The organism is Shewanella sp. HN-41 (genome assembly GCF_000217915.1).
Classification (GTDB): domain Bacteria; phylum Pseudomonadota; class Gammaproteobacteria; order Enterobacterales; family Shewanellaceae; genus Shewanella.
Window position 1 is genome coordinate 1 of record NZ_AFOZ01000014.1, and the last position, 57671, is coordinate 57671.

Below are 57671 nucleotides of genomic sequence, written 5' to 3' on the forward strand. Positions count from 1 at the left end.
AAAAGCGAGGGAATAATCCCGTTGAGTTCGTTTGGTTGTTGATTTCATTACACTCTCCAAATAAAGATTGAAAAGTGTCAACGCTATTTAGGACGGGTCAAAGGCATTAAAAAAGGCTTTCTATCTGGATAGAAAGCCTTTTTTACTCATACGTTAACCATCAAAGATAGCGCTAGGGTGTTTTTACAATATTGGCTACTTGTACCATGGCATCCCGAGCGGAGCGGCTCACTCCCGAGAGTTGGAAGAAACCATGGATCACCCCAAGATAACGGCGGCAGTGGGCATTTACGCCGGCATCTAACAGATTGCGAAACAGCTGCTCACCTTCATCGACGAGCGGATCAAATTCCGCCGTAATGATATGGGTTTCGGGCAAGCCCGCTAGATCATCGCTACGCAGTGGACTGGCTTCGACATCGGTTCTGGGGTGCCAATCGAGGTACATATCGAACCCTGTGAGCAAAGTATCGCGGGTGATTATGAATTTTTCGCCATTGTCGCTATAGCTCTGGCTCTTGGCGGTCGCATCCAGCATTGGATAGATAAGCACTTGTTTTTGCGGCAACCATTGTCCCTTTGCTTTTAAACGCAGGCAAGTGACTAGGGCTAAATGTCCCCCCGCACTGTCACCCATCAGGGTGATATTGGCGTTATTGCCACCCCATAGGTGGCAATGTTGATGCACTACATTGGCGGCATGGAAGGCGTCATCATGGGCGGCAGGGTACACATGTTCTGGTGCGAGGCGATAGTGAGCAGCAATCACTAATGCGCCCGCATCATTGGCGAGTTTACGCAGTTGTTGATTGTGGGTCTCAACCCCCACTGACAAAACAGCCGCCATGGTAGTAAATCACCACGGGTAAATCCTTTGCCGCCGAGGGTTTGAAGAGGGTCAATTCTACGCCATCGATTGAAACCGGTTGAACTTCAAACACCTCTTCAATCTCACCAGCTAATATTGTGCTATTGATATATCCTTGGCGCCGTTCTTCTATGGTCTGTTCCCGCACCGATGGGCACCCTGCAGCGATAAACTCGCTGACCAACTGTTTGATACCGTCTTCTAAATAGAGTTGGGCCATTTTTCCCCCTAGGATCAATTAGTACAGCCAAACTAGGCTATATAGCGTAGTAGCCGGAGTGTAGCTAGCATAGGATAAAATGGATAGCGCCTCGGTTAGAAAATGTTTATTGGGTACCATAATGCCATCGGAGCCGTCTGTTAGACGGCTTGGGACTCAGTGAATGGCAGTGCCAAGTGGGTCCTATCAATGCGTGTAGTCGCAATGAATACGGTTGCAATAAATATTTGCTGATTGAGCTAAATCGCTAAAGGTAACAAAATACTCGATTAGAACGATGGCTAGCGGCGTCGTGACCCTCTTCCCTAAGGTAGGATTTTTCGTGGCAAAAGTTCCTAAAACATTACAGCAACGCATGGGCATTGTGGCCCTCACTTGGCCGATTTTTGTCGAAACTTTGCTGCAATCCTTACTTGGGATCAGCGATATTTTTATGCTCAGCCATTATTCCGATAATGCGGTTGCGGCGGTGGGGCTCACCACTCAACTGATGTTCTTTATGATGGTGATGTCCATGATGGTGAGTACGGGTGCCAGCATTTTGATCAGCCAGAACAATGGTGCCGGCAAAGTACAACAGGCAACCGATGTTGGGGTGGCGAGTGTCGTCCTGAGTCTGGCCCTTGCCCTGCTAATGGGTCTATCGATGTTTTTTGGCGCTAGGGGCATTATCCATTTATTTGCCCTCGAGCCCCATGTGGCGGGCTTTGCCTACGATTATTTAGTCATTTGTGGCAGCTTGAGCATAGGTTTAGTGATGAACATTGCCTTTGCCGCCATTTTGCGTAGCTATGGTTTTACCCGCTCGGCCATGTTAGTCACCTCTAGCACTGGCTTGCTGAATGTTATTGGTAACTATATCGCCCTGTTTTCTCCCTTTGGCATACCCGTTTATGGGGTAACAGGCGTGGCGATTTCCACTGTGACCAGCCAAATTATCGGTGCCTTGATTATGCTGGTGGTGATCCGCAGTAAAAAGATCCCACTGCCGATGCTGCGACTTAAGCTATTACCCCACAGTACCTATTGGAGCGTGATGCGTATTGGCCTGCTCAATGCTGGCGAAATGCTGTCCTACAATATGGCGCAGATGACCATCATCTATTTTATTAGCCAGATGGGTACCCTATCGCTCACGGCCTACACCTATGGGTTGAACATCAGTCGTTTTATCTATTGTTTTGCGGTGGCACTCGGGCAGGCGACACAAATTCAGACCGGATACTATGTTGGCAAACAATGGTTTGAGGAAATCACCACTCGAGTGCAGCGTTACTGCCTAGTGGGCTTTGTCGCCTCACTCGTCATCGTATTAGTCTTCTATTGGCAGCGATTCACTATCGTCGGTTGGCTGAGTGAAAATGAGGATGTCATCCAGCTAACGGCATTATTGCTGGCGGGTTCTATCGCCCTCGAAACGGGGCGGGTGTTTAATCTGGTGATTATCTCGGCCTTAAAAGGTGCGGGTGATGTGGCATTCCCCGTGCGGGTTGGTCTCTTCAGCATGTGGGGCATAGGGGTCTTATTTGCTTGGTTATTTGGCCTGCACTTAGGCTACGGGGTGCTCGCCGCTTGGCTTGCGGTCGCCGCCGATGAGTGGATTCGGGGTCTGATCATGGTGCACCGCTGGCGATCACTCCGCTGGCAACGCTTTACCCGAATTCCACCCGCGGCGGAAGTGCAGTGATAAGTGTGAAGCGCAAGCGCAGCCACTATCTAGTTAGTCGCTGCGTTTTTTGCTTGAGAAGTTTAGGCTTGCTGCTGCAACAGGGTACGGCACAGCTTAATAAAGTCCGATGAGGTGACGATACCAAGCACTTTTTTATCGGCATCGACGACGGGCAAACAACCGAGTTTGTTTTCAATAAAATATTCCACCACGGCAGTCAAAGGCTCATCGGCGGTTAAGTGTTGAAACTCTTTGTCCATTACCGTGGCAATGGGGGTGTAGCGTTCCTTGCGGTCGAGCGCCCCTTGGCCGTATTTGTTCAGCATAGACAAGACGCTGGCGATCATTTTTTTATGGGTGAGTACGCCAACCAGAGTGCCATCAATTTCGGATATCACAGGTAAGTGGCGCACGCCGCGGGTTTGCATAAGATGATGGGCATCTTTCAAGCTGGCACCATCGCTAATGCAAATTACGCTCGGGCTCATAATATCGCTGACTTTCATCATATAAATTCCTTTCTTGCATCGCTCATTTGCTGGCTAGATTGCCGTAATATGGGCAGAACTATTTGACTCACCCTTCACCTTTTCGATGGTAGCAGTTTCCGCTTCCACTGTGCCAGCTCTGGATAAATAAAGTACGATGTCCAGTATAAGTTTTTGAATTAAAAGAAATCATAAAAGGCTGACAAAGATGTCACAAATGTGTAACAGTGATGTCTCACAATCTGGGTCTCATTAGACCTCATACCAGTGAAGCGAAATCTAACAAGGGAATAATAATAATGAATCGTACCGTGACTCGTCGTGATTTTTTGGCTATGTCGGCCAAAGGTGTTGGTGTTGCAGTGATCTCCTACGGCCTAATGGGCTGTAGTGACAGTGATGATGATAAATCTGTACCAGCGCAGTTTTTACATGGGGTGGCCAGTGGCGATCCTGCCCCCGATGCGGTGATCCTCTGGACTCGTGTTACGCCTGAATCCGAGGGTGATGTGAAAGTGAGTTGGCAAGTGGCAACGGATGCGGTCTTTGCCCAATTAGTGACCACTGGGGAGATGGTCACTAACGCGAACCGTGATTATACGGTCAAGATTGATGCCCGAGGTTTACGCGCGGGGCAAAACTACTTCTACCGCTTTATGACGGGCGGTAAAACCTCCGAAGTGGGTAAAACCCGCACGCTACCTGAGGGGGATGTGAGTTCTGTGAAGTTGGCCGTGATGTCCTGTGCTAATTTCCCTGCCGGTTATTTTAACGTCTACGAGTTAGCGGCGGCGCAGGATGACTTAGATGCTGTGGTGCATCTTGGGGATTATATCTATGAATATGCCCGCGGCGGTTATGCCAGTGAACACGCCGCAGAGCTTGGCCGTGAAGTCTTACCCGCCAATGAGTTACTGACTTTGAGTGACTACCGCACCCGTTATGGCCAGTACCATGGTGATGCGAGTCTGCAAAAGTTACACGCCAAAGTGCCCTTTATTACCGTATGGGATGACCACGAAGTGGCCAACGATACCTGGCACGATGGCGCCGAGAACCATAATGAAGGTGAAGGGGATTTCACCGTCCGTAAAGAAGCGGCACTGCAGGCATACTTCGAGTGGCTACCTATTCGCCCATGGCGCGAAGGTAACCATGAAGAGATTTACCGCAGCTTCAGTTACGGTAATCTGGTTGACTTGCATATGCTCGATACCCGCGTATTGGCCCGTGATAAACAGCTCGATTATGCCGATTATATGGATGCCACCACAGGGGCATTCGATGGCGAGCGTTTCCTTGCCGATGTGACTTCGACCTCGCGTACCTTGCTTGGTTTGACTCAGCTATTATGGCTGCAGGGCACTCTGTTACAGGCAACGGGTAAATGGCAGGTTTTAGGGCAACAGATCTTAATGGGTAAGATGTCCTTGCCAGCGGCGATTGCGACCCAGCAACTGAGCATTCCTCAATTTGCCATGTTAGGGGCATTAGCTAAGTTAGCCGCGCGTGCGGCGGCGGGAGATCCCACTCTTACCGCCCAAGAGCTGCAATATCTGCAAGCCAATCAAGCCCTGTTAACGCCCGAGGTCATTGCCCTACTGCAATTACCTTCAATTCCATACAATTTAGATGCTTGGGATGGTTACGCCTATGAGCGTGAGGTGATTTTAGGCACGGCCAAATCGAAAAATCACAATCTAGTGGTGATCGCTGGCGATACCCATAATGCCTGGGCAAATGAACTCAATGATGTCAATGGTGACACTGTCGGGGTTGAGTTTGCGACCAGTTCAGTCTCTTCTCCTGGGCTCGAATATTACTTAAACCTGCCGGCGGAGCAAATTCCAGCGACAGAAGCGGCGATTGTGGAGTTAGTCGCCGATCTTAAGTATGCCAACCTTAAGGATCGCGGTTTTATGACGCTCACTTTCACCACGGAGGAGGTGCGCAGCGATTGGCATTATGTGGACACCATTTTGTCTAAGGATTTCCAAGCCGTCACCGCCCGTAGTTATAGCGCCAAGACCAAAGCTGGCGAGCATAAAATTACTGCTATCGTCTAGTCCATACTTTGCATTGCTCCTTCTTGGCCACCTTAGGGTGGCCTTTTTTGTTCATTTTGTCCTTAAAATGCAAAATAATCGGCTGCTACCCCGCAAGTTGTTACTATTACTGCAGCACTGTGGTTTTTTTTGGTATAAAATTCGCTCCCAAAATTCGGCGGTTGCCTACACTTGCTAGGACTCTTGTGAAGAGAATGCTGTTCTCGTGTTTTGGACGCCGAACAGATCTACTAGGTAAAAGCATTCGCTTTAGTCACCTAAAAATAATTATCACGATGGGGACGGTGTCATGTCAGAAAAGTATTTTGTTACCGCACAGCAACTGCTGGAAGATTCATTTCTATTAGCTTCGCAAGTGTACGAGAGTGGTTTTCGTCCACAGTTTATCGTCGGAATTTGGCGTGGCGGCGCTCCAATCGGGATCGCAGTTCAAGAATTTTTCGATTTTAAACAAGTCGAAACCGACCATATTTCTGTGCGCACTTCTTCCTACTACGGTATCGGCACCGACAAACAAAACAAAGAAATCAAAGTGCATGGTTTGCACTACATTGTTGAAAATGCCAATGCCAGCGATGCGCTGCTGATTGTGGATGATGTGTTTGATTCTGGTCGTAGTATCCACGCATTAAAGGAAAAATTAAGCCAACTGATGCGCTTAAATATGCCACAGGATATTCGTATCGCTTGCCCTTACTACAAGCCTAAAAATACCGCAGTGCCTTTAAAGCCAGATTACTATATCCATGCCTCTGAAGACTGGTTAGTGTTCCCACACGAAGTGACGGGCTTAACCCCTGAAGAAATTGCCGAAGGTAAGGGCGATTTAAAAAATATTCAGCATCTTTTTAAGTAAAAATAAATGACTTAAAAAAGCGTTAACGGTATTCCGCTAACGCTTTTTTGCTTTTATGGCCTATAGATCCATGCAGTTTGCATAGTAAGTGACCGTCGCTGGCCAGTCGGAGAACACCCCAATCACACCCACATCCTTAGCTAACACATCGAGCAATTCATAGGTATCGCCTTCGTTATCTATGGCATCTGTGATGCTTTGATAGTACCAACCGCCGCCATTTTTCAATAATCCCGAACGCTCCAGCGACCAAGTGATGATTTTTAGCCCCGCAGCTTTGGCTGCCTTAGCATATTCCGAAGGGATAATTTTCTTATCCGCATCTAAGGTGACTAATACCCAGAGTGGCGGCGCAATAATTTCCACGCCTTGGGCCTTTAAATCCGCCATTGATGGCGACCAAGTGGCCGAGTTTTGTGGATCAAAACCGCTGTTATAATCGTATCTATCATCGAGATATACCGCCTGTTTAGCAAATTCAGGCGCGTTGGCCACCCAGTATTTGATGTCCTCTAGGATAAATGACTGGGGGAATACTTGCGAAGCATCGACGCCCGCCGCGGTATATTCATCCAACATTTTTTGGGCGTAATCCTGCTGCGTAAAGCCATCGAAGGGCATAGACACGCTTGCGGCCTTTAGTTCTGGTGTCATCTTCACGCCAGCTTTTTTAAACATTTCAATGCTTTCGGCATGGGTCATCAAGGTTCCGTTACCCGCATAGAGGTCGGTGCGCCACCTAGGCGTCGCATTCATAAATTCCTCAACGGTTGTCGCCTTAGGATTTTCTCCCTCCATCTTGCCCCTCAAGGTTTTAAATTCGGCCAAGGTGATATCGCTAGTGCAGCAGGTCGCCGAAGCATTGACGCCATTGGCCGGATCGGCAGGAGTGAAGGGGGCCGAGCATTTATTGGCCAGTTCTGGTACGGCTAAAATGTTGGTCGTGCTGGCAAGATCGCACTGGGAGTGGCGGCAAACTAAGGCTTTATCGGCGGTAAAGGTCACATCGCACTCGAGTATACCCGCGCCCGAGTCAATGGCCGCCTGGTAAGATTCCTTCGTATGCTCAGGAAATTGCATTGGTGCGCCACGGTGGCCGATAGCAAACTCGCTGCGGTAAAAATGGTCGCTGCTGCATTGTTCCAAGCGGGTTTTAAGTGTGCTGTCTTGCATTTGGCGCACGAGAAATAGAGGTCTCTCACCGACTTGTGCAGGAACGGGTATGGCTGCGGGTGGGGTTGCTTCTGTGTTGTTATCGTCACTATTACAACCGGCTAATAAAGCGCTCAAAGCGATTAACAGGCCGAGTGGGTACGACGAAGTAGGGCGTAGTCTCATCAGATTTACCTTTAAGTAATGGTATAACTTACTAATATTCATCAAAAACTCTAAAGTGTTAATGTGACTGAATGAGCCTATTTTTATGACATAAACAAGAATATATACCGTCAACGAGACGATTATTTTTGACATTAGCTATCGCGCCATATTGAGATAAACTGACATAGGTGGCGAAGTGTTTGGCGGATGTGATAAAGCGGCTTTAGGCCACGGTAAATGGCGCTGGAGGATCTACTCCCCTAAGCGAGCATGAATATTTTCACTCGAACGATCTTTCTTCGCCGAAATCAAGTAAACTGCGCTCCTTTTGTTTTATGATGAGCGTTTGGTTCGCTTGATAAGACAAACGTGACAAGCATCATTTAGGAAATAGAGCAGAATGAGCAAGGGCAAAAAATACGATTTTCGCGTGGCACAGGGCGACAACGGTTGGAAAACTGAAATAACCCGTCGCATGACTTCAACTAAAACGGTTGTGTCTAAAAGTCATGATGGCTTTGCAACCGAAGCCGAGGCGCAAGCTTGGGGTCAGGCCGAGTTACAAGTGTTTTTAGGTACATTAGCCGAGCGCAATAAGCGTCGCTCAGAAAAACAGGCTAAGGCAAAATTGGCGGCTGCATTAGCGGCTGAAGCGGCAACCGATGCCGATGATTTTGATGACGAAGACGATTTCGACGAAGAATAGTCGTGAGCTGTTACTGTTTATCAAACAAAAAACCTCCATTGGAGGTTTTTTGTTTTCAGTCTTCAAACGGAATATCTACTCGAGTAATTCCATTAGGCTTTTAGCTTAAAGCTGCCCTGCATAATTGCCCAATGGCCAGGGAAACTGCAGAAAAATTGATAAGCTTCCGTCGCGCTCATGCCCGCAGTGCTAAAAGTCACTGAGGTCGATTCGCCACCACCCACTAAAGCAGTGTGAGCGATAACGCGACTGTCATCGGCTTTTACATAGGCTGCATCGGCACCCGCACTCATACCATCGGTGGCAACGGCAGACATATCAGCGGCTTTAGTTAGTACCCAGTTGTGGCCCATGGCCGCTTTTGGCAGGGTACCGGCGTGCGTTAGCGTGAGTGTCACTTCTTTACACGTTGCAGGAACAGACAGCTCTTTAGTGTCAAATTGCATCGCGTCTGTTGCAGCAATCTTGAGTTCACATTCGTTAGCACTCGCCTGGCTGGCGACGAATAATCCTAGGCCGAGTAGGCTAGCGCTAGTCATATTACGGAAAGTGGTGCTTTTCGCTTTCATCTGATACTTCCTTATTTTGAACAAGGGTAGCCGAGCCATTTTGGCTCGACCGTGCGCCTGCCAGCATAGAGAATCTTTATTAAATGGGAATGAATTCGGTATGTAAATTATGTATATGCAACTTTAGGTTGAAAGCTGCATCGTTATTGATTGCTACATCGTTAGCGGCGAAATCTTGCTAGGTGCTAGAGTTGACAGTTCCTGCCTATAGGGAATGGCGCGCTGGGCGCCTTCGCGGGTGACGGTAATCGCTGAGGCGGTATTGGCAAAACCCACCGCGGCGGCAATCGACATGCCTTCACTTAAGCCAACAACCAGTGCACCATTGAAGGTGTCGCCCGCGGCGACTGTGTCTATGGCTCGCACTGCAAGGGCTGGGATTAATCCGGTAAAGCCCGCACTGCTGATAAATGCACCTTTGCTGCCTAAGGTAATCACCACAGTCGTCACGCCCTGTTGATGTAGCAGCTGGGCGGCGAGTTTGGCATCTTCTTCGTTATTGACCTCAATGCCCGTCAGCGCTTCGGCCTCGGTTTCATTCGGGGTAATAATGTCCACCCATTTGAGGTAATCCAGTTCCGAACTGACGACGGGCGCGGGATTGAGCACTGTCGTTATGCCAAGACGTTTGGCGGTTTGCAACGCGTGGCTCACCGTCTCCATCGGCGTTTCGAGTTGGATCAGCATGAATTGGGCATTGGCAAACAGCGCGTAATGTTTGTCTAGCTCAATGGGCGTGAGGTTTGCATTGGCGCCAGCGGCGATCCCGATGGAGTTTTCCCCATTATCGGCGACAAAAATCATCGCCGTGCCCGTGTTCATATTGGCGATTTGGGAGATCCCATCGATTCTAATCCCATCCTTGAGCCAGCTTGCGCACATTTCATTACCGACACTGTCTTGGCCTAAGTGGCAGATAAAATCGATTTGTGAATGGGGATGGCTTAAACGTGCACAGGCCACGGCTTGATTGGCACCTTTGCCGCCGTGTTCTAGTCGATACTCGCGGCTCATCAGGGTTTGTCCCGGCGCAGGAAGGTATTCAAATTTCATCACATGGTCGGCATTAGCACTGCCGATAACGAGTATCTGACTCATAGAGGACTCACTGTCGTTTTCATCTGCGATTGAGATAAGTTGCATCATAGACATTTAAGCTGTCCACCAGTAAATCGACAAAGCCTTGCCTGTTGAGTCCAAACAGGACGGTCGCATTGGCGGGCTTGTCCGTGAGTTGATAGCGATCGACCACAGTCATCCCAAGCGTTAACTCGCTTTGGGTCTCGATCCCAACCCAGCAGTCTTGGGCGTCAAATAATTCGGGTTTAAGCAGCCAGGCGATAGTGCAGGGGTCGTGCAATGGCGCGCCAACAAAGCCCCATTTAGGATCCCTGTGGTAAATCATAAAGAAATCCAGCAACTCGGCGACACACTTAGCGATAGGGTTAGAAATGGCGCGAATACGTTCGATATCTTCATCCATAATTTGTGCCTGATGGGTGACATCGAGGCCGCACATGGTAATGGGGATCCCAGATTTAAAGACAATATCGGCGGCTTCGGGGTCGACAAAAATATTAAACTCGGCGGCAGGCGTCCAATTGCCGACACCTGCGGCGCCACCCATCAGGACGATACGTTCGATTTTGACATGTAATTCAGGGTGGCTTGCCAGCAGCAGCGCAATATTGGTCAGTGGCCCCGTTGGTACAAGCGTCACTGGCTTATCACTTTGGCGAATTTTCTCGGCCATCAGCTCGACGGCATTGAGTGTTTGTGGCGCAAAACTGGGTTGTGGCAGCGCAGGACCATCGAGCCCCGTTTCACCGTGAACGTTATCGGCAATCATCAGCTCCCGCGCGAGTGGTTTAACCGCGCCGCCTGCGACAGGAATATCACCGCGATTTAACAGGGTTAAGATCCGCAGGGCATTATTGAGGGTTTTATCCGGCGTTTGGTTACCGGCGCTGGTGGTCACGGCAAGCGGGTTCAGCTCTGGATGGGCGAGGGCTAAGATGAGTGCAATGGCATCGTCATGGCCGGGATCGCAATCTAAAATAATCGGGCGACTCATACTGTTACTCCTGTAAACAGCTGAAATGGAGGCTTAGAATAGCACGCTGGCTATCGGCTGCTAGCCTACACTTGGTTCTGGGGGGCAAAGTGTGAGCTTTTTCCGATTTTTATCAATAGGCTGTTACAATAGTCACGCTTAAGTGGTTACTAAGATAGACATCTAATACTTTAAAATCATGGAATGATAAGGAAGTTCTGGCGTGTTGATTCATCGCAGTAAGTTAGACCCTAGCACGCCAGCGCGTGTCTTAGGGAGGCTCGAAGTACTGTGTTCCCCGTTTACATACCCAAGCTACCTTAAGATATGGTTTTCAGCACAAACTTAAGCCGATCCTCGAGTCCTTATCAGGCAAAGTGGCGCAACATATTCAGCAACGACAGGGAAATAAGTTATGCAGTCTTATTCTATACCTCGACCTTTGGCATTAGTGGCGGCCTTGTTCGCCCTGCAATTAACGGCTTGTAGTCAGCCTAAACCCTTAACCGTATTCGAAAATGATAAGGAATCCTTATTGCAGTTTGATAATGGCAAACTGATCCAATTTAAGGAAAAACCGAGTCCGCAATATCGGCATATTCCCTGTGATTTACCCGCCGTCAAGACTGTGGTTACCAACAGTTCGGCCTTCGCGGCGTTAACACAATCCGCTGAGGTGATCACCTGGGGCGACAGTTATGCTGGCGGTGATAGCCGTGAAGTGACAGAACAACTTAAGCAAGTGAAGCAAATCGTCCCGGTTAAGGACGGTTTTGTCGCGCTGCGCCAAGATGGCACTGTAGTGTACTGGGGTAATGCTGGGAAATTCAGCTTAGATAAAGCCCTACAAAACCGGATGACCAATATTACCAAGTTATTTGCCAACCAAGAGGCCATTGCCGCCCTAGATGCCAAGGGTAAAGTGTACACTTGGGGTTATGGCCCCTACGGCGGCAATAGCTTACATGTGCAGGATCAATTGGTGGATGTGGTCGATATCTTTGCTAGAGGTCGCAGTTTTGTCGCCCTTAAAAAAGAGGGCAGCGCTGTGGTTTGGGGGCAGATTGAAAGTTCGACCAATATGAAAAAGTTGCTCCCACAACTGACGGATGTTGTGAAGATCGAATATTTTCAAAACACCTATGCCGCCTTGAAAAAGGACGGCACTGTAGTGAGTTGGGGTTGGCGCAGTGACGCCTATCCTATCCGCAGTGCTCTTAAGGATGTGGCGAGTATCACTGCAAACAATTGCGCCTTCGCGATTCTAAGCCCAATGGGGGACGCGCATTTCTGGGGGGATGGCATTAACTGTGGCGTCGATTGGATTAAAAAAACCGATATCACAGGAGTAAAGGAGATTATCAGCGTTGGCCCTGGTTTCTTGTTACTACGCGACAAGGCCGTGCCGCAAATTGTGGCCGATGATACTGATTACGCTTATATGTTTGGGTTCCATGATGCCCAAGCCATTCTTGATAAATATTGGCAGGAAGGCAGCAAAATTACCTTAGGTCCAGCCTCCTTCGTGTTCACGCGTCCCGATGGCAAAGTCGTGCCCGTCGGTTACCGGGCAAACCTGAAAAATGTCGAGCAGTTGATTGAACGTATCCCGCGCCTCACTTGGTTAGCGCAGGCAAATGATGGTTTTGTGGGGATCGGTGAAAAGGGAGAATGGGTCTCTTGGTCGATGAATCAGGCGATGTTCGACGAGTCGCTAGTACAACCTGCCGATTCCTTGGTGATTAAGCCGCTGGATTTTACGCCTGTTGCCCAATGTGAAACCCCGGAGCAACGTCAGGCCATTTTAAGCAAGGAAAGGCCGCAGCGTAAAATCAATTGGTCATTTGATTAAGTAGTATTTTAGTTTGATGGATTTACCGTCACCGCGCGGGTAAGTGGCATATTCCCCTGTTATTGGGGGTGCTGCGGAGCTTATTGCTGCTAAAGTTGTATTTGGCGTGTGTTTTTAACTATTTTCCTTCTAGATTCTTCGCTAGAATACAGGATGTTTTCTATTCAATTTCATAATTCGCTTAGATTTAGCGATACAAGGATGATAAATATGAAATTAGCATTGGGTGCTCGGGTGGGTGTGCTTCAAGGCATAAGTGTATTGCTGCTCTGTAGTTTAATGGGGTCTGAGTCGGTACAAGCGACCTCAGATATGCCTCGAGGTGAGGGTTATGCCCCCCATAACCATGTATTGCCTGTCTTTGGTCAGCAGCTAGGATTTAATCTCCCAAGTGGTTGGAAACAAGCCCATTACGAAGAGCGTGCCGGTGTATTTATGGCGGAGTTTGTGCCGGAGCTGGAAGCGCTAAATCAGTGGAGTACACTGTTTTGTGTGCAGGGCTTTCGGGATATGGCCCAGAGTGTTAATCCTGAACAGTTTTTAGATGCGATGGCCGCCACCTATCAATCCTCCTGTGAGGGGGAAGTCGTGTACCAAAAGTTAGGTAATACCGAAGTGGACGGACACGAGGGATTCCATGCCATCTTAGGTTGTACGGCCATGGTCAATGTCCACGGTGCGACTCAGTTTAATCCTGAGGCCTACACTTCGAACCCCCAGGGAGAGATTGGCTACTATACCGTTGTTAATGGTGAGAAAGACCTGTACTTACTGCATAAGTCGATGCGTGGCGACGTTTTTTCTGCGGATAAACCACCACTGCAGGCGGCCAATAGTGCAGACTTTATCTCCGCCCTAGGGCCCTTTTCATTGAAGTAGCTGACGTCCTTAGTGTGAGAGTCATGGACTTTCATCCGTATAGACGTCTATAATGCGCCCGCTCAGTGCCTAATGGTGCTGAACAACACCGCTCTCAAACTATGCTGATCTAGCTTGATTGGAGAGCGGAAGCAGATTTTTAGTCAACCTTCTGAGGTGCTTGCGTGCTTAAGGCCGCGAGATAATCGGGAAGCCAGTGAAATTCTGGCACTGCCCCCGCAACGGTAAATGGTGAGAAACGGCCGCATTGGATACCTGTGTTCAAGATGAACCCTATCGGCTCAATGTGTAAAGGTCAGTTTCGTGTTAGTCCTTATATTGATTGGATTAATATAGCCTAAGTCCGGAGACCGGCCCTAAAGGTGTTTTTGAGATTTCGGTGGGCAGATCTCAAAATGCGATAGTACTGTCCGTATTTATACTGGAGCAACGGTATCGTGGCGCCAATGCCCCGTTTTCCTTCTGGAGTTAAAGGTAAAATGGGAACACATCCAACCAAAATCGCGCTGCTGATTGGCAGCCTTTGCAGTTTTTCTGTTATCGCGCCCGCCGTTGCTGCCGATGAAACCAGCACAGCCAAAGTCGACGAACACCTGGTCGTGATCGGCCGCTCAGATAAAACCCCGTTAAATATTGCCGCCAATGTGAATGTGATTGACGCTACGGCCATTGAGATGAGTGGCGCCACCAGTGTGACCGAGGTTTTACGCGGTCAAAGCGGGATCCAAATTTCCGATAATAATATCGGTACTAGTTTTGCGATGCGTGGCTTTAGCGCTAGCACTGCCGTTAATAACACGCTGATTTTACTCGATGGCCGCCGTTTAAATAATATCGATATCGCCGCCCCTAGCCTGAATGCGATTCCCTTAAATCTTGTTGAACGTATTGAGATTTTATCCGGCAGTGCGGGCGTGCTCTACGGCGATCAAGCCGTGGGTGGGGTGATTAACATTGTCACTAAGTCCCCTGAAAATACCGGCGGCAGCGTGCAATTATCCGGCGGTAGTTTTAATACCTACGAAGGTCGTGGTGATGTGTCTGGTGCGATCAACAAGGATTGGCGCTATTTCCTGACGGGGAGTTACAACCAAGGTGACAACTATCGCCAGCATAATGCCAATGAAACCGGCTCTATTCTTGGCCGCATTCAATATAAAACCGCCACCGACTCCTTCTTCGTTGAAACCAGCTACTACGATGATGACCGTGAAAACCCTGGGGCGTTGACCAAAGATCTGTTCAACAAAGACCCACGCCAGTCTTTCAATATCAATCAATATGTCCATGAGATGACGACTGCGGCGCGCAGCGGTTATCAGCATCAGCTTAACCAAAACTGGGCCTTGGCGGCGGATTTAGATTACAGCGATACCTTAGTCTCATCATTGAACTGGGGACAGAGCCATAACACTCGCTCACTGTTAATGTTTAGCCCTAAAGCGTTAGCGAATTACAGCACCCGTCAAGGTGAGTTAAACCTAGTCACAGGTTTAGATCTCAGCCGCGGTAAGGCCGAATTTGACTCTATGGCGCGCAGCAACGTGCAGGAAACACAAAGTGCTTACCTGCAAGCCACAGTGCCATTAAGCCACACCTTAAGTTATGTGGTGGGAGGGCGTTATGCGCGGGTGACCGACGAGTTAGTCGATGGCAATGTTTATCCTAACGGTATCGATTTAGATGAAGACGCGACCGCATTCGAGTTAGGCCTGAACTACCGCCCTAGCGCCGAGCAAAGATTCTATCTGCGTGGCGATGAAAACTTCCGTTTCGCTAAGGTCGATGAACAAGCCTACACCCCGAAAGATGTGTATGGCCTAAAGCCACAGACGGGCCGCTCCTATGAGGCGGGTTGGGACTGGACTGTTGCCAGCCAAAGCCTGCGCGTCAGCTTATACCGCCTCGATTTAGAAGATGAAATCGTCTTCGATCCTAGCGCCGAAATGCCTGATGGTGGAAATTTCCAAGGCGCTAACGTTAATGCCGATGCTTCACGCCGTTATGGTGCGAGTGCCGATTGGGATTGGCAGGTGACTCAAGCACTGCAGTTAGGGCTGGAATATAACTATATCGATGCCGAATTTACCGACGGTATCAATGATGGCAAAGCGCTGTCTTGGGTGGCAAAACACACGGGGCGCGGTTATGCCAGTATGGATTTTGCCGAGCATTTCCAAGTGTTTGCCGAGGCGATTTACACGGGTGAGCGTTTTATCGAAGGCGATAACGGCAATGAAGGCGATAAACTTGCCAGTTATGTGCTCGGCAATTTAGCCCTTAACTATAACCGTGACGCTTGGCTTGCCAGCCTACGTATCGATAACCTATTTGATAAGGATTATGTCAGTGCCGGCTATTATGCTGGTGGAACATATGATGGCTATTACTCTGGCCGAGGCCGTGATATTCGCTTTACTGTGGGCTATCGTTTCTAAGTCCCATGTCTCATTTTTTAGACTAAAATTTCTCCTTAAAAGCCAGACTTGTTCTGGCTTTGTTATTTATGGCGCCTGCCACAGAGAAAAATCAATATTCAGGGTGTATTCTTTGTCACTTAACCCTATATTTATGAGGGGAAAGCCACAGCTTGTGCTGTGAATTCCCCGCTCTAAAGGATTGTCACAATTATTCTGTGACTTAGGGCTGAAATTCTTTGTAGTTTGGGTATGATGTGAGCGGTATTCGAATCATCTTATAGCTAATTAACAGGTGTAAAGTGTCTTATGACAGATCTTGAGCAACAGGTTTTTACTCAAGTGAGAGCCATCATAGCGAATGAAGAGCAAGTGATTGGTCGCCGAGGAATTCTTATTCCGCTGAAAAAGGCAATCCTTGCCGAAGGGGATATTCGTAATGTGATCGATATTATTTCGAGCGATCCCGCATTGTCGGCGCATATGTTAATGCGTAGTAATTCGGCGCAGGCCTCTGGTGTAGTGAATCCTAAATCACGTTCCTTAAAAGATGCCTTGATCCGTTTAGGCCAAGTCAATATCTATCGCTATGCCTTTACTTTCTATCTGAAAGAACGCCTCGATGAATTACCCCAACCCTATAAGAAGCTAGTGCAAGGTTATTGGAAATTAACCGAAAGTATCGCTGCCGATGCGGTTGACAGTCTAGTCGAAATGAAAGGTATGGATGTCGATCCCGATGAAGTGCAAACTCTGGCGTTGTTTAGCGTGTTTGGCCAGATTATTGCGCTAACGGCCTTTGCCTATCTGAATGCCAGTTCGGAGGAGTCTTTTCCGCTAAGCGTGATTAAGTCTTTGATTGATAACCAGCAGCAAACCTTAACCATCGAAGCCTTTGAGGCCTTAGATCTCGATCAGGATCTACGCCAAGAGTTTATGATCGCCCATAATTTACGCCAGACCCGTAATCCGAATTCTCCTGGGTTAATTCTGCGCCGTGTATTGTCAATGCGCGGCTTATTGCTTAATCCACTCTAAGATCTGCTAATAAAAACAAAGCCTGCGTTTGCAGGCTTTGTTATTTCAGTTTCAAAATTTTAGTTAGATTTCTGCTGGCGAGCTAAGCCTTCGCTTGCCACCAATTGCAGCCAGTTTTGCACTAATGCCGAGTTCGCGCTGTGGCGACGATAGGCACCAAATAAGGGACGCTTTAACCCCTCTTGGCCAAGTTTGACAGAAGCTAGACTCAAACCATGCCCCTCATTGATTGACCAATTGGGCAGGGCGGCGATACCGTCCTTACAGGCGATACGTTGCAATAGCATCATGGTCAAATCACAGGTCTTTTGCTCGCCCGCTTCCACGCCAGCGGGCTCTAAGAAGTGGCGGTAAATATCTAAACGCGCCAGTGGCACGGGGTAGCTGATGATCGGTAAGCGTGCCAATTGCTTTGGCGTGACATAGGCTTCTGTGGCTAAGGGATGATCCTTGGCAACCACTAACTTCACTTCAAAATCAAATAAATGCTGATAGGCGAGCGAGTGCCCCGGCACGGGATCTGAAGTCAGCACTATATCGAGTTCACCCATTTCTAAGGCATTGAGCGAATCGAATAGATGTCGACTCGACAGATCTAATTCAGCCTGCGGATGATCGTGCCTAAATTGCTCCATCACCGGCATTAACCAGCGAAAACAGCTGTGGCATTCAATCCCCACCCTGAGTTGATTGATTTCGGTCTCCAGCCCGTTTTTCAGATCTGTCTCCGTCTCTAACACCTTAGGCAAAATCTCTTCGGCGAGGTGCAACAGGCGTGCGCCTTCCTGGGTAAAGGAGAGGGGTTTGCTTTTACGCACAAAAATGGGCGAGTTAATTCGTTGCTCTAACTCCTTAATTTGATGGGAGAGAGCCGATTGAGTGACAAAACGTTTTTTGGCTGCGCCCGCTAGGCTGCCACTTTCCTTCAGTGCCATTAAGGTTCGCAGATGTCTTAGTTCGATCATGATCACTCCAAGTGAATTTCGCTCATGTTGTGCTTGAAATCAATTCGGTTGCTGGCATAGAGACTATCACAATAAACTTCTAGACGTCCAGACGCCCATTGTGATTTATCTAGGCTTAAATGCGAAAAGTTGCCAAGAAAACACCATCAGCTGGGTGCAAGTGCCGAATATGGCTTATCTCAAATAAAGGAAGATATGGTATGCAATTAAACAGTCTTGGTTTTCCCCGTATCGGGCGTCGTCGTGAACTGAAGTTTGCCCTCGAAAAATACTGGCGTGGTGAGAGCACTCAAGCTGAGTTGCATGAGGTGGCTAAGGAGTTACGCCGCACCCATTGGCAATGGCAAGTGGCCGCGGGGATTGAGCAAGTGCCAGTGGGTGATTTTGCCTTTTACGATCAAGTATTAACCCTGAGTGCGACCCTAAATGCCATTCCAGATCGCCACCGTGGCGAGGGCGCTATCGATCTCGATACCTTATTCCGCGTTGCCCGTGGCCGTGCGCCAACGGGCACCGATGCGCCAGCCTCGGAAATGACTAAATATTTCAACACTAACTACCATTACTTAGTGCCAGAGCTTAAGCAAGACCAAGTGTTTTCTATCGCCTATGAGCAGTTTTTTGATGAAGTGACCGAGGCGCAGGCGCTGGGTTATCAGGCCAAGCCCGTGTTATTAGGCCCTGTGAGTTACTTGTATCTGGCAAAAACCGTTGGCCAGGATTTCGATAAACTCAGTTTATTGCCAAATCTGTTAAAGGCCTATGCCGACATTCTTGCGCGTTTTGCCGCGCAGGGTGTGACTTGGGTGCAGCTTGAGGAGCCGATTCTGGCGCTCGAATTAACCGCCGAGTGGCAAGCGGCGATTAGCGAAGCTTATCAAGCGCTTAAAACGGCTCAAGTGAAGATTTTACTCACTAGCTACTATGGTAGCATCAGTCATCATCAGGTGCTGGTTTCTGCGCTGCCGGTGGCGGGGCTGCATTTAGATTTAGTGACTGCACCCGAGCAATTGGCTTTGTTTGCCAATGCCTTAAGGCCAGAGCAAATTCTGTCAGCAGGCGTAGTTAATGGCCGCAACGTGTGGGCGGCAGAGGTAGATCAGATTGTCGAGCGTATCGGCAGTGTTGCTAGAGACTTATACTCACAAGACGGCTCGCGCCTATGGATAGGCACCTCATGTTCATTGCTTCACAGCCCGGTGGATTTAGAGGTCGAGACAACGCTCGCGCCGGCGCTACGTCAGCAGCTCGCGTTTGCTAAGCAAAAGCTGTTGGAACTGGCCAATGTGCGCCAACTATTGCAGGCACCTGAGTCTGAGGCGGCAAAAGAGATAGTGCAAACCTGTTTGGCACGCCGTGAAGCCAAGGCACTGGCGGCGGATAACAATGTGATCGCCCGTGTGGCTGCGCTCACCCAAGCCGATTATGAACGTGTGAGCGAGTTTACTGAGCGCCAAGCGGTGCAGCAGCGTAAGTATCGTTTGCCATTGCTGCCAACGACCACTATTGGTTCGTTCCCGCAAACCCCCGCCATCCGAGGCCTACGTAGCCGCTGGCGCAAAGGTGAGTTAAGCGATGCCCAATATACCGAGCAGTTGCAGCAAGTGACCCGCGATACCATCGACCGTCAGCTCAAGCTCGGTATCGATGTACTGGTTCACGGTGAGGCCGAGCGTAATGACATGGTCGAATATTTCGGCGAGCAGCTCGAAGGCGTGGGCTTTACCAAAAATGGTTGGGTGCAGAGTTATGGTTCTCGCTGCGTTAAGCCGCCATTGATTTATGGTGATGTGAGCCGCCCTAAGGCTATGACGGTAGATTGGGCCGAATTCGCCCAAAGCCTGACGGACAAACCCGTCAAGGGCATGTTAACGGGTCCGGTGACGATTCTACATTGGTCGTTTGCCCGTGAAGATATTAGCCGCGATACCATTGCCACCCAATTGGCGCTGGCTATTCGTGATGAAGTGGTGGATTTACAAAATGCGGGCATTGGCATTATTCAAATTGATGAGCCAGCCTTCCGCGAAGGTCTGCCATTAAAACAAAGCGAGTGGCAAGCTTACTTAGATTGGGCGGTCAATGCCTTTAAACTGAGTGCGGCGGGTGTTGTGGATGAAACCCAAATCCACACCCATATGTGCTACAGCGAGTTTAACGATACTATTGCCGCCATTGCTGCCATGGATGCGGACGTTATCACCATCGAGACTTCGCGTTCACGGATGGAGCTGCTCAATGCCTTTGAAGATTTTGAATATCCCAATGAAATTGGTCCAGGCGTTTACGATATCCACTCGCCTAATACCCCAAGTGTTGAGGCCATGGTGTACCTAATCGAAAAAGCGGCGCAAAAAGTGCCAGTGCGTCAACTGTGGGTTAACCCCGACTGCGGCCTTAAGACCCGTACCTGGGATGAGGTGGAACCTGCGCTGAAGAACATGGTCGATGCGACCCGTGAACTGCGTCGCCGCCTTGGTTAAGAGGTTGTGATACCCACGCAATGAACGTGTTAGGGCATTGCGTAAAAACAGGGATACCTAGGTATCCCTGTTTTGTTATTGGCTATTTGAAAAGGCATGTGTTGAACGTGCACTTGAACCTACGGATAAATGGTGCTTATTCGTTAAACATCATCTCGGGGACATGCTCAGGCACTACAAGTTCGCCTGCGGTGAGCTTAATGATCTCCTCCACACTCACGCCGGGCGCACGTTCGAGTAGATGAAATTTGCCTTCTTTGATTTCGATAAAGGCCAAGTCTGTCAGCACTTTTTTGATGCAGCCCTTACCCGTTAGCGGCAGGGTACACTCGGTTAATAGTTTAGATTCACCGTGCTTGGATGCATGGGTCATGGTCACGATAATATTATCGGCGCCGGCGACAAGATCCATGGCGCCGCCCATGCCCTTAATCAGTTTGCCCGGGATCATATAGGAGGCGATATTGCCCTGAGTGTCGACCTCAAAGGCACCTAATACGGTGAGATCCACATGACCGCCGCGGATCATCGCAAAGGATTCGGCCGAGTCGAAGATGGCGGCGCCCCTTGCCATAGTCACAGTCTGCTTGCCGGCATTGATCAAGTCGGCATCGACCTCTTCCAAGGTGGGGAAAGGGCCCATCCCTAGGAGGCCGTTTTCGGATTGCAGCATCACTTCAATGCCTTCGGGAATATAGTTGGCCACCAGTGTGGGGATACCAATGCCGAGATTCACGTAATAGCCATCTTTGAGTTCTTGGGCGACGCGCTGGGCGAGTTGTTCTCTTGAAAGTGCCATAACCAAATCCTATTTGCTGGAGGGGCGGGTAGTCAGTTGCTCGATACGCTTCTCGAAGCAGCCTTGGATAAGCCTGTCGACATAGATGCCGGGCGTATGGATTTCATCGGGATCTAATTGACCCGGCTCGACAATTTCCTCCACCTCCACCACGGTTATCTTGCCCGCGGTGGCGGCAAGCGGATTGAAGTTACGGGCGGTTCTGCGAAAGACTAAATTGCCGAAGGTGTCGGCCTTCCAGGCTTTGACTAGGGCAAAGTCGCCTGTGATGGATTCTTCGAGAATATAATGGCGACCATTGAATTCTTTGACTTCTTTACCCATTGCCACGTCCGTGCCATAGCCGGTCGCGGTATAAAAAGCCGGAATGCCGGCGCCCGCCGCGCGCATCTTCTCGGCCAGCGTGCCCTGTGGCGTGAGTTCGACTTCTAGCTCGCCAGACATCATCTGCGCCTCGAAGTTGGCATTCTCGCCAACATAGGAGGCGATCATTTTTTTGATCTGTTTATCGAGCAGTAAGATCCCCAGCCCGTATTCCGTTGTGCCGCAGTTATTGGAGACGACGGTCAGATTTTTGGTGCCCTTGTGTTTGATTTCTTTGATTAGATTTTCAGGAATACCGCAAAGGCCAAAGCCGCCCGCAATAATGGTCATCCCATCTTCGAGTCCCGCTAACGCATCGGCGTAGCTGGTAACCACCTTATTCAATCCAGACATGGAGTGCTCTCTTACGCTTGCTGAAAGTGTGGTGCTTACTATTACCCAATTTTTCGGGCGCTCCTATGGTACTAAGGTGCCAAATAAAACTGCGGCCAATTGCCATATTCTAGTGGCATTGAGTCTGGGGCATTGGGGATGTGCCCCGCCTTGCCTGTGTTCAGGCATGGGTAAAGGACTGTGACTGGATTTTGAAGCATCGGGAGATAAGCAATATGGCGGTTGAACACTCAAGCTTAAAGGGCAAGGTAGGGCTGATCACCGGCTCCACCAGTGGTATTGGTTTAGCGACGGCCCATGTGCTGGCGGAGCAAGGTTGTCATCTGATCCTGCACGGGTTAATGCCAGAGGCAGAAGGGCAGCGCCTCGCGGCGGAGTTTGCCGAACAATATCACATTCATACCTTCTTCAGTAACGCCGATCTACGGGATCCCGAAAGCATCCATGCCTTTATGGACGCGGGTGTTAAGGCATTGGGTAGCATTGATATTTTGGTGAATAACGCCGGCATTCAACACACCGAAAATGTCGCTCATTTCCCGATTGATAAATGGAACGACATTATTGCCATTAATCTGTCCTCGGCCTTCCATACCATTCAAAAGGTAGTGCCTGCGATGGCCGAAAAGCGTTGGGGCCGAATTATCAATATCGCCTCGGTACATGGCTTAGTGGCCTCGGTCAACAAGGCGGCCTACTGCGCAGCCAAACACGGGATTGTCGGCTTAACCAAGGTGGCGGCTATCGAGTGCGCCGAGCAGGGCATTACCGTCAATGCTATTTGCCCTGGTTGGGTCGATACACCGCTGATCAATAAGCAGATTGAAGCGATTGCCAGCAATAAGGGCTTAAGTTATGACGAGGCCAAGTATCAGCTCGTTACGGCAAAACAACCGCTGCCAGAGATGCTCGACCCGCGTCAGATTGGGGAGTTTGTGCTGTTTTTATGTGGAAGCGCCGCAAGGGGGATTACGGGCGCCTCGCTGGCCATGGACGGTGCCTGGACGGCGCAATAATATTGTTACTCAGAGAATTAGTTTTATATTAGCGTCTACTGCTAAAGACCCATATCCGTTTTAAGGTGATTCACCTAGGTTTAGTTTGATGTCTATTTTCAAACAAAAATAACCTTAAAGGTGATAACAATGAAATGGAATAAATCGTGTCTCGTCGCCCAATTTCTACTCCTTGTAATTGGGCTTTTTTCATCTCTGACGTACGCAGGAAGTTGGCAACAGAATGTGGCCATTGGTGGTTTTAACAAAGTACATATCTATACTCCAGATTCTGACGCTAAGGTGGGTGACGGTAAGGCATTGATGTTAGTGCTGCATGGCTGCGTGCAACCCATCAACAACTATCTCACGGCCAATCTTGAGCAGGCCGCCGAAGCCCACGGTATGGTGATTGCCGTACCCGATGCGATGAATAAGGCGGGCTACAGCTGTTGGTCCTATTGGCAGGGCAGCATTAATCGAACATCGGGGGATTATAAAAATCTGATTAATTTGGCGAGTGCCCTGTCGGGTGATGCAAACCGTCATATCGACCCGACTCAGGTGTATATTGCTGGGCTCTCCTCGGGGGCGGCGATGGCAATGCAAACCGCCTGCGTGGCACCCGATGTATTTGCAGGGGTAGCATCGAGCGCTGGGCCAAGCATAGGCACGAGCTCGAATGGGGCGATCTCGACCTGTGAAACCGTATCGACATCTACCTTTAAATCACGCTGCGAATCCTACGCGGGTAGCTACAAGAGTTATTTGGGGACTCAGTTAGCCGTAATTGGCCATGGCAAGGCCGACACTACGGTCAACACTTGCTATAACCAGCAGAATGCCGATGGTTTTGCAACGGTTTACGGTGTGACTAAGTTAAGCGGAACCAATGCCTTATCCGAAGGGGCAGGGCATACTGCATCGGAAACCCTGTGGAGCAACAAGCGGGTGGCTATGCTGTGGTTTGACGGCCTAGATCACTCATGGTCCGGTGGGGCGGGCGCGTCGGGGGATTATGTGGCCGATGACAGCATTAACTTTGCCAGTTATTTGGGGAAATTCTTCGCCGACAATAACCAGAGGGTAAACCGTAATGCCTTGCCCACACTAGCGAATGTGACCGCGGTGGATAATGCTGGCGTGCTTGATATAAGCGGTATTGCCAGTGATAGCGATGGTAGCGTGGCGCAGGTGGGATTAAGTATTTATCTGCTCGATGGTGCGAGCCAAACCTTAATTGGTAGTGTGAGCACCACAAGCATAAACACCGACGGTAGTTTTCAACTCTCTAGCCAAAGCTTAAGTGATGGTCTGTACAAGCTGGTGGTGCAGGCGAGTGATAATCTGGCGGCGCTCAGTGCACCGGTGGAGTTAACCGTACGTGTTGGGCCTGAGCCTGCGAATGCCGCGCCGCAGCTGAGCAATATCCAAGTGAGTGTTTCTGGGCAATGCGCGTCGGTGACGGGCTCGGTTGTCGATGTGAACCAAGATTTAGCCTCGGTAACCGTTGGATTTAGCTCTGGTCAGCAAGTCAGCGCGAGCATTAATGGCACTCAATATAGTGCTCAGGGTTGCAGCTTACCTGGCGGTGCTAACCTTGCGACCGTGATTGCGGTGGATAGCACGCAACTCTCCAGCCAAGACAGTATTAACTTCACTATCGATGCGGGCGTGACTGGGGATTACAACACCCATATTAATCTGGGTCATATCACTTGGGGCGTAGGCTATTCCGCCTGTTATCTCGCCTTCGGCACTGGGCAATTTACCATGCGCGAATATGCGGTGGGCACATCCCAATGCCAATGGGTTGCCGATGGCAATACTAGTTGCGCCGGGCCTCAGCAGGCATGTACTGGCAGCACGGGCGGCACCACAGAGCCAACAGATAGCGACAATGATGGTATTAGCGACAGTGTCGATAACTGCCCCAATGTGGCCAATGCGGATCAGGCCGATAACGATGGTGATGGTATCGGCAATGCCTGCGATACGACGCCCAATGGCGATACTTACCAATGTACCCAAGTCACGGCGACAAACTATGCCCATGTGGTGGCGGGCCGCGCGACAACCAGTGGTGGTTATGCCTATGCTCTGGGTTCGGGTCAGTTGATGGGGCTTTATAATACTTTCTATAGCAGCACTTTGGCCAATACAGCCGCCAATTACTATGTCGTTGGCAGTTGTCCTAATTAGGTTATCACTGAGTGAGAGAAATGAGTTTAGTCATACAGTTAGAAGGCGTTTTACCAAGCTGAATTACAAGACACCCCCGATAGTGGTAAGCCCTAGAACTGTATAATCAAAAAAATAAAGCACCTACGAGGACGTATTTTGCCGTAGGTGCTTTAAAAGCAAGTGTTTTAGCGAGTGAACTATTTAGCTGTAATGGGGGTGGACTCTGCTAAAAACATAGCAATCATCCGATAGGTTGTCAGACATTCTTCAGTCACTAAATCTTGAAGTAGCATATAGGCGTGGATCATATCCTCAAATTGATGGTGCTGAACCTGCACGCCTGCGGCGTTTAAGGCATTAGCATAGGCAATACCTTCATCACGCAGTGGATCGCAGCCCGCGGTAAATATCAAGGTGCTAGGCAGCTTGGCGTTGATCTCGCCATGCAAGGGGGAGGCTCGTTTGACTAACTCTGCATCCTTGGCAGCGGCTTGAAAATACTGCTCGAAGTACCACTGTACCCTCGGGGTCTCGAGTAAAAAGCCTGTGCCATTGCTCTGGTAGGAAGGGCTCGCCATAGTGTAATCCACACTGGGATACACCAAGATTTGCTTGGCGATGTTAAGCGTGCTGTCGGTTAGACTGCGCTGGCTGAGACTGGTGCACAGCGCACCGCCGGCACTGTCGCCCATAATGCTTACGCCTTCCTGATACAGCACTTCATCGAGCACGCTTTGATAGTGGCGCAGGGCATAGTCACAGTCCTCAAGCCCCGCGGGATATGGGTATTCGGGCGCGAGGCGATATTCCACGCTAATCACTACACACTGGCCGATGCTGGCAAGGTGGCGACAGATAGGATCATAGAGTTCTACGCTGCCGCACATATGGCCACCGCCGTGGAAATGTAATAGCACGGGCAGAGCTTGTGTCGGCACAGGGCTATAAACGCGGCAGCAGATTTCCCGCTCCCCAAGTTGCCAGGCCTTATCGGCGATATAACTCACCTCGGGTTTGGCACTCATCAGTGCCGTGAGTTTATTCAAGTTTTCCCGCAGCAACTGCGGGTTGTATTGAATATTTTGCTGTTTCGCGAGGGCGATATTCTGGTTAGCTAACGCAAGAAAATCCGTCAGCTTAACTGAGGCGGTACCACGGGGGGAGACTTGCATGCTTACTCCTTAGCTTGTCCGGTTTCTGGGAGGAAATAACTGCCGATAAAAACGGTGGTGCTTAACAGGGTGATCAGCACAAAGGAGGCGAAGTAACTGCCGTTATTGATATCCACTAGCTTGCCAAACAGCCACAACACTAAGGTGGAAATCAAATAGCTGATTGACCAAAACAGGCTGAAAATCACGGTGATTTTTTGACTCGTCATCTTTGGCAATTCATGGGGAATGGAGACTAGGGCGGTCACGGGCAAAAAGATAAAAAAGCCTAGTACTATGGCACATAGGCTCTGTAGCCAAGACACCGAGCCGAAGGACAACCCTAATACTGTGATAAAAATCAGTACACCGCTAAGGCGAATAATGGGCAGTCTTAATGGCTGTTTACGGCTGTAGAGAATACCAGCTATGGTGCCAATAATCCCAAAGCCAATCACCCACTTACTTTGGCTGATACCCGCTTGGGGATAAAAAGTAAACAGGCAAATATAGAAAGACAGTAAGCCTGAATAGGTAAGGGCATAGGCCCAGTTAAAGGGATCTTTTAGGCCATCGAGATAAGTGTAAATGGTTTGGTTATCTGTCTTTATCCCATTGCTGCTTTGTACATGGTCAAACTGTACCAGTAACCACAGTAAGGCCAACACTAGACTGATCAATGAGAAGAGCAACAGGCTTTGTTGCCAGCCACCGCTAATGGCATTGATGCTTGGCATGCCCCACAGCACAATTGCCGTGCCCATATTAAAGGCCACTGCGTTTAACCCATTGATCACTGGACGCTCTTCTGGGGCGAACCAATGCATCACTATGGGATTGAAATACACAATCATAAAGGCGCCACCTAGGCCCATTAAAAAGCGGCTGAGAAGGAGCAGTTCGTAGTTAGGGGCGTAGGGTGTCATTATGCCGGTCACAATCAACAGCGCTGCGACTAAAAAAGCATACTTAACGCCAAATTTTAAGGTGAGATAGGCCGCGCCAAAGGTGCCGACAATTTTGGCTAAGGTGACTGCGCCGCTCAGTAAACTGGCGGAGGCATAGCTCTCAATATGCATTGAAGCCATGATGTTATTCATACTCGCGGTGCCGCCAACCCATGCCATAGCAAATAATACATAACTGGTAAAAACCAGGCCTTCTACTAGATATTTATGGGTTATTTTCATAGGCGTACTTGTTTAAAACCTCCAGTCAACATTGGGGCTAGGTTAGCCGATGGGGGTTGATAAATAAGTACTACCTTAGTGCACCGCACTGTTATCAACTCTTTAACAATTTGTTTGTCTGGTGTAGTTTGGCAGGGTGTTTAAGCATCTTAATTGGGGAATATCTTGCTGGCTTGGCTGTCTGTTGATACATGGTGGATCAGTGTTATATCGATTGCTTACTTGGCAGTGCTGTTTATCGTTGCCCAATGGGGGCAAAATCAGGCGATAGATCAATGGCGTAAGAGGCCGTGGGTGTATAGCTTGTCCTTGGGCGTTTGTTGTACCTCATGGGCCTTTTACGGCACGGTAGGACAAGCGGCGACCACTGGGGCTTGGTTAGCGCCCATCTATATAGGTTCGATTATTTGTTTAGTGTTGGCCTGGCCCATGCTGATGCGAACCTTGCAGATCATCAAAAGCCAAAACTTGACTTCCATTGCCGACTTTATTGCCTGCCGCTTCGACCGCTCACCCAAAATCGCCGCCAGCGTCGCCATGGTCTCTTTATTCGGCACTATTCCCTATATCGCTTTGCAGTTAAGGGCCATCAGTACCAGTTTCGATCTATTAACAGGGACGTTCCAATCTGGGATAAGTACCGCCTTTATTGTTACTATCGTATTGATTATTTTTAGTATTTTATTTGGTACTCGCCAGCTTTCGGCGAGTAAACATAACCAAGGGTTAGTACTGGCGATTGCCTTTAGCTCTGTGGTTAAGCTGTTTGCGCTCACGACAGTAGGAATATTTGCGACTTTCTATGTGTTTGATGGCTTTAGTGATTTACTCACCCAGAGTCAGCATTTGCCGCCAAGCACTGGGGGAAATTCGGCCTATTTTGTGCTGTCGCAAATTCTCCTTGGGGCCATTACCATCTATGCCCTACCGCAGGAATTCCACATGATGATGATTGAAAATCACCATGCCAAGGAGTTAAAAGCCGCCCGTTGGATGGTGCCCCTCTATTTGCTGCTGATTAATGCCTTTGTGTTGCCGATTGCCCTCGCGGGGCAGTTGAGTTTTCCCGGTGGCAGTGTCGATGCCGATACTTATGTGCTGACCTTACCACTGTTTTATCAACAAGCTTGGTTGGGGATTCTGGTTTACATCGGTGGGTTGGCTGCGGCAACAGCCATGGTGATTGTGGCCGCGATTGTACTCAGTACCATGATTTCGACAGAGATTTTGACCCCGCTACTGCTCAGATTACCGAAATTTAGCTCACAGCAGACGCCGCAGCTTTCAGGGATATTGCTCAATTTACGGCGGATATCGATAGCGGCGATTCTGTTGTCGGCCTTTGCATTTGAACGTTATATCGATCAGCAGAATCATTTGGCCAGTATTGGGCTCTTGTCTTTCGTGCTGTTGTCACAATTTTTCCCCGCCGCAGTTGGTGCACTTTACTGGCGCCGAGCAACGACCCAAGGCGCATTTTGGGGCATGTTGATGGGCAGTATCGTCTGGCTGTATACCTTGCTGCTGCCCGCAACCTTCCCCGATGCAGTTTGGGTAACTCAGGGGCTATGGCATCTCCCATGGTTAACGCCGACGGCACTCTTTGGTCTGGGTGGGCTAGATAATATCAGCCATGGCCTGTTTTATAGCCTGCTGGTGAATATGGGTTGCTTTGTACTGATTTCCCTAATGAAAGATCAGAGTGTGGGGGAAGTCCTACAGGCCGATGTGTTTGTTAACCGCAAACAGGTGGCATTGGAAAGGCATTTATCGGTTGAGGATCTGGCCAGCCTGCTGCATCGTTTTATCAATAAGGAAGAAGCCGATGTCTTGCTCGTGCGCGCTAAAGCCTTAGGCTCAGAATTACAACTACAAGCTCGCCGCGAGGAACTGGTGGATTACACCCGTCTTAAGCTGTCGGGAGTATTAGGTTCAGCCTCGACTCGAATGGTGATGAATGCCGCGTCACGCTCGCAGCAAGTGCCGTTAGAAGATGTGGTCAGCATTGTCGACGAGGCAAACCAGATCTTTGAGTTTAACCGTGAGTTATTGCAATCGGGGGTGGAAAACATCGAGCAGGGTATTAGTGTGGTCGATGCCGATATGCGTCTAGTGGCATGGAACAAGCGATATATAGAATTACTTGATTATCCTAAGAATTATGTCAAAGCGGGCATACCGATAGAAAAGCTGCTTAGATTTAATATCGAGCGCGGCATTATTGTGGGGGATGAGGCCCATGAGTTGGTGGAGAAGCGCCTCACCCATATGCGTAGCGGCAGCCCGCATCATTTTCTGCGCACTATGCTCGATGGTAAAGTGCTGGAGATCCGCGGTCAGGCCATGCCGGGGGGCGGTTTTGTCAGTACCTTTACCGACATCACCGCCCATATTCAGGCCGAAAAAGCCTTGCAACTGGCCAATGAAACCCTCGAAAAGCGCGTCGAAAGCCGCACCCGTGAACTCGCAAAAGCCAAGGCAGAGGCGGAGGCCGCTAACAGCAGCAAGACACGCTTTTTAGCGGCGGCGAGCCACGATTTAATGCAGCCCTTTAATGCCTTAACCCTGTTCACTGAAATGCTAAAACAGCGGGTCACTTCCACCGAGCTTAAGGACTTGGCCACCCATATCGAAGCCTCCTTAAATGTGGTTGAGAGCCTACTGTCCGATTTAGTGGAAATTTCTCGCCTCGATAGTAGTCATCTTAAAACCGAATTGAGCCATTTTGCGATCGATGATCTGCTCTCGACCTTAGTCAATGAATTTAAAGTATTATCAACCGAGCAAGAGATAGATTTTTCCTATCAGTTCACCTCCTGTTTTGTGCAGAGCGATCAACGTTTGCTGCGGCGCATTATTCAAAACTTTCTCTCTAATGCTTTCCATTATTCCCCTGCGGGGATGGTTAATCGACGGGGTCATGCTCTGCAGAACTCTCGCTTGGATAGTACTGTGACAAAATTAAATGAATCAGTATTTGTACCTAAGGTGCTATTGGGTGTCAGAAGGCTTAAGCAGAGCCTGCTTATCCAAGTGTGGGACAATGGTCCTGGGATCCCGAAGGATAAGCAGCAGGCGATTTTTGCGGAGTTTGAACGCCTAGAGCTGACACGGGAAATCCCGGGTTTAGGTCTTGGGCTCGCCATTTGCGATCGAATCGCTAAGTTGCTTGGCATAAACATATATCTGCATTCCGAGGTGGGTAGAGGTACCTGCTTTAGCGTCGAAGTGCCGCGGGTTTGGGAGCAGAAAAAGCCGACAAATGTTGTGAAGCTTCATAGCGAAGAAGAACTGACTAGCGGCAGCTTTAATATCTGCATACTGGTAATCGATAACGATGAGTTGATGCTCAAGGCTATTTCATCCTTGCTCCTCGGTTGGGGTTGCCATGTGCTCACCGCAAGGGACAAAGTCAGTGCCGAGCAGCAATTGGCGCAGCAGGTGCAACCGAAACTGATTATTGCCGATTATCATTTGGATAATGAGCAAAATGGTGTGGATCTGGTGCAAACATTGCTCGACAGCCCTAAGTTTAGCCTACAGCGTCCGACCTGCATTATCTGCTCGGCGGATCCATCTGAGTCCGTACGCCAGCATACCAGCAGCGCACAGTTTAGTTTTGTACGTAAACCGGTGAAAGCCATTGCCTTAAAGCGGATAATTAAACAGTTATCATAAAATGGATTGCTAACAGTGGTTAGACGGTGACGGGTTGATTTTCGTTTGTCGTGAGCATCAATTGCTGGAATACCAATCCCGCCTGAGTACGGTTGTACACCTCGAGTTTAACGAGTATGGCCGACACATGCTTTTTGACCGTGGTTTCTTTGATATCGAGATCATAGGCGATTTGTTTGTTTAAGCGACCATTGGCAATGCTGGCGAGCACGGTATATTGCTGGGGGGTTAACTGAGCGAGCTGTTTTGCTAAGCGTTGGTACTCGGCGGCGGTTTGCTGATCGGCATTGATATCTGTATGTTCGGGTAGCCAGACTTCCCCTTCTAACACTGTGGCAATGGCGGTCGATATCTGAGTTAAGTTGGCGGATTTAGGAATAAAGGCACTGGCCCCCAAGTTAATGGCCTTACGAATGATCTCTAGCTGATCGTCAGAAGAGACCATAATTACCACTATATCGGGAAAATGATTTTGTAGCAGGGTTAAGCCAGTAAAACCATCGTTCCCTGGCATATGTAAGTCGAGAAAAATAATCTCAATGTCAGGATTATTCTCAACAACTGAAATTAAATCTTGAAAGTTTTCGGCTTCTAATACCTCAACACTATTAACATTTTTGAGAACAGCCTGAGTTAATGCTGCACGAAATAATGGATGATCATCTGCAATCGCTACTTTTATCTGAGACATAACCTGTTCCCTTAAAGTTTTAAACTCAGTTTAATCCTATAAAAAATTAATGCTAGACAATCTTTTTTGATATTTAAACTAATAACCGACTCATGGGAGTCGGTTATTATTGGTTTAATGTGAAATATTATTCTAGAAATTATAGCCAATCGTGAGGGAGATTGTCTCAGGATCACCATAATAGCCAATTAATGTATTGTCACCGCCTAATCCTGGAATATAGCCACCGTTACCATCGGGTGTCACGAAGGCATAGTTACCGACCAGATATTCTTCGTCGGTGACGTTTTTCCAATGTAAGCCAGCGTACCAGTGGCCGTCGTTGCTGTACCAGTTTAAGCCGAGATTCAGCAGGCCATAACCGTCTTGACTCAACAGGTTATCTACTACGGCTAAGTCATAATCGCTGCGATAGTAGTAGTTACCGTTGGCCACAAAGCTGCCGATATCCGTGTCGATATTGTAGCTAAATCCAACGTTTGCCGTGGTATCAGGGGTGTTGGTGATAGTGTAGGTATCACTAATGTCGATGCGATTACCCTCGGCATCATAGGAGATCACTTCCTCGAAGCTGGCGTCGATTAAACCCAGAGTCGCAAACAGATTCAATGATTTAGTCGCAGCGTATTCCACTTCGAGTTCGAGACCCGTCGCGGTTGATTTACCAATATTGCCTAAACGTTGGTTAAGATCGGCTGCATCTTCGCCGGGTAATACGGTTACAAATTGCCTGTCCTTATGGTTCAAGTAGAAAGCGGTGGCGTTGATACGCAGATTGTCATTCCACTCACTTTTTACACCCAGTTCATAGGAATCAACCGTTTCTGGATCAACAGCGGGTTCAGGCCCCGTCGCCCTTGGGTTAAAGGTACCTGACTTAAAGCCCTGTGAGTAACTGGTAAAGAGCATCATATCATCGGTGAGTTGATACTCTAAGCCGACTCTAGGGGTGAAACGCGACCAGGTTTCTTCATCGTCGAGTACTTTAGGTATGCTGGTGGCAATTTGGTCTTCATCACGAACATAGCCTGGATACCAGCCAGTTTCTGGATAAATACTGTCGAAAATCACACCGTTATAGACTGTAGCCTCCTTGGTCTCGCGGGTAAAACGCGCACCTAAGGTTAGGGATAGTTGTTCGGTGATATCGTAGGAACCTTGTGCATAGGCCGCATAACTTTCGCTGTTGTTACAACCGCTGACTTCACGGGTCAGACCGCCATAGGCTTTAAAGGCTTCTTCAAGAATGGCATCGAACACGCCGCAGGAATCACCGGTAAAATAATATAAACCGGAGACGAGTTTGAGGTTTTCACCATCGTAGTTGGCTTGGAATTCTTGGCTGAACTGTTCATCATCATAAATAGCGGGCACGTCAAAAATGCGCAGGCTGGTATTGTCAAAATCGATGTTGGTGGACGAATCGCTTTCTCGGGATGAAGTGACGGATTTTAGCGTCCAGTCATCGTTCAAGCCGTATTCGATCGTCAGTCCCCAACCTTCGGTTTCAACCTTGTTCCAGGTCGGCATACTGGTGTAGGAATCATATTTGCTGTCTGGCACGGGGGCATCTGTCAGCAAACTCGGCAGTAAACGATAGCCACCCTTGGCATTAGAGTCGTCTTGGGTTTTATCATAGGATAACCGCATAAACAGATTGTCTGTTGGTGTGTATTCCAGACTCGCTCGACCCGCCATAACATCTTTATTATAGTTTTCAGTGTCTTGGTCTGGTAGCGCCGACACGACGAAATCACCATAACCATCGCGGTTTAGGCTGGCTAAGGCAAAGCCAAAGTAGAGTTTATTATCGACCAAGGGATATTGACCGGCGATCTTAAAGTCTTTTTGGTTATAGCTGCCGACGGTGGCATTTAAGCTCAGCTCGGCATCGCCGCTCATTTTCTTAGTGACATATTTCACTGCGCCGCCGATGGTATTTTTACCATAAAGCGTCCCCTGTGGGCCGCGCAGTACTTCGATGCGTTGTACATCGAGGATATCGAGTACCGCGCCCTGTGGACGGGCGATATACACATCGTCGATATAGATGCCGACGCCGGGTTCATAGCCCCAGAGTGGATCTTCTTGGCCGACACCGCGGATAAAAGCCGTGAGGGTTGAACTGGTACCACGGCTGGCTTGCAGCGTGGTATTGGGCGAAAATTGCTGGATTTCAGTCATCACACTGATACCGTTTTCGGCCAAGTCCGTTGCGCTGACCGAGGTCACTGCAACAGGCACGTTTTGAAGGCTCTCAACCGTTTTACGGGCTGTCACTTCAATGTGTTCTAAGGTGGCTTGCTTCTCCCCAGTGCTATTTTCATCCTCAGCAACAGCATATTGTGCTGCCAATGCAGATGAGATAGCTAAAGCAATGCAACTCATTTTGATAGTATTCTGTTTCATACAGATTTCCCGTTGTAGTATTTATTTTTAAAGGTTGGTACTTACTACTATTTTTTTTGATTCACATTGACTCTATAGTAATTATTTAAAATTTAAATCGGTACTATAGTAGTATGTGTTTTTAACTTATTATTTTTATACCGATATTTTGAATATCGATACGCGGGGTTTATTTATTATATAAACCCTATATTCCCCAAAGATTGATTATTTCTGACATGCTGCTAATGGGGGCTTTTAGTAAAAAATCTCCAACCATTCCACCATTTTTAATATCCGGATTGACAGCAATTCCATGGCCCATATTATTTATTTCGATTAATGAAATAAGGCTATTGCCACTCGTATCAGACCAAGTGTTAACACTATAGTCGGCATAGTGTTCGACTCTTGGTGTTTTATTCGCTTGGGTCAGTACGACCCACTGCGCCGAGAGTTGTTTGGCGTTTTCAGGGTTCACCACCACATCGTTTTGTCCTGTCCATACGGTTAACGCGGGCCAGTGTTGCTGGTTGGGATGGACTTGCTTGGCAAAACTCACCAGCTCTTCAACCGATTCGGCGGGGCCCTTTTTCATGCAGGAAATGGCTTTGGTCAGGTTATCGGCGCAGGGGTAAGGCAGACCTGCAATCACCGCGCCTGCGGTGAATAAATCGGGATAATTGACTAGGGCGGCGCTGGCCATCGCACCGCCAGCAGATAGGCCAATAACATAGACGCGTTTGGCGCCAGATTGGGATTGCGCTTGGGCTATCATGTTTTTCAGCGATAGCATTTCACCGCTGTCTACTTGAGTATCTTGCGCTGAAAACCAGTTATAACAACGCTTTACATTGTTCTCGAAACTCTGTTGTGGCACTAATAAGCTAAATTTCTTCTCTCTGGCGAGGTCGGTTAAGCCGCTATTGTTGGCCAGTTCAACCCCGTCTTGTACACAGCCGTGAAGTAGTACGATAAGCGTGTTCAGCTCAGGGGCGGTGGCGTTGTGGTTGGGGATTAGATAGGAAGCGCTCAGATTCCCTGGGTTATCACCAAATTCTGTAAGGGCTTGATATGAAGTTGTCTCAGCTTGGGTCTGAAGCGAAAATATTGATGCCATGCACATTGAGAGGGCGAGTGCTTTGATGGCTAAGGGTTTATATCTGAGCATAGGGGGCATTCCAAGTTCGTCATAGTGAGAACTTGCGTAATTCCTACTTGGTTTGCAATGGCACTTTAGATCCACCCTAAGGTAAGTATTTGTTATACAGCGTCTAAATGGGAAAATATCTAGGTCAAGATTGGATTCTATTCAAATGAATGGGGGATTCAGGCATCCCGCGGTAAGCCTTTCTCAATAATACGCACTATGCGATCGGTTTTACGGCGGGCTTTTTGTTGTGCTGTTGCCTCGCTATCCGTCAGGCGCAATTGCTGGGCCTTGAGTGCCCATTGGATATGCTCACGTACTATGTCATCAATATCTTCGCTGTCATTGCGTGCCTTTAGCGCGGCAATGATGGCGGGATTTGCCGGGGCATTACCCAGTGCAACGGCGATATTTCTCAACCAGCGCTTATGGCCAATCCGGCGAATGGCGCTGCCCTCAGTGTGTTTGAGAAACTCGGCCTCACTCCACGCAAATAGGCCTAGAAGGTCGGGCTGTTTTAGTTGTGGGCGAATGTGAAAGTCAGTTTCGACTGTGAGTGGCGCTTGACGATTGATGGGGCACACGAGTTGGCAATCATCACAACCGTAGATACGATTGCCCATCAGTGGCCGCAACTCCTCTGGGATCGCTCCCTGCAGTTCTATTGTCAGATAGGAAATACAACGTCGACCGTCAACCACATAGGGCTCGACAATCGCTCCCGTCGGGCAGGAGGTCATACAGGCGACACAAGTATTGCAGCCTTCCGCAATGGGAATATCCACTGGAAGGGGAAGATTGATCAGTAGTTCCCCCAAAAAGAACCAACTGCCCGCGTCATGGTTGAGTATGAGTGAGTGCTTACCCGTCCAGCCAATCCCGGCTTTTTCGGCTAAAGGTCGTTCGAGTATGGGGGCAGAATCGACAAAGGGACGAAAATCGGCAGCATCGAAACCGAGGTTAATTAATTCTGCGCTGATCTGGTCCCCAAGCTTTTTAAGTCGAGCACGGATTAACTTATGATAGTCGCGCCCTCCCGCATAACGGGAGATATAACCGAGATTGGGGTCGGTGAGGTGAGTCGCAAAGCCCGCTTCTGGGGGTAAATAGTCCATGCGTACCGTTATCACCCTTACTGTACCTGGGTGCAATTCTTGGGGACGCGCGCGCATCAATCCGTGGTTTGCCATATAGGCCATTTCGCCGTGATAACCTTTATCTAACCAAGCTTGGAGTTGGCTTTCTTGTGCTGTAAGGTCAGTGTCACAAATGCCTACCTGTGCAAATCCGAGTGCTTTACCCCATGCCTTTATCTGCAGAGCGAGCCTAGCGAGTTCGCGGACATTGGGTTGATTGGATCTGTTATTGGTAACAAGGGACATGAATGAATTGGAAAAATGCGCTAGATTTGATAATTCTATGATAACACTTTTCCTCCGTTGAGCACGATTTTCATCTGTAACGGTGAAGTAAGCGTTCCCTTTCAGTATGCATTGGTATTGAATCTATGATTAGAGTCATTTTTGCCATTTTGGTAACCCTATGTTGAGAGCGTTATCCTTAAGTTACAGCTTGATGATGAGCCTGCTGCTCTTGTTTCTCAGCGGTGAATGTGTGGCCGGGGAAAAATTGAAATTGGTCACCGAGGCTTGGCCCCCTGTGAGCTATGAGCAAAATGGCATTCCCCAAGGTTTTGGGGTGGAGTTGGTTAACCTGATACAGACTAGGTTAGGGCAGCAAGAGAAAATTGAAGTACTTCCTTGGGCTCGGGCTTATTCGATTGCTAGTACCTCGCCCAATGTGTTGCTGTTTGCGGCATCTATAGGGGATGAGCGTGAGAGACTATTTGATTTTATTGGACCAATAGCAACCAGTAAGATTGCTTTATATGCCAGAGCTGACGATCCGATAACGATTAATCATTTAGCCGAGGTCGAGACTGCCGGGCTTGTGGGGGTGTACCGTGAGTCCGCTGGTGCCCAGTTGTTAGCACTATCTGGGGTTAATAACCTGCTCATCGCCAGTTTTCCCCAGCAGTCTGCCAAGCAGTTATTGTTTTCCCGTGTGCGTTTTTGGTGTCAGGCCGATCTCGCCGTTAAACATCTATTAGAGGAAATAGGTGCGAAGGAAGCGGATGTACAGCAAGTGTATGTGGTTTCCGAAATCAAGCTGTATCTCGCCTTTTCTAAAGGTACTGCGGCAGATCTCGTTTTAAGCTGGCAGGCAGAGCTTGAAAAAATGAAGGATTCTGGGGAGTTCAGCCGTTTATATCAAAATTGGTTTGGGGCTTTACCACCCCCTTTAGAACACCAAATTTTTTGGCATAAAAATACCTAGTTTAAGTCTCTGAGGGCGCTGATTTTACGCAGTTTCTCCCCGCATTTTTAGCGGCATACAGGGCCTTGTCTGCCCGCTTCAGCAAACTTGCAAAATCTCTATCATGCGATTTTTCCTCTAGGGTGGCGACCCCGGCGCTCACCGTTAATGCGAGTTCATTGGGTAATTCTTGATGGCTGAGTTCGGTGATTTTGCTTTGCAGTTGATGGGCAAGTTCCCAGGCTCGTTTAGCATCGGTATTGGGTAGTAGGATCAAAAACTCTTCACCACCGATACGACCTAGATGGTCTTTATTTCCCGTTAGTGCTTGACCCGCATTGGCGATAGTGATCAGTGCACGATCGCCAATTTCATGGCCAAAGTTATCGTTGATTTTCTTGAAATGATCCGCATCGAAAATAATCACCGAGAATGGGTGCTGCTGTCTTAATGCTCGTTGGAAATACTTGGCTGCTTGAGCATAAATATGCCGCCGATTAGGCAATTGGGTCAGATAATCGGTTAGGGCAACCACTTGCAGCTGGCGATTTCGATTTACCTGTTTATAGGCAAAGATAGAGACTATGACGAGTATGCAGGCTGTTAGCAGTAACACTATGTATTGCAATGACCTATTCTGTTCGAGTAAGGCAAGTTCTTGCTCCTTAAGTGTTTGGTTTTCAATTAGCCTTTCGTTTTCTAATTTTATGCGGCTGGTATCGAATTTAACTTTTAATTCAGTAGTTTGTAGGTCGAGTGAATTACCATCCACTTTTTTTGTTAGGGCCATCAATTCCTGTAATGCACGGTACGCCGCGGGTAAATTATCCATGGCGGCATATATTTCACTCTTTAATTGCAAGAGTTGAACCAGTCCTCGGTCATTCTGAAGAGAACGAAAGGCAGTTTCTCCTTTGGCGAGATCGATGAGGGCATCGTCATAGTGACCCCGCTGAAATTTGATTTCCCCCATAAACAGTTTCATAAAACTGTAATCAATGGGTTCTTTTTCGGTGATTACCGCCCCTGCTTCGGTCAAATAACGCTCGGCCTCATCGAGGCGATTGAGCTTAATTAAGCTATACGCAATATTTGTTGCGACAATAGCGGCTGCAATCGTCTGTTGATGTTCCTTATAATAGCGGTAGCTTATCAGAAATTGTGCTATCGCTTGCTGGTGCTCACCGAGTTCATCCAAGGCTAAGCCAATATCGGAGATGACAAGGATAGCTTGACCTTGATTATTGTTTTTTGAGTAAATATTTTTAAGTTTATTGTAATAACGTATAGCGCTCTTAGGATCGCCATAGCGTCTAAAGCTGGTGGCTATATCGGCAAGGTTGAAATTGGCCCAACCAGTTAAATTCAAGGATTCGTACAGATCCTGCGCTGTCACTAGATCGTCTAATGCCGAAGAAAAATCGCCAATATAAGAATATAGAGCGCCACGGAGGCTACGTGAGTCGGCAATCAGTTTTAGATCTTCATGCTCATAGGCGCGTTTCACGCTAAGATCGTAGCCTTCCATCGCGCCCTTCATATCACCACTTAACTGCACATACCAAGCGTGGCAAAGGGTTAAGTCTGTGACATAGTGAGGGCTGGCGCCTGGGGGAATATGGGCAAGGACATGAGAGGTATAGGCAAGTGCTAATTTAATGTCCTGCTCAGTTGCTGAGGCCTGGTTCCAGCATTTTAACAACTGCAATTTTTCGGTTCGAACAACATCATCGGCGGGGATCAGTTTGCTTAATTGCGCAATATCCTCTTTGACCGCTTCAGGTGTCATAGTTTCACCTCGGTCATGCTTTTCGAATATTTTATCAACCCGAGTTTTTTCTTCGGCCACAGCAAAGTGTTGTGTAAAGAGTAGTAGCAAAAGGAGTGATAAATAGCGTACTGGATGCGACAATATGAATAATTCCTATCCGCGTTGAAATCAATAGCTAATCATCATCTTAGCATAGTCTCTTTCGTCACGATTGATATATATCCAAGCTACCTGAAGATACGAGTTTCAGGTTGTTTGGGTATAAAACGAGTACAATTTTGCATTCCAATGACTATCAAGGTATAAACGTCGCCTTGGAATATACCCGAAAAGGAATCATCATTGAAAAATTTATTCTGTGCACTGTTAGTCATTGTCAGTGGCACCAGCTGGGCCAGCTCAGATTTAGAAACTTCGGGCGATGTACTGCATTTAATGCTGCCAGCAACGGCAATGGGGGCCACCTTATTCTATGAGGACGGCTACGATGGCAGTTGGCAATTGATACAGGCGGCGGTATCGAGCCGCTTAGTGGTCGAAGGCCTAAAATATGGGGTGAGTAAAGACCGGCCCGATGACAGTGGTGATGACTCTTTTCCATCGGGTCACACCTCGGATAGCTTTATGGCGGCGACCTTTATTCAGCAGCGTTATGGTTGGCAATATGGCTTACCCGCCTATATCGCTGCATCCTACGTGGGCTATACCCGAGTGGCGAGTGATCAACATTACTTAGAAGATGTTCTCGCTGGCGCCGCCATTGGAGCATTAGCGGGTTGGTATTTTACTGACCCCTATAAAGGGATTACAGTGACGCCCTTAGCGGGTAATGGGACGTACGGTGTGTATATTAGTGGCCGGTTTTAGCCACTGTCATTAGTCAAGATTAGAGAGTGTTTATGAGCGAATTATCAGCCGCTTATCGTGAGATTGCCGAGCAGATCTCCTACAATGTTGCCAACAAAGTCTTACCTATGGCGAAATTACCTGAGAGCCTATTAGCGGCTTACCAAGGATTATGTGCCGAGCTGTTAGAAGACAGAGAAGCTAAATTTAGCCAAGCCTGGGATGCGTTGCCCGCCAGTGCGCGTAATCTCATATCACAAGCTGAGTTCCATGGCTTTTATATTGCCAATGCTTGGCTGCAATTAAGCCGAGTCGCGCAGGAGATTTCCGAGCAGGCGGATACCGATGAGGCGATTAACGAGAAGGAATATAACGGGATATTTACCCGTTTGGCCGATGAGTCGCTCAAGGAAAGCCTGCGTAAACTGAAAAAGGCCCGTACCGATCGTTCTATGCTCAATAGCTTTAAACAGGTAATGGCGTCTTAAGCTGTGCAGCTAGAGTAGTAAAAAAGCCCGTCGATTGACGGGCTTTTTGTTTGGATGAATGTCTGAAATTAGAATGATGTGCGCTTATAGCGACGATATTCTGGTTTCCAGAAGTTATCTTCAATCGCCTGCTTAAGTAGCTCATCACTTGCAGGTAAGGATAAACCCTGTTCAATAGCGACCTTGCCGACGGCAAAGGCGATATGTTTACTGACAGTGTGGATATCTTCTAATTTTGGCAGTAATGGACCGTTACCGTTAATGGCTAAGGGTGAACATTCGGCTAGTGCGCGGCTCGATGCCATCAACATGGCATCGGACACATGGCGTGCACCAGAGGCAAGCACACCTAAACCAATGCCTGGGAAGATAAAGCTGTTGTTACACTGGGCGATTTCATAGGTTTCGCCATCGACAACCACAGGCTCAAATGGGCTACCCGTTGCCACTAAGGCTTGGCCTGAAGTCCAATGTAAAATGTCTTTTGGTGTCGCTTCGACGCGGCTAGTCGGGTTAGACAGCGGGAAGATAATCGGCCGCGCACAGTGGCTGTGCATAGCGCGGATAATTTCCTCGGTGAAAAGACCCGGCGCGCCAGACACGCCAATCAGCACTGTGGGTTTAGCGTTGTTTACGACATCGAGCAGTGAAATATTGTCACTAAAGTTATTCCAGTTGCTAATGTCGGTACATTTTTGTGCCAGTTTTTGCTGGAAGGGCAACAGGTTAGGCATGTTATCGAGCAGCAAACCCCAACGGTCAACCATGCAGACTTGGCTGCGTGCTTGTTCATCGCTGATACCTTCAGATACCATCTGTGCCACTATGGCCTCGGCGATACCACAACCCGCACTGCCCGCACCTAAGAAGGCAATGCGTTGTTGATTCAGCTCAGTGCCCGCTGCTTTACAGGCGGCGAGTAAGGAGCCCACAGTTACCGCGGCGGTGCCTTGGATATCATCGTTAAAGCAGCAGTAGCGATCCTTATAACGCTCAAGGATTGGCATCGCATTCTTTTGGGCGAAGTCTTCAAATTGGATCAGGGTATCAGGCCAGCGGACATGCACTGCCTGCATAAAGGCTTCGATAAACTCGGCATATTCTTCGCCGCCAATACGGGGATGTCGCCAACCCATGTACATAGGATCTTCCAGCAGTTGTGGATTATCTGTACCTACGTCTAAGGTGATGGGAAGGGTGTAAGCGGGGCTGATCCCACCGCAGCTAGTATAGAGTGACAATTTACCAATCGGGATCCCCATGCCACCAATCCCTTGATCGCCTAAACCTAAGATACGCTCACCGTCGGTCACGACGATGATCTTCACTTTTTGGCGTGTCGAGTTATTGAGGATGTCATCGATCCTGTCTTTATTCGGGTAGGAGATGAACAAACCACGGTTACGGCGATAGTTTTTCGAGAAGCGCTCACAGGCCAAACCTACCGTCGGGGTGTAGATGATTGGCATCATTTCACTGATGTGATTTTGCACTAAACGATAAAACAGGGTTTCGTTGGTGTCTTGAATGTTGCGCAGATAGATGTGCTTATCGAGATCGTTATTGAAACTTCTGAACTGATCGTAGGCGCGTGACGCCTGTTCTTCAATTGTTTCAATGGCGTAGGGTACTAGGCCTTCGAGGTTAAAGAAAATACGCTCTTCTTCAGAAAATGCACTGCCCTTGTTAATTAAGGGGGCTTCAAGAATGGCAGGTCCTGCAAACGGAAGATAGAGGGGGCGTTTATTATCGTCCATGGGTAACCTTTGAGTTATTGTTTAAGTGGTTCGATACGTGCTGTAAGTCACGTAAGGTTATCATGAAATGTGATCTTTGTTGCCCGTGTCGTGAGGTATTTGTGGTTTTTTTTGCACCACAGCCGAGAGGCATTGTTTAAAACGAGATGTTGTATAGCAATTGGCTGTGACTTTTTATGGTTTTAGGCCTTTGGTGGGTGAAGGGTATAGACAAAAAACGCAGCCTAGGCTGCGTTTTATTTTAGCGACGAAACTGTACGTTACACGCCGCGGTACTTGAGTGATAAACCACGGATAAAGTTACGCAGAATTTGGTCGCCACACTCTTTGAAGTTCTTATGTTCAGGGTTTCTAAAGAGGGCGCTTAGTTCTGATTTTGACATTTGCACTTCGGCAAGTTCTAGGGTTGCCACTATATCTTCTTCACGCATTTCGAGGGCAACACGTAACTTTTTGAAGATTAAGTTATTGTTTAAGCGTGAAACTGGCTTTGGAATTTCAGCACCTTCACGTAAACCACGCTTCTCTATGATAAGGCCATCTAAAAACTGACATAGTGTCGTGTCGTTGCAAGCCTTATAACCTTCTTCCTCTTCTTTACGCAGAAGATTAATCATCTCTTCGACGGGCACTTCTCTTCCTGCTTTGGCAAAAATTTTAATCATTTTTGCATTGCTGAAATCAAACACGAAGCGCAAACGGCGCAAAATATCATTGTTAATCATGGTCATCTCTTGGCGCGGCTGCGCTGTCTGGTTTAAGAGCCGACATTATATACTTAAAGCAACAGAAAAGCAGGAAAGTCTAGTGCAGATGATTTTACGGCTGTGCGGCATGAGCCCTAGCAGAAGACTCATGCTCAAATCAGTAAAACTAAACTTTCACTGCCAGGTACCAGTAAATAAAAAGCACTGCAAAAATAAGCAAATAGCTTAAACCAAACCAAGATAACAGCTTCATCTTAATGCCGTATCTGTCGGCTTCGGGGAGCTGTTTACTGATCATTAAGCGGTAGTTTAGCCACGCAAAAACGACTGTGGTCATAAAGGCCAAAATCATCACAAATTCGAGCAGGGGCAGTAATGCTCCCTTAAAGAACAGGATCAGTAATAAGCCAAGGGTGCTCACTGCAAGCATTATCACTGTGAGGCCTTGGTCACTGCTTTTATCGAACGATGTGGGGCGAGTCAATAACCGCCATCCCATATCTAAGGTACGACTATAGCCATCGATAACGGTGACAGTTGTACTGAATATGCATAAAAAGGCTACTATACCAATAAGATAACGACTCTCGCCGCCCATCACTTGGCTGTAAAGGTTGATCAATTGATTAGCAAATTGTGCGCCTGAATCGGAAAAGTGCTCACCACTGCCGTGCATCACTAATGCGCCAAGTGCGAGGAATACGACGGCGAGGAATGCGGTAACTATATAGCCCAGATTGAAATCCAGTAGAGCTTGGGATTTAGTCACATTTTCGGTTTTTGTTTTTCGAGTAACCAGAGTGAGTTCCAGGCACTGACCTCAATGGGGGCTGGCATCCACCCCATCATAGCGACAAGAAAACCCATATAGGCCCATTGCCAAGGGGAGGGGGATATAAAGTCATTTGCTAATGGCTGGGTATGATCCCACGCCAATGTGGCGGCAATTAATGTGGTGAGCGTAAGGGCGAACATAATGAGCTTAGTCAGCCTGTCTAGCAGTCGATAGTGACCAAAAATAAGTAAAATCAATGAACTAATTAAAACTAACAGGGCCAACCAATCAATCGGCAGCGGGATAAATTGCGTCAGCATGGCAGCCGTTAGCATGCAAACGCCGGCCGTGCTGGCGATGGCGGCAATCACATTGAGTCCAGTAAACAGCCAAAGATAGCCACGGCCTTGTTTCAAGTAACCGTGCAGCAAACTTTCCCCTGTGGCGGCGGTGTAACGTGCTCCTGCGGCAAAGAAGGGATACTTCAATAAATTCACCCCTAAAATAACCCAAGCGAGTTGCCAGCCAAATTCGGCTCCTGCACGGGTTGATGCAACTAAGTGGGATGCGCCAATGGCAGCTGCGGCCATCAACACGCCGGGGCCCATGGCCCTGAGGCCTAGGGCAAGTCGGGTGGACCAATGGGGTACGGGAGCGGTTATTGAAGATTGGGTCATGTCGTTATCTAATATTGATTGCCTATTGGATGGAAATATCATTGGGTAAATATTATTTCTTTTAATATCATTCAGTTATATGTTGATTTAATTATTATTCTGCGCTAGCCACCGAGTTTTTGACCGAGTAGGGTCTCAATCCGTTTTAAGCTCGCGGTGATTTCTGCCACATTGTGGATGAGCGGATCATGGGTGGCTAAGGGAGAGTTAGCCTGGGAAGCTTGGGGGATCAGACGTTCTTTTTGTGTTAGCACTAAGGTTCTAAACTTTGGTGCATCGACGACACCAACTAAGCTAATCAATGCCCCTGATCCCGATTGGCCCGCCGTTTCAACGGTTAATTTATGCAGACCCATGAGTCGCATTATGGGGCCTTGGATCAGCGCCATATCGGTAATTTTATCTAAGGGAACCGTGTTTTCGGTGCGAGTTAATATTCCCCTGCACACGATAAGCTTATTGTTCGTTAAGCGTGCGCTCATATTGCTAATATAACGACGTGTTCCCCATAATCCAATTGGAAACCATAGTAATAACAAAGGAATACCTATAATGCTTAGGCTGAAATAGGCCGCCCCTGAGAGTAACCAATACCAGCCTAAATTGTCCTCAAATTCTGCTTCATAAATGATCTTGTCTTCCATAGGTATCTCTTCAGTCCAATGTGTGCACGCATCGCTATCTTGGAATATCTTACTGGGAAAATACATTATTTAAATATGTAACAAAAGTTTAACTTTTTTCAGTCCCCCATTGACTTTGGCCTATAACCCATTACCTTGTTATTGTTAAATTTAGGTTTCAATTAGGTAAGTATAATTTTAATAAAAACAATGATACTAGGGAATGTGTATGAAAAGACCTCAAATTCTACCCAGTGCTTGTGCAATTGCGATTGCCATGGCATTTGCACCAACTGTTGCCAATGCGGCTGATAACGGTGCAGAAAAAGTTGAACGCATTGAAGTAACAGGCTCTCGTATTAAGCGAACCGATATCGAAGGGCCTTCTCCCATTCAGTCGATCAGCAAAGATGATATCGCAAATATGGGCTTTGATAACCTGCAGCAATTGCTCGAACGTATGCCTGCTAACGGCGCTGGGGCCTTCTCTACCCGAGGAAACAGCCAAGATTCTACCGCCAACGGTGGCGCATCTATCAGTTTGCGTGGCTTAGGCCCCGATGCAACACTGGTGCTCATTAACGGCCGCCGCGTTGCGGCGAGCGCTTTTGCTGAAGGCATTACTAATTCCTTCGTCGATATTAACAATATCCCGGTTTCAGCTATCGAACGTATCGATATCCTTAAGGATGGTGCCTCGGCGATTTATGGTTCTGATGCGATTGCGGGTGTGGTGAACATAGTCCTAAAGAAAGACATCGAAGGTATTGAAGTTAACGTTGGCTACGGTGAGACCTCGGGCACGGGTTACGATGAAACCACGGCTAACTTAGTTTGGGGTGTGAAATCAGAGAAGGGCAGCGCCTCTGTTATCCTCGATTACTTTAAAAACGGAACACTTTCGGCGACCGATTTAGGCCGTTTCGGCAGCGCCGATCAGAGTCCTTACGGCGGTGAAGATTTCCGTTCTTCACGCGGTTTTCCAGGTTATTTCTATGTCGATGGGGTGAAAACAATTGACCCTGCTTGCCCTGCTGACCGTGCAACAGCTAGCGGTAGCTGTCTATTTGATTACGGCCCGTATAACTTAGTGGCTCCAGCGGCTGAACGTATCGGCGCTATCGGTCAATTTGATTACCATTTTAATGATGATTTAACCGCCTTCCTTGAATTAGCCGCCCAGCACAACACATCGGAAGCGGGTGGTGCGCCGACGCCACTCGATGAAGATGCTGGTTTGACTGTACCGGGAACACACCCTAATAACCCTTGGGGTAAAGATATTGAAATTGGTCGTTTCCGTACCGTAGATGCGGGTGCGCGCCGTTGGGATATTGAATCTGATACCCTACGTTTAGTGGCTGGTTTACGTGGCACAGTAAAAGATTGGGATTGGGAAGCCTCAGTACAACGTGGTCGCAGTGAGTCCACTCAAACTGGCGATCGTAGCCAAGGTTGGGTAAGAACCGATTATCTGCAAGCCGAGATTGACGCTGGTCGTTACAATCCATTCGGTGGCACCATGAATTCTCAGGAAGTGATTGATGCCATTACCACTAGCCTAGTGCGTCAAGGTTTATCCACCATGACCTCCTATGCGGCTAATATCTCTGGTCAAGCATTCACTCTGGCCGATCGCGATATTATGATGGCGGCGGGAGTTGAGTACCGTGAAGAAAGCGTGAGTGACGTACCGGATGAACAGTTCCAACGTGGCTTGATTTTTGGTACTGAAGCCGTATCGGCCGCCGCATCTCGCGATCAATATGCGGGTTATGTGGAGTTTTCGATTCCTGTTACCGATAGCTTTGAATTACAGCTGGCTGGCCGTTATGACCACTACAGCGATTTTGGCTCAACCACAAACCCTAAAATCGCCTTCCAATGGGGGGTTACCGACGAACTCACCACCCGTGGTTCTTGGTCTACGGGATTCCGTGCTCCATCATTGGCGCAAATTGGTTTAGGCCCTTCACGTGAAAGTAGTTTCTTTATCGACACTTACCGCTGCGCCGCCGACGGCGTTGATTGTGAAGCATTGGATTACAACACTGAGTTCCAAGGTAACTCAGAGTTGGATGCTGAAGAATCTGAAACTTGGAACTTGGGTATGATCTGGGCGCCAAGCCAGAAGTTTGATATAGGTTTTGATGTCTATAGCATCACTCAAGATAACAAGATTGATAAGCAGCCATTGGGCGATATCTATACCGCTAACTGTAATGACCAAAATAGTACAGTGTGCGAGCGTTTAGCGCCACAAGCGGGTCAAACCTTAGGCCCGATTAGCATTATCCACTCAAGCTTTATTAACTTAAGCTCGCAGGATGTGCAGGGTGTGGATATTTCAACCCACTACGGACTCGAATTCGATAATTTTGGTGATTTGAAGTTTGGCCTAGAGTACAGCTACTTACATAACTTCGAAAAAGATGGTCTCGATTACACTGGCGAGTATAAGTTTCCACAACATCGTTGGTTACTCACCAGTAATTGGACCATGGATAACTTTGCCGCCAACATTAACCTGAGCTATATCGGTGAGTTTGAAGATACGCCTGATAGCGATTTTGATGGTGTGTTGGATTTCGAAAACAATACGTCTCGTACGATTGATGCACAGATATTAGTCGATATGTCAGGATCTTATCGCTTTAATGAAATGTTCAAGCTGACACTAGGCGTGAATAACGTGTTCGATGAAGAGCCACCATTTGCTATCGGTGACGGTGATACTGATCTTTATGGTTATGTGATTTCCGTTCATAACCCAATGGGACGTTATATCTACACTAAACTGACGATGAATTTCTAATTGAAGTCCACTTGGCTAACTCAATAGCCATGAATGTCATTAAATCATAACGGCGCATTAAGCGCCGTTTTTTTATGGGCAGATTTGCACTAATGCAAACTCAGTGTATCTTCGTTAGGACACGAATTAACCGAACTAAAAGGACGTTGCAATGATCACTTTATATGGCACACCGCGTAGCCGCGCATTACGGGTTGCTTGGGTATTAGAAGAATTAGGCGTTGACTGGGAGTTCTCCTTTGTCGACATGAATAAGGGTGAGCACCACAGTGAGGCATTTTTAGCACTTAACCCCTGTGGTAAAGTGCCAGTGTTAACGGATGATGAGCTGGTATTGTCTGAATCTGCCGCCATCTGTCTGTATTTGGCTGAAAAATTTGGCAAACTCTTGCCGCCAGTAGGCAGCGCGGCATCCGGTCTGCATCATCAATGGATTAGCTTTATTATCACTGAGCTTGAGCAGCCACTGTGGACCTTAGGTAAGCATAAATTTGCCTTACCTGAAGCGCAGCGCCATCCGCAGATCATGCCCTGTGCCGTTTGGGAGTTTGATAAGGCGGTAGCTTTAGCTGAAAACATGCTGCCAGACACCACGTTTTTACTCGGTGATACATTATCGGTCGCCGATATTCTCCTTGCCCATACCTTGATGTGGGGTACCCTATTCGAGCAACAAATTCCGCCTAAATTGGCGGCCTATCGAGATAGATTAGCCGCTCGGCCTTCGCGTAAGTCGGCGTTGCAGAAAATGGATGCGGTTGTCGCCCATGCTCACGATTAATCCGTAGCTAGCGTTGATTTGGGACAGTAAAAAGGGCAGGTGAGTGAACCTGCCCTCGATAATGGCCCCGTTAAGCAAGTGTGGCATTAGAGCTGAGTTGCCGCCCATTTAGCGCGGCTTTCACGGCTTTCACTCAAGCCATGTTGCTCACGGTAAGCTTTATAGGCTTCCACATTTAAGGCAACTAGGCTGACGTCGACTTCAAGGACCAGTTTGCACTCTTTCTTGATGCGCCAAGCTGCCGTGTTGTACAGCTCAGTAAAAGGCAATGAACTTAAAAACTCGGGGTTATATTGGGTGTAAATCCCTTGGGTCGGATAGACCACAAAGGCGAGTCGACGTTTAGGTTCTTTTTTAAATAGGGCTTCGATACCATCGGTGGTATTGAGCACTTGCATCTCGATAATGTCGTCAATTTCTAATAGCTTTTTCTGGGCCAGTTCTGGCACGGGCGACTCGCCGTTTTCCCAGGATAACACTTCGGCTTCGCTGTGATGGGTGAGTTGGCCCACTTGCGCCACACTAAGGCTAAGTGATTGGCGTAGGTAGCTCATTTCGATGGCATTCAAGCCAATATTTTTAGACATAATGCGATTCTCAAGTTCGATATCAATAAATTTAGTATTTAATTTTTAACCAAATATCTTCGACCCACTCCCAGAAGGATTCCCAATAGATATCGGCAAAGTCGCCATCCTTCCAAAAATGTACTTGGCCATCTTGGTCGATGCAGTAAAAATCATCACCTAGCTGACAGATGGCAATCATGTCCCTTGGCATACCGATTGACCAAGCATAGCAGGTCACTTCGGGTAAATAGGTGTGGGAATAGGGATCAGCCACAGTGACGGGTTCTATGGCGCCATAAATGACATCGCTGGCATAGAGCAGATATTCCTTTAACTCCCGCGGCAGCGAGATCAAAATCTGTTCTTCCACTTCGACCAATTGCTCGAATGTGGGTAATTCGAGTGGCACGGGCACGGTTTCACTGCGTTCTTGGAGCTGCTCAATAATATCGTGCATGGCTTTCCTGACTGTGGCATTGGGCTGTGACTGGGCTATGGCGCGGGATTATATACCCAAGCACCCCTTATATGCGAATTTCAGAGTGCCTAGGGTGTTAGATTTAAGCTGTGTCAATGGTGGACTGTCGGTCTGTTTTTGAATGGACTCGGAATGGATTATGACTTTTAGTTAAAAAAAGCGCTGGTATCTTTGCAGATAACCCGCGCAAGAGTGAAATAGGTTGCTTAAGCCACAGCGACTCGTAATAAACTGGCTTCATCGACACGTTTATAGTTAAGCCACGTCCTATGGTAGAGCTTATGTGATTCTTGGCGTAATTGGGCGATTTGCGCTAATTCAAACTCACTTAAAGGGCGTTGTTGCTTGATTGCGGTAGCTTCAATCAATTGCACTTTTTCATAAACCTGGTGCTCTGGGCCACTTTTTATCTGGGCAATATCCTTAAGGTGTAACTGAACTTCGGCAATCATACCTGTGCTGGGTAAACGTACCAGTAGGTTTAGGTCGCGGTAGCCTGAGGCCTTAGGTTCGGCAAAACGGTTTTTCTGTTTAACGACTTGGGTTTGTTCAGTCAGTATGTGATAAGCCTGCATCAGCTCTTGAATGCTATCTGTGACTATGCTGGCTCTGGCAAGATCGGTGAGCAGGCTGGCATCACCCTTAAATTTCGTCGCCACTTTTTGTGCGGCGCGTGGGTAACTTTTAACTGGGGGAATAATGACCTGTGAGCCTGACTGTGTGGCAACATTCTGCAGTAATTGGCTTAACTCCGCTTGGGCATAGTGGGCGCTAGCGTATAAATTTGCTAAGTCGCTCGAAGCTTGGCGTGGCGTATCGAAGGTTTGACTGCTAATTGCATAGAGACCTTCTAAATCATGGCTATGTGTCTGTCTTGCACTGTAATTACCAGATTCAGCTTTAGCATCATTGATATCGAGGGGATTGGCTACTGCGGCGCGGGTCGATAATAAGAGTAGAAAAATAAAAAAGGTACGAAATAACTTATTCATAACGGCCTACTTCCTTATTGAAGTGATACACATCACAGTGACCACCTTAGGCTGCTATGGCTTAATTAGAGCTGAATCAATGATGAAGCTTTATTCATGTTCGGCTTAGGCTTATCTCTTTTACCTAGGCCAATAAAAATGGCGCCACCCGTTACAGGTAGCGCCATTTTGTGGCTCAGCCAAGTGGCAGAGCTATGATTTAATTTGGCTTACCAAATTTTTACGCGTTTTTCTGGGGCGATATACATAGTATCACCGGGTTTTACATCATAGGTAGTGTAAAACTCAGGCATGTTAGATAATGCACCTAAGGCGCGGAATTCCGCTGGCGAGTGTGGATCGGTCGCAACGCGGTTACGCAGTGCTTCTTCCTTGGCTTTGGCGCGCCAAATTTGGGTGAAGCCGATGAAGAAACGTTGATCGCCAGTTAAACCGTCGATTACTGGTGCTTCTTTACCGTTCAATGACTTCTTGTATGCGCGGTAAGCGATAGTCACGCCTGATAAGTCACCGATGTTCTCACCTAAGGTCAAACCACCATTGACATGCAGATCGTCAAACACATAGTAACCGTCATACTGGGCGATCAGCGCTTGGCCGCGGGCTGAGAACTCTGTTAAGTCCTGCGCCGTCCACCAGTCACGCATATTGCCTTCGCCATCGAACTTGGCACCTTGGTCGTCGAAGCCGTGGCCCATTTCGTGGCCGATCACGGCGCCAATACCACCATAGTTAACTGCATCATCCGCTGCCATGTTGAAGAAAGGGGGCTGCAGAATAGCGGCAGGGAACACGATTTCGTTCATGGTTGGATTGTAGTAAGCATTGACCGTTTGTGGCGTCATGTGCCACTCATCTTTATCGATCGGTGCGCCTAACTTAGCCAGAGACTTAGCGTGTTCAACTTCACTGGCACGCATAGCGTTACCGATCAGGTCATCGGCTTTGATGGTCAGCTTACTGTAATCTTCCCATTTGTTGGGGTAACCAATTTTGGGGTTAAATTTCGCTAACTTATCCGCCGCAGCCACTTTAGTGCTGTCGCTCATCCAGGTTAAATCTTTGATGCTGTCGCCGTAAGCGCCACGCAGATTTTCAACCAGTACTTGCATACGTTCTTTGGCTTCAGGCGTAAAATGACGCTTCACATACACTTTGCCGACCACTTCGCCTAAAACACCGTTGACAGCGGCCACACCGCGCTTCCAGCGAGGCTCTTGTTCCTCTTGTCCGTTTAAGGTTTTTGCGAAAAAGGCAAAGTTTTCGTTATCGAGTTCTTCGCTTAAGTTGCTGGCGGCGTGGGTCAATACCTGCCACTGCATGTAGGTTTTCCAGGTGGCGAGATCCGTTGTCTTGATGATTTCGTTTAGGCCTTGGATATAGCTAGGCTGATTAACGATAATATCGGTTTGCTTATCGGCACCTAAAGCGGCTAAGTAACCAGTCCAATCGATATCCGGTGCTAAGGTCGCCAGATCTTTTACTTGGTATAGGTTGTATGTCTTAGTACTGTCGCGGGTTTCTACGACATCCCAGTGCTTAGCGGCAATGGCGGTTTCTAGGGCTAGGATAGATTCTGCGCTAGCCTTAGGATTAGCAAGACCTGCCAAGGTAAACATTTTTTCGATGTGGGCTACATAAGCCTTACGGATATTAACGAAGCGCTCTGATTCGTTAAAGTAGTAGTCTTTTTCCGGCAGGCTTAAACCGTATTGCCATAGGTGGGTGGCATAGCGGCTCGAATTCTTGGCATCGATATCGATATAAAATGCCATTGGAGTCCCCGCCCCAGCGATTTGGCTGTGGGCGAAGTATTTCACGAGTTCATTCTTGTCCTTTAGAGCATTAATTGCATCAAATTCACCTTGGATTGGTGTCACACCCAGTTTGTTGAGTGTGGCAGTGTCCATAAATGAGCGATATAAATCGGCTACTTTCTGTTCGTCTGTGCCCGCTGCCAGATTCGGCGTTGCCGCCACTTCTTCTATAATGGCTTTTACATCGTCACGTGACTTTTCACGTAAGTCATAGAAAGCGCCAATGCTAGTGCGATCCGCTGGGATCTCGGCTTTCTTCAACCAATCGCCGTTTACATATTCATAAAAGTCGTCCTGTGGGCGAATGGATTTATCAAAGTTTGCAAATTCAATCCCCGAGCCTAAGGCTTTAGAGACCGCGGCGGCAGTGGCAGTTTTACTGATTTCTGCTTCTGGGGTTTTCACATCAGCAGATTTGTCATTACAGGCAGTCAGTCCTGCAATAAGTGAGGCACATAGTCCCCCAATGAGTACTTTTCTCATGTCGTTTCCTTCGAGTTTATTATAGTGCCCATAATTGGGATTTTTATTGGTAAAAACTGGGATTGCTTCAGGTGCAATGGGATGTATGTTAATGCTTTAATGGGAATCTAAACAAGGTGATTACCCTTTTTATCGCAGATTTATCTTGGGTCATATGTAACTAAAGGTTACCAGTTACAGTCTTAACCTCATTAACGGTAACATTACCGTATGCAAGCCTTTTCAGGTAAGCGAGTACTTAGTTTTCTCTTTTTTACACGCGATCAAATGAGCTGCCTGATCGGCTTTGCGGGGTTACCTGCGACCACAGTTTTGGCCGCTACATTTTTTGTGACTAGGGCACCTGCGCCTATGATGGCGTCATCACCAATAGTGACACCTGGCATTATGATCGCGCCACCGCCAATCCATACCCGTTTACCGATCTTAATTGCTCTCGCGGTTTCTAAACCTGAACAACGTAGCTCGGCATCGAGTGGATGACTCGAGGTATAAAACTGCGCATTGGGGCCGACCATGCTCTGTTCGCCAATAGAAATGGGCGCATTATCCTGTAAGGTGACATTCACATTGATAAACACTTTGTCGGCAAGGGTGAGATTGATGCCGTAACTGATAAAAATAGGCGTGGAGATAATCGCAGTGGGTGATTTATGGGGAATAAGTTGCTGACAGAGTTGGCTGTATTCTGTATTTTCTTGGTCAATAGTTTGATTTAATTGTCTATTCAGTCGCTGCTGTTGCGCTCTTAAACTCAATAGTTCACTGGCAAGGCAATCATATTCTTGGCCTGTGATCATCTTTTGGAATTCAGTCATTTCATTTTCCCTATCGCGACGGCTGTCAATGCGTAAGGGCTAAATAGAAACACATCGGGTGCCGAGCAGCAATTCTTTGCCCTTTGTTATGCTCGGCCCCATAATATGGCAGTTTTCATTTAATAAGTTGAGTAATGAAGTGCGTTTAGACAAATTTATCTGTGAAAGTACCTCGCTGACTCGATCACTGGCCAAAAAAGCTTTGCACCGGGGTGATGTTAGTTGCGATGGCGTTGTTGTCAAAGACTCGGGCTTTAAGGTGACTGAGGGCATGCAGATCTGCCTCGAAGGCGAGCCTATTGCCCTAGTGGGCGAACGTTATTTGATGCTGAATAAACCCGTCGATACCATTTGCTCAACGATCGATGAAACCTACCCCTCTGTCTTGAGTCTGTTGGATTTGGCAAAACCTGAAACATTGCATATTGCTGGTCGCTTAGATGCTGATACCACCGGGCTAGTGCTGATCACGAGTGATGGCCAGTGGTCGCACCGAATCACCTCTCCGAAAAAAGACTGTGGTAAGCGCTATCTAGTGCAATTAGCCGAACCTGTCGATGCGAGCTTAATCGAGGTTTTTGCTGTGGGTGTTGAGCTTCGAAATGAAGAGGGACTGACTAAACCGGCGGTGCTTGAGATCATTGAACCGCAATGCGTACGCTTAACCATCACCGAAGGTAAATATCATCAAGTGAAGCGGATGTTTGCCGCGGTGGGAAATCATGTCGTTGGTTTACACCGTGAGAGTATTGGGCAAATTGAGTTAGACCCGGATTTAGCCCTAGGCGAGTGGCGTTACTTAACCTCCGAAGAGATTGCTTCAATCTGAAGCTGAAGTGAGCCATAAAAAATGCCGCCCAAGTTTGGGCGGCATTTATGTTTCTAAGCTGTGATTAACCTTGCTTTAGACTCAGGTTACCGCTGACGGTGTTCATCCTGACATCCGCACTGCCTGTGCCAGTCTGGAAGCTGAGGGATTCATTTGATACGTATTTTTGCTTTTGTGGTACATCCTGGCTTAGGCCATTTTTAATTTTTCCACCTGGACCCCCGTTTAAATCAAAACTGGCATCGGGCATGGCCGCGAAGGTGACTGTGATATCGCCACTGACGCTTTCGAGGTTCGCTCTATCGAAGGTCTTTGCCAATGATATTTGGCTGTCGCCGCTCACGGTTCTGAGCGTGATATCTTTTGCGGCACTAACGTTGGCGGCTACTTCACCTGACACTTGTTCTACTTTGACCTTTTCAGCTAGCGTTTGGCTGTTAAGATCGCCACTCACGAGGCGGTACTTGATTTCACCTTTGCTTTCAGTGTCGTTAATTTTACCGGATACAGTGTCTAACAGGATTTTACCATCTAATCCTTGGGTGGTGATATCCCCTGATACAGTGTGCAGCGATGGATTACCGCTAAGAGCATCGGCGATGATGTTGCCACTGACGGTATTTAAATCCAGTTCACCTTGCGTCTGGGTTATCTGCAGATTTGCCGAGATAGTGTCGGCACTGAGTTTGACCGTTTTGGGGACCTTAATCGTCAGCTTTGAGCCGTCATTATCGTTGCCGTTATAACGTTGTGGCATTTTATCCTCAATATTCAGACTATTGCCTTTTTGCTCAAAGATAAAACCTTCGCTCAGTTCATCGAGGGTTCCGGTTACGCTCACCTCATTCTTATCCCAACTTTGGATCTGTACTTCACCACGTTGGATCTTGATTTGCAGTTGAGTTCCAGAGCCAATACTCAATTGTTTGTCCACACTCTCGGCGGCGCATACAGTGCCCATTAAACCGAGAAAGAAGGTTGAAACCAATAGACTGGTCTTGGTCAGGTTAACGTTGCTCATAGGGTGTTTCCTTGTGTTGAGTTTTTGATGGGAAGTTTTTGGCCTTGCTGTAGCAGTTCGAGTTCACGCTGCTGCACCCAAAGCCAGAGCTGCCATAGTTGTTTATCGGTTGGATTCGCTTGTAATGCTTGATAAATCTGCTCACCTGCGCGCCTAAGCTCTGCTAATCCTTGTTCCAGCGGAGTGCTTAAATGACGGGTCTGCCATATAAGCGCATTGGGTGTGTGTTCGAGTGCATCGACTTGTTCTTGGTGCATGGTGGCTATTTGCGTTAATAGGGTTTGCAAAGCCTTGTCACTGTCCTTAGGCGAATGTTGCGCCGTGACCAGTGCTGTGGGGGCTATTCCTTGGTATTGGTAGCCGAAGAATACCGCCAGCAATATCGTCGCCGCCATGGCCCACTGCGGCCACAGTGGGTGGCCGTGTTTAGGGACATTCACTTTGGGGCTTAATGGCTTATCCATACGTTTTTCGATCGTCGACCAAAGGTCTCGCTCTGGAGCTAAGTCTCTAGGCGTCTTGGCGATCAATTGCTCGAGTTGTTCTTCACGGGAACGCGGCGTTAACGTCATTACAGCATCTCCTGTAGTAATTGCTTCGCTCTGTGGTATTGCGTCTTACTGGTGCCGACGGCAATGCCGAGTAAGCCGGCAATTTCCTCGTGTTGATATCCTTCTATGGCACAGAGGACGAACACGATACGAGCCCGTTCCGGCAGCCTAAGGATCAATTTATCTAATCCTTGATAGTCTTCATCTTTGCCTGGGAACTCATTGTCATTTTCCAGCGGTATAAAACGCGCCCAAAAGGATTTTTGCTTGCGAATACTGCTTAGGGCCTGATTCACACAAATACTGTGTAACCAGGTTGAAAACTGGCTATCTCCTCGAAACTGAGGCAATTTTTGCCATACAAGAATAAAACACTCTTGGGTGACTTCTTCGGCCTGGGCCGCCTGGCCACACAGACGTAGAGAGAGCGCATAAATACGCTGATGATGGTTTAAGTACAGTTGCTTAAATGCTGAGCGATCGCCTTGCCCTGCTAAGGTCACAAGATCAAAGTCCGACACTGTGCTATTGAGTGGGAGTATCCCTGCCGTCACTGTACTTTCCTGTCGTTATGGTTATTTGTTGTAGTTTTGACGTTGTGGAAAGGTCAAAAGGTTTGGAGCATTTTAAAAAATATTTATTTTTCCCATTTTAGGACATGTTGACGTTTCGCTAATATAGTAAAGTTCGTCGAAAACATGAGTGCTAAGTTTATGAAGTAAAATGTTTTATACCAAATACTATTGTGAATGATGTGTCCAAAAACGTTCAATGCTACATAGTAACCTAATCGAATAGAAATAAATGAATTGGGCTCTCTATGCGGGGAGATATAGGGGCAAGGAGGGGGGCATAAATCGGCAAGGGTTATTGCATAAAATATGAACATTTGATGTACCGGGAAACTTTTACTACTAAAGGTCTAACTCCCAGCTATCTTTTTAAGAGACATTATATTTATTAGGGACTTTTTATGTTAATCCGCTCGAAGTTGTTACTCAGCGCAGTTGTCTCCATCTCGGCATTAGTTGGGATGTTTGGGTTGCAACTCTACTCCAATTCAGTTAATTCGGAACTCTCCCATGCGGCCCAAAGTGTGCTCGAGTTAGAACGAGACGTTTTGATGCTGCGTAAAAATGAGAAGGATTTCTTCGTCCGCAAAGAT

The 57671-nt window shown here is 48.0% G+C and carries 45 protein-coding genes, 2 pseudogenes and 1 riboswitch (1 of these 48 running past the window's edge); of the genes and pseudogenes, 19 read left to right on the forward strand and 28 right to left on the reverse strand.

Annotated elements, in window-relative coordinates:
* Positions 1-172: 172 nt before the first annotated feature.
* Positions 173-1088, reverse strand: a pseudogene (locus SOHN41_RS02695) (alpha/beta hydrolase).
* Positions 1089-1410: 322 nt separating this feature from the next.
* Here SOHN41_RS02695 and SOHN41_RS02700 point away from each other — a divergent pair.
* Positions 1411-2775 carry an MATE family efflux transporter gene (locus tag SOHN41_RS02700; protein ID WP_007645327.1) on the forward strand — a complete coding sequence of 455 codons (1365 nt, stop codon included), beginning with the start codon at positions 1411-1413 and terminating at the stop codon, positions 2773-2775.
* A 62-nt stretch (positions 2776-2837) separates the two neighbouring features.
* Here the strand turns inward: SOHN41_RS02700 and SOHN41_RS02705 are convergent, their stop codons facing one another.
* Complete coding sequence (locus tag SOHN41_RS02705) at positions 2838-3263, reverse strand: HPP family protein (protein WP_037458106.1); 426 nt, start codon at positions 3261-3263, stop codon at positions 2838-2840.
* 281 nt (positions 3264-3544) lie between these two features.
* On the opposite strand from SOHN41_RS02705, the gene SOHN41_RS02710 reads away from it, so the two are divergent.
* Together SOHN41_RS02710 and SOHN41_RS02715 are read left to right on the forward strand one after the other, a co-directional pair.
* On the forward strand, positions 3545-5311 hold the full coding sequence (locus tag SOHN41_RS02710; protein WP_007645329.1) for an alkaline phosphatase D family protein: 1767 nt from the start codon (positions 3545-3547) through the stop codon (positions 5309-5311).
* Between the two features lie 289 nt (positions 5312-5600).
* Positions 5601-6167 (forward strand): phosphoribosyltransferase, encoded by a 567-nt coding sequence (locus tag SOHN41_RS02715; RefSeq protein ID WP_007645330.1) that lies wholly within the window; start codon positions 5601-5603, stop codon positions 6165-6167.
* 60 nt (positions 6168-6227) lie between these two features.
* Here SOHN41_RS02715 and SOHN41_RS02720 read toward each other — a convergent pair whose 3' ends face one another.
* Complete coding sequence (locus SOHN41_RS02720; RefSeq protein WP_007645331.1) at positions 6228-7505, reverse strand: glycerophosphodiester phosphodiesterase family protein; 1278 nt, start codon at positions 7503-7505, stop codon at positions 6228-6230.
* 382 nt (positions 7506-7887) lie between these two features.
* Here SOHN41_RS02720 and SOHN41_RS02725 point away from each other — a divergent pair, with 382 nt between their 5' ends.
* Positions 7888-8193 (forward strand): DUF3622 domain-containing protein, encoded by a 306-nt coding sequence (locus SOHN41_RS02725; protein ID WP_007645332.1) that lies wholly within the window; start codon positions 7888-7890, stop codon positions 8191-8193.
* Between the two features lie 92 nt (positions 8194-8285).
* Here the strand turns inward: SOHN41_RS02725 and azu are convergent, their stop codons facing one another.
* The 3 genes from azu to rihA form a co-directional block, all read right to left on the reverse strand.
* Positions 8286-8762 carry an azurin gene (gene azu / locus SOHN41_RS02730; RefSeq protein WP_007645333.1) on the reverse strand — a complete coding sequence of 159 codons (477 nt, stop codon included), beginning with the start codon at positions 8760-8762 and terminating at the stop codon, positions 8286-8288.
* Positions 8763-8915: 153 nt separating this feature from the next.
* The gene (gene rbsK / locus SOHN41_RS02735) at positions 8916-9860 is read right to left on the reverse strand and encodes a ribokinase (protein WP_037458108.1); all 945 of its coding nucleotides are present in this window, start codon (positions 9858-9860) and stop codon (positions 8916-8918) included.
* A 19-nt stretch (positions 9861-9879) separates the two neighbouring features.
* On the reverse strand, positions 9880-10836 hold the full coding sequence (rihA, locus tag SOHN41_RS02740; protein ID WP_007645335.1) for a pyrimidine-specific ribonucleoside hydrolase RihA: 957 nt from the start codon (positions 10834-10836) through the stop codon (positions 9880-9882).
* Between the two features lie 394 nt (positions 10837-11230).
* Here rihA and SOHN41_RS02745 point away from each other — a divergent pair, with 394 nt between their 5' ends.
* The 4 genes from SOHN41_RS02745 to SOHN41_RS02760 all read left to right on the forward strand — a co-directional run bounded on the left by SOHN41_RS02745 (position 11231) and on the right by SOHN41_RS02760 (position 17001).
* A complete protein-coding gene (locus tag SOHN41_RS02745) occupies positions 11231-12667 on the forward strand; it encodes a hypothetical protein (protein ID WP_007645337.1) in 1437 nt (478 codons plus the stop codon).
* A gap of 210 nt (positions 12668-12877) precedes the next feature.
* Positions 12878-13546 (forward strand): hypothetical protein, encoded by a 669-nt coding sequence (locus SOHN41_RS02750; protein ID WP_007645339.1) that lies wholly within the window; start codon positions 12878-12880, stop codon positions 13544-13546.
* Between the two features lie 137 nt (positions 13547-13683).
* Positions 13684-13920: riboswitch (cobalamin riboswitch) on the forward strand.
* A gap of 105 nt (positions 13921-14025) precedes the next feature.
* Positions 14026-15984: a TonB-dependent receptor gene (locus tag SOHN41_RS02755; RefSeq protein WP_037457928.1), complete on the forward strand. Its 1959-nt coding sequence runs from the start codon at positions 14026-14028 to the stop codon at positions 15982-15984.
* A 288-nt stretch (positions 15985-16272) separates the two neighbouring features.
* Positions 16273-17001: an HDOD domain-containing protein gene (locus SOHN41_RS02760; RefSeq protein ID WP_007645344.1), complete on the forward strand. Its 729-nt coding sequence runs from the start codon at positions 16273-16275 to the stop codon at positions 16999-17001.
* Between the two features lie 59 nt (positions 17002-17060).
* On the opposite strand, the gene SOHN41_RS02765 is transcribed toward SOHN41_RS02760, so the two are convergent.
* Positions 17061-17966 carry a LysR family transcriptional regulator gene (locus SOHN41_RS02765; RefSeq protein ID WP_007645346.1) on the reverse strand — a complete coding sequence of 302 codons (906 nt, stop codon included), beginning with the start codon at positions 17964-17966 and terminating at the stop codon, positions 17061-17063.
* 200 nt (positions 17967-18166) lie between these two features.
* Between SOHN41_RS02765 and metE the strand changes: the two genes are divergently transcribed.
* On the forward strand, positions 18167-20449 hold the full coding sequence (metE, locus tag SOHN41_RS02770) for a 5-methyltetrahydropteroyltriglutamate--homocysteine S-methyltransferase (protein WP_007645347.1): 2283 nt from the start codon (positions 18167-18169) through the stop codon (positions 20447-20449).
* Positions 20450-20585: 136 nt separating this feature from the next.
* Here metE and SOHN41_RS02775 read toward each other — a convergent pair whose 3' ends face one another.
* The gene (locus SOHN41_RS02775; RefSeq protein ID WP_007645349.1) at positions 20586-21248 is read right to left on the reverse strand and encodes a 3-oxoacid CoA-transferase subunit B; all 663 of its coding nucleotides are present in this window, start codon (positions 21246-21248) and stop codon (positions 20586-20588) included.
* A 9-nt stretch (positions 21249-21257) separates the two neighbouring features.
* Complete coding sequence (locus tag SOHN41_RS02780) at positions 21258-21965, reverse strand: CoA transferase subunit A (RefSeq protein ID WP_007645350.1); 708 nt, start codon at positions 21963-21965, stop codon at positions 21258-21260.
* 215 nt (positions 21966-22180) lie between these two features.
* Between SOHN41_RS02780 and SOHN41_RS02785 the strand changes: the two genes are divergently transcribed.
* Both SOHN41_RS02785 and SOHN41_RS02790 read left to right on the forward strand, forming a co-directional pair.
* Complete coding sequence (locus SOHN41_RS02785) at positions 22181-22981, forward strand: 3-hydroxybutyrate dehydrogenase (RefSeq protein ID WP_007645352.1); 801 nt, start codon at positions 22181-22183, stop codon at positions 22979-22981.
* A 129-nt stretch (positions 22982-23110) separates the two neighbouring features.
* Positions 23111-25162, forward strand: coding sequence for a PHB depolymerase family esterase (locus SOHN41_RS02790; RefSeq protein ID WP_037457930.1), 2052 nt, complete (start codon positions 23111-23113; stop codon positions 25160-25162).
* 179 nt (positions 25163-25341) lie between these two features.
* Here SOHN41_RS02790 and SOHN41_RS02795 read toward each other — a convergent pair whose 3' ends face one another.
* A complete protein-coding gene (locus tag SOHN41_RS02795) occupies positions 25342-26316 on the reverse strand; it encodes an alpha/beta hydrolase (protein WP_007645355.1) in 975 nt (324 codons plus the stop codon).
* Positions 26317-26318: 2 nt separating this feature from the next.
* On the reverse strand, positions 26319-27485 hold the full coding sequence (locus SOHN41_RS02800; protein ID WP_037457932.1) for an MFS transporter: 1167 nt from the start codon (positions 27483-27485) through the stop codon (positions 26319-26321).
* A 165-nt stretch (positions 27486-27650) separates the two neighbouring features.
* Between SOHN41_RS02800 and SOHN41_RS02805 the strand changes: the two genes are divergently transcribed.
* On the forward strand, positions 27651-31163 hold the full coding sequence (locus SOHN41_RS02805) for a PAS domain-containing hybrid sensor histidine kinase/response regulator (RefSeq protein ID WP_007645357.1): 3513 nt from the start codon (positions 27651-27653) through the stop codon (positions 31161-31163).
* A gap of 19 nt (positions 31164-31182) precedes the next feature.
* On the opposite strand, the gene SOHN41_RS02810 is transcribed toward SOHN41_RS02805, so the two are convergent.
* The 4 genes from SOHN41_RS02810 to queG form a co-directional block, all read right to left on the reverse strand.
* On the reverse strand, positions 31183-31854 hold the full coding sequence (locus tag SOHN41_RS02810; protein ID WP_007645358.1) for a response regulator transcription factor: 672 nt from the start codon (positions 31852-31854) through the stop codon (positions 31183-31185).
* A gap of 132 nt (positions 31855-31986) precedes the next feature.
* Positions 31987-34263: a TonB-dependent receptor gene (locus tag SOHN41_RS02815; RefSeq protein WP_007645359.1), complete on the reverse strand. Its 2277-nt coding sequence runs from the start codon at positions 34261-34263 to the stop codon at positions 31987-31989.
* Between the two features lie 187 nt (positions 34264-34450).
* Positions 34451-35413, reverse strand: coding sequence for an alpha/beta hydrolase family esterase (locus SOHN41_RS02820; protein ID WP_007645360.1), 963 nt, complete (start codon positions 35411-35413; stop codon positions 34451-34453).
* Between the two features lie 158 nt (positions 35414-35571).
* A complete protein-coding gene (gene queG, locus SOHN41_RS02825) occupies positions 35572-36774 on the reverse strand; it encodes a tRNA epoxyqueuosine(34) reductase QueG (RefSeq protein WP_007645362.1) in 1203 nt (400 codons plus the stop codon).
* 160 nt (positions 36775-36934) lie between these two features.
* Here queG and SOHN41_RS02830 point away from each other — a divergent pair, with 160 nt between their 5' ends.
* A complete protein-coding gene (locus SOHN41_RS02830; RefSeq protein WP_007645363.1) occupies positions 36935-37729 on the forward strand; it encodes a substrate-binding periplasmic protein in 795 nt (264 codons plus the stop codon).
* A 1-nt stretch (position 37730) separates the two neighbouring features.
* Here SOHN41_RS02830 and SOHN41_RS02835 read toward each other — a convergent pair whose 3' ends face one another.
* The gene (locus tag SOHN41_RS02835) at positions 37731-39620 is read right to left on the reverse strand and encodes a GGDEF domain-containing protein (protein WP_037457935.1); all 1890 of its coding nucleotides are present in this window, start codon (positions 39618-39620) and stop codon (positions 37731-37733) included.
* A gap of 201 nt (positions 39621-39821) precedes the next feature.
* Between SOHN41_RS02835 and SOHN41_RS02840 the strand changes: the two genes are divergently transcribed.
* Positions 39822-40346 (forward strand): phosphatase PAP2 family protein, encoded by a 525-nt coding sequence (locus tag SOHN41_RS02840; protein WP_007645379.1) that lies wholly within the window; start codon positions 39822-39824, stop codon positions 40344-40346.
* 32 nt (positions 40347-40378) lie between these two features.
* Positions 40379-40813 carry a DUF3069 domain-containing protein gene (locus tag SOHN41_RS02845; protein ID WP_007645380.1) on the forward strand — a complete coding sequence of 145 codons (435 nt, stop codon included), beginning with the start codon at positions 40379-40381 and terminating at the stop codon, positions 40811-40813.
* Positions 40814-40881: 68 nt separating this feature from the next.
* Here SOHN41_RS02845 and SOHN41_RS02850 read toward each other — a convergent pair whose 3' ends face one another.
* The 4 genes and pseudogenes from SOHN41_RS02850 to SOHN41_RS02865 all read right to left on the reverse strand — a co-directional run bounded on the left by SOHN41_RS02850 (position 40882) and on the right by SOHN41_RS02865 (position 45373).
* Complete coding sequence (locus SOHN41_RS02850; RefSeq protein ID WP_007645381.1) at positions 40882-42570, reverse strand: NAD-dependent malic enzyme; 1689 nt, start codon at positions 42568-42570, stop codon at positions 40882-40884.
* A 260-nt stretch (positions 42571-42830) separates the two neighbouring features.
* Positions 42831-43295 (reverse strand): DUF1456 family protein, encoded by a 465-nt coding sequence (locus SOHN41_RS02855; protein WP_007645382.1) that lies wholly within the window; start codon positions 43293-43295, stop codon positions 42831-42833.
* 148 nt (positions 43296-43443) lie between these two features.
* Positions 43444-44729: pseudogene (locus SOHN41_RS02860) on the reverse strand (Nramp family divalent metal transporter).
* Between the two features lie 104 nt (positions 44730-44833).
* Positions 44834-45373, reverse strand: coding sequence for a PH domain-containing protein (locus SOHN41_RS02865; RefSeq protein WP_007645385.1), 540 nt, complete (start codon positions 45371-45373; stop codon positions 44834-44836).
* A 208-nt stretch (positions 45374-45581) separates the two neighbouring features.
* Between SOHN41_RS02865 and SOHN41_RS02870 the strand changes: the two genes are divergently transcribed.
* The gene (locus tag SOHN41_RS02870) at positions 45582-48167 is read left to right on the forward strand and encodes a TonB-dependent receptor plug domain-containing protein (protein ID WP_007645386.1); all 2586 of its coding nucleotides are present in this window, start codon (positions 45582-45584) and stop codon (positions 48165-48167) included.
* 151 nt (positions 48168-48318) lie between these two features.
* Positions 48319-48948 carry a glutathione S-transferase family protein gene (locus SOHN41_RS02875; RefSeq protein WP_007645387.1) on the forward strand — a complete coding sequence of 210 codons (630 nt, stop codon included), beginning with the start codon at positions 48319-48321 and terminating at the stop codon, positions 48946-48948.
* 86 nt (positions 48949-49034) lie between these two features.
* Here SOHN41_RS02875 and SOHN41_RS02880 read toward each other — a convergent pair whose 3' ends face one another.
* The 5 genes from SOHN41_RS02880 to SOHN41_RS02900 all read right to left on the reverse strand — a co-directional run bounded on the left by SOHN41_RS02880 (position 49035) and on the right by SOHN41_RS02900 (position 54105).
* Entirely contained in the window at positions 49035-49535 is a 501-nt protein-coding gene (locus SOHN41_RS02880; protein ID WP_007645389.1) for a DUF4447 family protein, read from the reverse strand.
* Positions 49536-49566: 31 nt separating this feature from the next.
* Positions 49567-49974, reverse strand: coding sequence for an SMI1/KNR4 family protein (locus tag SOHN41_RS02885; protein ID WP_007645391.1), 408 nt, complete (start codon positions 49972-49974; stop codon positions 49567-49569).
* Between the two features lie 227 nt (positions 49975-50201).
* Entirely contained in the window at positions 50202-50987 is a 786-nt protein-coding gene (locus SOHN41_RS02890) for a RelA/SpoT domain-containing protein (RefSeq protein ID WP_007645395.1), read from the reverse strand.
* 209 nt (positions 50988-51196) lie between these two features.
* The gene (locus SOHN41_RS02895; protein WP_007645397.1) at positions 51197-53287 is read right to left on the reverse strand and encodes a M13 family metallopeptidase; all 2091 of its coding nucleotides are present in this window, start codon (positions 53285-53287) and stop codon (positions 51197-51199) included.
* Between the two features lie 263 nt (positions 53288-53550).
* On the reverse strand, positions 53551-54105 hold the full coding sequence (locus SOHN41_RS02900) for a sugar O-acetyltransferase (protein ID WP_007645399.1): 555 nt from the start codon (positions 54103-54105) through the stop codon (positions 53551-53553).
* 88 nt (positions 54106-54193) lie between these two features.
* Between SOHN41_RS02900 and rsuA the strand changes: the two genes are divergently transcribed.
* The gene (gene rsuA / locus SOHN41_RS02905; RefSeq protein WP_050801819.1) at positions 54194-54934 is read left to right on the forward strand and encodes a 16S rRNA pseudouridine(516) synthase RsuA; all 741 of its coding nucleotides are present in this window, start codon (positions 54194-54196) and stop codon (positions 54932-54934) included.
* A 64-nt stretch (positions 54935-54998) separates the two neighbouring features.
* On the opposite strand, the gene SOHN41_RS02910 is transcribed toward rsuA, so the two are convergent.
* The 3 genes from SOHN41_RS02910 to SOHN41_RS02920 are packed head-to-tail and all read right to left on the reverse strand — an operon-like array spanning position 54999 to position 57060.
* Positions 54999-55955 carry a DUF4097 family beta strand repeat-containing protein gene (locus tag SOHN41_RS02910; RefSeq protein ID WP_007645403.1) on the reverse strand — a complete coding sequence of 319 codons (957 nt, stop codon included), beginning with the start codon at positions 55953-55955 and terminating at the stop codon, positions 54999-55001.
* Positions 55952-56527, reverse strand: coding sequence for a hypothetical protein (locus SOHN41_RS02915; protein ID WP_007645404.1), 576 nt, complete (start codon positions 56525-56527; stop codon positions 55952-55954). The genes SOHN41_RS02910 and SOHN41_RS02915 overlap by 4 nt, the downstream gene beginning before the upstream one ends.
* Positions 56527-57060 carry an RNA polymerase sigma factor gene (locus SOHN41_RS02920; protein WP_007645405.1) on the reverse strand — a complete coding sequence of 178 codons (534 nt, stop codon included), beginning with the start codon at positions 57058-57060 and terminating at the stop codon, positions 56527-56529. Before SOHN41_RS02920 ends, SOHN41_RS02915 begins: the two co-directional genes overlap by 1 nt.
* A gap of 419 nt (positions 57061-57479) precedes the next feature.
* Between SOHN41_RS02920 and SOHN41_RS02925 the strand changes: the two genes are divergently transcribed.
* Positions 57480-57671 carry the 5' portion of a methyl-accepting chemotaxis protein gene (locus tag SOHN41_RS02925; protein WP_007645406.1) on the forward strand. It continues 1671 nt past the right edge of the window, so the window shows 192 of its 1863 coding nt (coding positions 1-192); its start codon is at positions 57480-57482; its stop codon lies beyond the right edge, outside the window.

Excerpts from the sequence above, each read along its gene's own strand:
- SOHN41_RS02705 (WP_037458106.1), bottom strand. The coding sequence starts at position 3,263 with ATGAAAGTCAGCGATATTATGAGCCCGAGCGTAATTTGCATTAGCGAT.
- SOHN41_RS02710 (WP_007645329.1), top strand. The coding sequence starts at position 3,545 with ATGAATCGTACCGTGACTCGTCGTGATTTTTTGGCTATGTCGGCCAAA.
- SOHN41_RS02715 (WP_007645330.1), top strand. The coding sequence starts at position 5,601 with ATGTCAGAAAAGTATTTTGTTACCGCACAGCAACTGCTGGAAGATTCA.
- SOHN41_RS02720 (WP_007645331.1), bottom strand. The coding sequence starts at position 7,505 with ATGAGACTACGCCCTACTTCGTCGTACCCACTCGGCCTGTTAATCGCT.
- SOHN41_RS02725 (WP_007645332.1), top strand. The coding sequence starts at position 7,888 with ATGAGCAAGGGCAAAAAATACGATTTTCGCGTGGCACAGGGCGACAAC.
- azu (WP_007645333.1), bottom strand. The coding sequence starts at position 8,762 with ATGAAAGCGAAAAGCACCACTTTCCGTAATATGACTAGCGCTAGCCTA.
- rbsK (WP_037458108.1), bottom strand. The coding sequence starts at position 9,860 with ATGAGTCAGATACTCGTTATCGGCAGTGCTAATGCCGACCATGTGATG.
- rihA (WP_007645335.1), bottom strand. The coding sequence starts at position 10,836 with ATGAGTCGCCCGATTATTTTAGATTGCGATCCCGGCCATGACGATGCC.
- SOHN41_RS02745 (WP_007645337.1), top strand. The coding sequence starts at position 11,231 with ATGCAGTCTTATTCTATACCTCGACCTTTGGCATTAGTGGCGGCCTTG.
- SOHN41_RS02750 (WP_007645339.1), top strand. The coding sequence starts at position 12,878 with ATGAAATTAGCATTGGGTGCTCGGGTGGGTGTGCTTCAAGGCATAAGT.
- SOHN41_RS02755 (WP_037457928.1), top strand. The coding sequence starts at position 14,026 with ATGGGAACACATCCAACCAAAATCGCGCTGCTGATTGGCAGCCTTTGC.
- SOHN41_RS02760 (WP_007645344.1), top strand. The coding sequence starts at position 16,273 with ATGACAGATCTTGAGCAACAGGTTTTTACTCAAGTGAGAGCCATCATA.
- SOHN41_RS02765 (WP_007645346.1), bottom strand. The coding sequence starts at position 17,966 with ATGATCGAACTAAGACATCTGCGAACCTTAATGGCACTGAAGGAAAGT.
- metE (WP_007645347.1), top strand. The coding sequence starts at position 18,167 with ATGCAATTAAACAGTCTTGGTTTTCCCCGTATCGGGCGTCGTCGTGAA.
- SOHN41_RS02775 (WP_007645349.1), bottom strand. The coding sequence starts at position 21,248 with ATGGCACTTTCAAGAGAACAACTCGCCCAGCGCGTCGCCCAAGAACTC.
- SOHN41_RS02780 (WP_007645350.1), bottom strand. The coding sequence starts at position 21,965 with ATGTCTGGATTGAATAAGGTGGTTACCAGCTACGCCGATGCGTTAGCG.
- SOHN41_RS02785 (WP_007645352.1), top strand. The coding sequence starts at position 22,181 with ATGGCGGTTGAACACTCAAGCTTAAAGGGCAAGGTAGGGCTGATCACC.
- SOHN41_RS02790 (WP_037457930.1), top strand. The coding sequence starts at position 23,111 with ATGAAATGGAATAAATCGTGTCTCGTCGCCCAATTTCTACTCCTTGTA.
- SOHN41_RS02795 (WP_007645355.1), bottom strand. The coding sequence starts at position 26,316 with ATGCAAGTCTCCCCCCGTGGTACCGCCTCAGTTAAGCTGACGGATTTT.
- SOHN41_RS02800 (WP_037457932.1), bottom strand. The coding sequence starts at position 27,485 with ATGAAAATAACCCATAAATATCTAGTAGAAGGCCTGGTTTTTACCAGT.
- SOHN41_RS02810 (WP_007645358.1), bottom strand. The coding sequence starts at position 31,854 with ATGTCTCAGATAAAAGTAGCGATTGCAGATGATCATCCATTATTTCGT.
- SOHN41_RS02815 (WP_007645359.1), bottom strand. The coding sequence starts at position 34,263 with ATGAAACAGAATACTATCAAAATGAGTTGCATTGCTTTAGCTATCTCA.
- SOHN41_RS02820 (WP_007645360.1), bottom strand. The coding sequence starts at position 35,413 with ATGCTCAGATATAAACCCTTAGCCATCAAAGCACTCGCCCTCTCAATG.
- queG (WP_007645362.1), bottom strand. The coding sequence starts at position 36,774 with ATGTCCCTTGTTACCAATAACAGATCCAATCAACCCAATGTCCGCGAA.
- SOHN41_RS02830 (WP_007645363.1), top strand. The coding sequence starts at position 36,935 with ATGTTGAGAGCGTTATCCTTAAGTTACAGCTTGATGATGAGCCTGCTG.
- SOHN41_RS02845 (WP_007645380.1), top strand. The coding sequence starts at position 40,379 with ATGAGCGAATTATCAGCCGCTTATCGTGAGATTGCCGAGCAGATCTCC.
- SOHN41_RS02850 (WP_007645381.1), bottom strand. The coding sequence starts at position 42,570 with ATGGACGATAATAAACGCCCCCTCTATCTTCCGTTTGCAGGACCTGCC.
- SOHN41_RS02855 (WP_007645382.1), bottom strand. The coding sequence starts at position 43,295 with ATGATTAACAATGATATTTTGCGCCGTTTGCGCTTCGTGTTTGATTTC.
- SOHN41_RS02865 (WP_007645385.1), bottom strand. The coding sequence starts at position 45,373 with ATGGAAGACAAGATCATTTATGAAGCAGAATTTGAGGACAATTTAGGC.
- SOHN41_RS02870 (WP_007645386.1), top strand. The coding sequence starts at position 45,582 with ATGAAAAGACCTCAAATTCTACCCAGTGCTTGTGCAATTGCGATTGCC.
- SOHN41_RS02875 (WP_007645387.1), top strand. The coding sequence starts at position 48,319 with ATGATCACTTTATATGGCACACCGCGTAGCCGCGCATTACGGGTTGCT.
- SOHN41_RS02880 (WP_007645389.1), bottom strand. The coding sequence starts at position 49,535 with ATGTCTAAAAATATTGGCTTGAATGCCATCGAAATGAGCTACCTACGC.
- SOHN41_RS02885 (WP_007645391.1), bottom strand. The coding sequence starts at position 49,974 with ATGCACGATATTATTGAGCAGCTCCAAGAACGCAGTGAAACCGTGCCC.
- SOHN41_RS02890 (WP_007645395.1), bottom strand. The coding sequence starts at position 50,987 with ATGAATAAGTTATTTCGTACCTTTTTTATTTTTCTACTCTTATTATCG.
- SOHN41_RS02895 (WP_007645397.1), bottom strand. The coding sequence starts at position 53,287 with ATGAGAAAAGTACTCATTGGGGGACTATGTGCCTCACTTATTGCAGGA.
- SOHN41_RS02900 (WP_007645399.1), bottom strand. The coding sequence starts at position 54,105 with ATGACTGAATTCCAAAAGATGATCACAGGCCAAGAATATGATTGCCTT.
- rsuA (WP_050801819.1), top strand. The coding sequence starts at position 54,194 with ATGCTCGGCCCCATAATATGGCAGTTTTCATTTAATAAGTTGAGTAAT.
- SOHN41_RS02910 (WP_007645403.1), bottom strand. The coding sequence starts at position 55,955 with ATGAGCAACGTTAACCTGACCAAGACCAGTCTATTGGTTTCAACCTTC.
- SOHN41_RS02915 (WP_007645404.1), bottom strand. The coding sequence starts at position 56,527 with ATGACGTTAACGCCGCGTTCCCGTGAAGAACAACTCGAGCAATTGATC.